Raw genomic sequence first — 57,671 nt, 5'->3', positions numbered from 1 at the left:
ACTAGCGGACCAAGTCAAAGTGAGAACGGCAGAACTGCGGGTGATGGTTGTTGAGCACCGCAAAGCTCGCGCTGAAGCAGAAAAAGCCAATCAGGCAAAATCGGCATTTTTGGCGGCAATGAGCCATGAAATTCGCACGCCACTTTATGGAATTTTGGGGACAGCGCAATTGCTATTAGAAAATAAAGCGCTTAATCAATATCATGATGATTTATATGCAATTACGGATTCAGGTGAATCCTTATTGGCTATTTTAAATGACATTTTGGATTACTCTGCTATTGAAGCTGGGGGACAAAATGTTTCTATCAATGAGGAACCTTTCGAGCCCAAGCCATTATTGGAAAGTACCTTGTATTTAATGAATGCCAGTAATAAAAATCATGCCATTCAGTTAGTTGCTGATATTGCAGATGATTTACCTACTGCCTTACAAGGGGACCCGCTCCGGATCCGGCAAATTATCACGAATTTACTCAGTAATGCACTACGTTTCACTCAGCAGGGGCGGATTACTTTGCGTAGTTGCCGTTATGGCAAATATTGGTTTATTGAAGTGGAAGACACCGGGTGTGGCATTGATAACTCGCGATTTACTGATATTTTTAAGCCATTTGTGCAAGTCGATAGCCAGCGGGGTGGAACAGGGCTTGGGCTGACAATTAGTGCAAGTTTAGCACAAGCGATGGGCGGTGAATTGACGGTTAGTAGCCAGTTAGGGAGTGGAAGCTGTTTTCGTTTAACATTACCGTTATCTATCGCCTCGCATCCAGTTAGTAAATCGGCGGATCTACCATCAGACATGCGAGGCGTACATTTATTACTCATAGAAGACAACCCATTGACTCAGAAAATAAGTGGAGAAATGTTAACTCGAAGTGGGGCACAGGTAACCACTGTTGGTTCTGCGGCAGAAGCATTAGCTGCTTTACAAACTGGGCAACAATTTACGGCAGCGTTGGTGGATTTTGGTTTACCTGATATCGATGGGATCACCTTGGCTAAACAAATAGCGAAAGCCTACCCCGCATTGGTTTTGATTGGTTTTAGTGCTCATGTGATTGATGAAACATTGCACCAACGGACGAGTCAAGTTTTTCGCGGTATCATTCAAAAACCAGTACCAAGAGATAGGTTAAACCAGTTGATCGTTAAATATATTTCAGGCGGTGAGTATACGTTGTCCGATTCTAGTGTTCAGGAAAAATTTGTAGATTTGCAACAGCTTATTAGTGATGCTGAATTAATGGGGCTCTCAAAAATTCGTGAATGGGTGAGTATTTTTAAACAGCATTCCCTGCCGCTAATCGACCAAATTGATATTGCACGAGCAGAAAATAACACAGAACAAATAAAACGCCTTGCTCACCAGTTAAAAAGCAGTTGTGCTAGTTTAGGAATGCAAAGTGCAGTACAAAGCTGTGCATTATTAGAGCAGCAGCCAATGGCGGATACTCAACTGAAAAATGATATACAGCAAGGCTTACAGGCTATTGAGCAATGGTTGAATAGAGCGCATTGATTCTTCAAATAGCCAGTAAGGTTCATTTAGCTGCTTTTTATCTGTTGAAGACCATGTTCAGGGCTAAGATTTAGCGCGCAACACGCAGGCCACCGCTCACACCTTGTGGGCTCCACAGTATTTGCCATAATTGGATATCTCGTGCTCTAAATGCACCAGCACAAGCATTTAAATAATAAGAAAACATGCGTTTGAAACGAGTCGTATAATTATGTTCGAGCTCAGGCCAAGCGGCTTGAAAACGGGAATACCATGCCATGAGAGTATGGTCATAATCAGCACCAAAATTATGCCAATCCTCCATGACCAGTTTGCCTTCGCTGGCTTCGCCAATATTTTGCACAGAAGGTAGGCAGCCGTTTGGAAAAATATATTTATTAGTCCATGGGTCAACATTCACTTTATTTTGATTAGAACCAATGGTGTGAAGTAAAAACAAACCGTTAGCTTTTAGGTTGCGTTGAATAACATCAAAGTAAGTCGCATAATTTTTAGGGCCGACATGCTCAAACATACCTACAGAGACAATACGGTCAAATTGGTCGTTAAGATTCCGATAATCTTCTAATTTAATATCAACATCTAAGCCTGCACAGCGAGCTTGAGCATATTTTTGTTGCTCAGCGGAAATAGTGACACCCGTAACAGAAACCCCAAAGTTTTTTGCTGCATAGGCAGCGAGTCCCCCCCAGCCACAGCCGATATCAAGTAATCGCATACCGGGTTTTAATTGCAGTTTTTCGCAGATTAAATTTAATTTTTGTTCTTGCGCGAGAGGAAGGTTTTCAGGAACCGTTTCTAAACCTTTCCAGTAGCCACAAGAATATTGCATATAAGGGTCGAGCATTAGGGAAAACAAGTCATTTCCGAGGTCGTAATGTTCTTTTCCAACAATACGAGCACGTTTTAGGGTTTGTAAATTGCGAACACGTGCGACAGCAATTTTCAGTGTATCACTGAAATTGTGAGGTATTTTTTTATCGAGTTTATGGCGTAAGACATATTGGAAAAATATATCTAAACGCTCGCAATCCCACCAACCATCCATATAGCTTTCACCTAATCCTATTGAGCCGTGTTGTAGCACTCGTTTAAAGAAATGGGGGTTGTGTACCTGGATATCGAAAGGGCGGGAGCCATTAATTTTAATGCCAGCTTCACTCAATAATTCAGTAGCAATGCGTTGCCAGGAGTCGATAGTGGTTTTTTGGTTAACGACTTGTTCAGTACTCATCTGATCTCCAATTTTTATCAAAGTGGGATTCAGAGAACTTTATTTGTGACGTATTCGTGGTACAGCAAAACAGGAATATTGACCACCGCTGCACGACAGTCAGTGTATTAGCGTTATTGTTGCTATAAATAAAGCTCAAATCCAGTTTCAGATAACTCTATAAAAAATATAAAACGTTCACATTGAATTTCAATAGAAATTGCACTTAATACTTAGAAATGGCACTTATAACCAAAAAAAGAGTTCTTATAAGACAATTATTTGCTCATCAAAGCTTTTCAAGCTCTTCAATGAGTATTGGAATAAGTCTAGTATATAGAAATGACATTTGTGTGAAAAAAAACGTTATTTGTTGCTTTTTATCTGATTAAGATTGGTTTTTTGGGCTGATTTTATTGAAATTAATGATGAGGCGTAGAGCAAATGGCTCACCTATGATTATAGAGAGCCATTTAGGAATAAAAATTCAATGATTAGATTTTTGGAGAATATCCATAATGGATTGCTTCTGTTTGTTCTAAATGAATTTGGGTTACTGCGGGTTGGGTATTAGCGATAACTTGGCCATCGCGAACAGAATAACGAACAGGGACTTGACGACGCACGGCATCAAAGCCATTTTCTGCAGGTAAAATTAATAAACTAGCTCGGTTTCCTTCACTCACACCATAATCTTGCAAGTTCAATGTACGTGCGCTGTATTCACTAATCAGTTTCAGCCCATCATTGATTTGCTGGTAACCCATTAATTGGCAGACATGTAACCCCATATGCAGTACTTGCAACATATTGGCTGTACCTAATGGGTACCATGGGTCAAATACATCGTCGTGACCAAAGCACACATTAATATCCGCGGCTAGCATCTCTTTCACTCGCGTAATTCCACGGCGTTTTGGATAAGTATCAAAGCGGCCTTGTAAGTGAATATTTACTAGTGGGTTAGCGACAAAGTTAATTCCAGACATTTTTAGTAGGCGAAATAAACGGGAAGTATAAGCGCCATTGTATGAATGCATTGCGGTGGTATGGCTTGCCGTGACGCGAGAACCCATCCCTTGTGCATGTGCTAACGCTGCGACTGTTTCAACAAAACGGGATTGCTCATCATCGATTTCATCACAGTGGACATCAATCAAGCGGTCATATTTTTGTGCTAAAGCAAATGTTTTATGGAGTGATTCCACGCCATACTCACGAGTAAATTCAAAATGTGGAATGGCACCAACGACGTCGGCTCCTAGGCGTAACGCTTCTTCTAACAGGGCTTCGCCATTTGGATAAGACAAAATACCTTCTTGTGGAAAAGCCACAATTTGCACATCAACCCAAGGTGCGATTTCTTGTTTTACCTCTAACATCGCTTTCAGTGCGGTTAATGTCGGATCTGACACATCCACATGAGTACGAACATGTTGAATACCATTGGCAATTTGCCATTTAAGGGTTTGCCACGCTCGATTTTTAACATCATCGTGGGTGAGCATCGCTTTACGCTCTGCCCAACGTTCGATGCCTTCAAAGAGTGTTCCTGACTGGTTCCAGCTTGGTTGCCCCGCGGTTTGAGTGGTATCCAAGTGAATGTGTGGCTCAACGAAGGGAGCCGTAACTAATCCACCTTCACCGTCTAAGCTGTCTGGTAATACTTCACCTTGAGGTTGTGGAAGAATGGCTTGAATTTTTTGATTGTCAATATCAATACGCCACAGGCCATCACGCTCAGGTAAACGGACATTATGGATATGTTTGATAGTTTGGTTAAGCACGGGTCATCTCCGAATCAGTAGTATGGCGGCGATTTAATAATGGGTTAAGGATAGCGTAACATAATGCACCGCCCAACACGGCATTGACAGGAACAATACCTGGTAACCAGTTACCTGCGATAACCCCAGCGGCAACGGCGATTAATGCACTGATGTTGACATCACGCATTTTACTGCGATCAAAGGTTTCGTAGCGGTGGCGGTACATGAGGTAGTCGGCGATGATAATTCCGCCAATAGGGGGAATAGCCGCAGATAAGAAAGTTAGCCAGCCAACAAAATTATTATATAACCACAGCGCACATAGCGTTCCAACCAGTCCATTGACAATGGATAAGGTTTTGCTGGATAAGCCGGTGATATTGGCAAACCCTAAACCTGACGCATATAGGGCGTTATCGTTAGTTGTCCAAATATTTAAACCCAAAACGATAATTGCGGGTAATAGTAAACCTTGGGCAATCATCACATCTGAGATATCTGCCATACCTAATGATGCCGCACCAGCAGCTCCAAAGATAAACATCAATGAATTACCAAGGAAAAAAGCAATAATGGCGACAAGCACCGCAATCTTAGGTTTTCGTCCGAAACGCACAAAATCAGCTGTTAATGTTCCAGCACTCACAAAAGACCCCACTACCATGGCTAAGGCAAGGTTAAAATCGATAGGTTTTGCGGGGACGACTGCCTGCAATGCACTCATTCCACCCATGTCAGTGATAGCAAGGTAGACGGAATAACTGCCGAGTATCGCAATGGCAGGAACTGCAACGATTGACAGTATAGTTAGAGCAGAAATACCGAAAAAAACCGTAACGGTCATTAAGACCCCTGAAATACCAATCAACCAGTTGATATCCCAACCCGTGGCTTTACCAACAGGAATGGCAAACATCGCAACACCGACACCAAACCAGCCGACTTGTGTGCCACCTAATAGGAAAGAGGGGAGCCATGAGCCTTTAATACCAAAGGAATAACGAGCAAGAAGGTGGGTAGTTAAGCCTGTTTTAGAACCAATAAAACCAAGAAATGCGGTGTAGATACCAAGAAGAAGATTACCGATAAGAACTGCGAGGAAGAAATCATGAAAATCAAGACCGGTACCGAGAGCGCCTCCGGTCCACATACTGGCGGAAAAGAACGTTAAACCTAGCATCACAAAGGTTAATGCTAGTCCGCCTTTCCGCGCGGATATGGGCACGGGGCCATGGCTATAATTTTTATCGTCAGGCACGATTGTCTCCAGTTATTTTTCTCAGGCCAAAAAAATCCGACGCATTTTATAGCCATCAAAATAAAAAGCAAACGTTTTCGTTGATGGTTTAAAAGAATTAATGTGTCCAGAAATAATTTAATTTATGGAATTAAAAATAGGAAAAATAAATAATTGAGGGTTTAAATTACCTTATTTTTCAGTAATTCAATGCATTCTTGTGCACCACGTTTAAGCGCATGACCTTGCAAACATACCACATGAATAGGCAGTTTGAAGCCATTTGGGGTATTTTTAAACTCAAGGGGTTTTAGTGAACCATCGTGCAATTTATCTTTAATAAGTGATAAAGGAAAATTTCCCCATCCCATACCACTTTCGACTAAACCGAGAGCTAAAGAAAAACTGTCTGTTTTCCAATAATTACTAGAAACTAGAATGCGTATATCACTCAATTCACGTTGACGACTTGCAATAATTATTTGGCGGCTTTCAACAAGGTCTTCGATATAGAGTGACGTTTTATTTTGCAAAGAGGGATGTTTAGCCGAAATGGTGGCAATAATTGATTCTTCGCCAATGTAATGAAATTGCTCTTGGGAATTAACATTTAAACCGCCAAAGACAATCGCGAGATGAATTTGTTGTTCATGTAGTAACGGTAAAAGATCATCTTGAGGTGCGGTAATCAGCTCAATATGCAGTAAAGGGTAACGCTGGCTTAAAATATGTAGAGCGTCAAAGAGTAAATTGGCATTAATACCTGCCGCAATACCAATAGTCAGCGTGCTTTCAACGCCTTGAGTCAATTCTAAAGAAAACGTATTGAGCTGCGATAAGTTAGCGACAATATGTCGTGCATAGGGGGCTAATGACAGTGCTTTTTCAGTGGGTTTAGGCTCCCGAGAGTGTCTATCAAATAGTTCAAATCCAAGTTCAGCTTCTAGATTAGCGACTGCCATACTGACCGCAGATGGCACGCGTTTTAATGCCCTAGCCGCTGCAGAAAATGAGCCTTTATCTAACACGGTGAGAAAAATCGTTAGGTTATCGCTATTAAATGGCATGATTGACCTTTCAATAAAATTGATAGAAGCTGACTTTTATTATCATTGAATAATATTTATTTTACCACCTTGTTGATAATGATATTTTTGGAGGTGGGAAAATGCAGGGGATTAAACGTAAAATTGTTTTTGTAACGGCTTATGAGGTTATTGGCTGGTTAATTTCAGCGTTGGCATTGGCTTTTCTTTCCGGTAATTCAGCGGAAACAACAGGCCCATTATCTTTAGTCATAACGACTATTGCAGTGAGCTGGAACTTTATTTTCAATACTGCATTTGAATATTGGGAATCAAAACAAAAATCACGCATTAGAACCTTTAGGCGCCGGTTTGTACACGCTATATTATTTCAATTAACGTTAGTGATTTTTTTAATTCCTTTAATTGCATGGTGGTTATCAATTAGTCTTTTACAGGCGTTAATACTCGACTTCGCCTTAATTATTTTTATCCCAATTTATACTTTCTTTTTTAATTGGGCCTTTGATAAGATTTTTGGATTGCCTAAATCTGCCTTACCGCAAGAGAATAACGCCACATCATAAAAAAGTAAGAAAATTATCGTGTTTCCTTGCGTACTAACATTGTGCAGAAGGAAACACGAATCACACCGATTATTTTAATAACCTAGCCTTAACGGATTTCCCTTTAATTTTCCCCTGCTGTAAATGCTTGCGAGCATGTTCGGCAACCTCACGTTTGAGTGCCACATAGGCATGGGTAGGGTGGATCACAATCTTGCCAATATCGTCGCCATTGAGGCCAACTTCTCCGGTCAAGGCACCTAAAATGTCGCCGGGGCGTATTTTGGCTTTTTTACCGCCATCAAGGCATAAGGTCACCATCGTCGCTTCTAATGGAGTGACTCGTAAACCTGTTGGTTCGGCTTGCCAATTAAGCTTCATGTTTAACATTTCTTCTAGAGCATTGGCCCGCTGGGCTTCTTCTGGTGCACATAAACTAATTGCTAAACCGCTTTCACCGGCGCGTGCAGTTCGGCCGATGCGGTGAACATGCACTTCAGGATCCCATGATAATTCATAGTTAATCACCATTTCGAGGGCTTTAATATCTAACCCGCGGGATGCGACATCCGTAGCCACTAATACACGGCTACTTCCATTAGCAAAACGCACAAGAGTTTGGTCACGCTCACGCTGTTCCATATCACCATGAAGCACTAGGACACTTTGTTTGCTTGCAGTTAAGGCATCATAAACAGCTTGGCAATCTTTTTTAGTATTACAGAAAACGACGCAAGAAGCGGGCTGTTCACGGCTCAAGAGCTTTTGTAATAATGTAATTTTTTCGTGACGCGCAACTTCATAAAATTGCTGCTCAACCGCGGGAAGTTCATCAACACTATTGATTTCAATGGTTTGTGGATTATTTTGAATTTGCTGGCTAATTCGTGCAATTTCATCTGGCCAAGTAGCTGAAAATAATAATGTTTGCCTATTAATTGGTGCGTAGTCAATGATGGTTTCAATATCTGGCATAAAGCCCATATCGAGCATTCGGTCTGCTTCGTCTAAAACCAATGTTTGCAAGGCATCAAGTTGTACTGTTTCACGATTTAGATGATCAAGTAAGCGCCCCGGTGTAGCAACAATGATATGTGCTGCATGAGCAAGGGAGTCGCGTTGTACGCTAAAAGGTACACCACCGCAGAGTGTTAAAATTTTGATATTAGGGATAGCGCGAGCTAAACGGCGCAATTCATTGGCGACTTGATCTGCCAGTTCGCGAGTTGGGCATAAAACTAATGACTGAGTTTTAAATAACTTGGCATCAATATGTTGTAATAAGCCCAGACCAAAAGCAGCAGTTTTGCCGCTGCCAGTTTTAGCTTGTGCTCGAACGTCTTTACCAGCAAGGATCGGAGGAAGAGCGGCAGCTTGGATCTGCGTCATGTTTAGGTAGCCTAACTCTTGCAAGTTAGCGAGTTGTTCCGCAGAAAACGCATTTAGGTCAGCAAATGAAGTCACAATACAATCTCAAATAGAATAAAAGGCATAATGGGGCTAATAATACTATTCCTACCTTACCCTGTCTGTTTTTAATTCGTTATTAATGTAGAACCTGGTTATCACTGATATAGTTCAAAATTAAATCAACAGGAAGTGATGAAATGGAAAATTTACAACAGCGGTTGATAACACAAGACGAGAAAAACACCTTTTTACTCTATTTTGTATCAACAACCCTTAGCACCACTAAAAAGCGGTGCTAAGAAGAGTGGATTATTCAATATTGATATTTTAGATAGGACCTAAATTTGTCATTACTGCATATATGAGAGCGACAATAGAAATGGCTATCCATGTGAAGACTAATGGCCAAATAAATCTCACCCATTGTGTATAAGGAATTTTTGCCGTTGCAAGTACAGCCATTAAAATTCCTGATGTTGGGTTAATACAGTTAACAACACCTTCTCCAAGTAATACAGTTTGCACCGTCGTTTGGCGAGTAATTTCTAATAAATCTCCCATTGGCGTGAAAATAGGTACAAGCACTGCCGCTTCACCAGAACCAGATGAAATAAAGAAGTGCATAATTGCTGCGGTTGCGAACATGGAAAGGGCAGATAAAGTCTTCGGTAAACCGTCCATCATTGAAATAATGGCATTAACGATGGTATCCAGAATCATGCCATCAGATAATACGATAGCAATCGCACGAGCCATACCAACGATAAACGCGCCGCCTACCATTCCTGCACAACCTTTTAAGAAACCAGTAGCAATGGTATTAGGCGACATACGGTTTAAAATACCCACGCCAACGCCTAAAATGATAAACATTGCCATCATCTCTTTTTCTCCCCAGCCCCACTCAACGGCACCGAAAATAAATCCGATTAAGCAGAATGCGCTATAGGAAAGGGTGATGACATGCAAAGCTGAAATTTTAGAGGTTTGGTGTTCGTCAGTATTAATTTCAATATCAGGTCGAACCATACCTTTGTTACGGCATTTTTTGGTATAAATCGTTAAAAATAAAATACCCGCGATAACAAATGCAATATAAATTGCCATTCTAAAACCGAGACCGGATAACAACGGGACGTCGGCTAAACCTTGAGATAGGCCAACTGTCATTGGTGCCATGATTGAGGCGTTAAAGCCCGAATAAGCCGCGACATAGACTAAAGCGGCACCAAATTTATCGTCCATTCCCACGGATTTAGCAACTAAAAGACCGATAGGAACAAATGCAATAATTGAGTTAACGACAATTCCTGTTGTTCCTAAAATAGAAAAAACGACAAAGAATATACTGATTAGTAAAAAGTCATTAAGCCTTTTACTGCGCGAGATATTATTGAGTACTTTTTTGATAGCCCCAGTTTCTTCAAGAAGATGTAAAGCACCTCCAGTGAAAATAATCAAAAAGATAATAGGAGCTGCTTTGATTAGACCATCGGCAATTGAGGTGAAAATTTGTCCTGGCAAAATGCCGTGTTGTTCAGGTAAGCGCTCATAACTACCGGGAATGGTGTAAGAACTAGATACTTTTGTTTCTATACCATCTTTTACCATGGTGATGACTTTTGTTTCTGATGCATATTGCCCCGCGGGAACGATCCACGTCGCAATGCCTGCCAATACTAAGATAAAAAACAAAAGCACATAAGGATTTAAGCCTTCAGAACGTTTTTTAGGTGGTGTTGTTGTGTTTGTTGACATCGTTGTCATAGAGTTTCCTATTGGATTATTTTTTATTGTGTAATGCGTTGTAATACATTGAAAAATAGTTGAGCACGCTCTGTGAGCGACGGTATTTCTAAATATTCTTTATCACTGTGCTGGTAACCACCAATCGGGCCTAACCCATCTACAGTGGCAGTTCCGACACCCGCAGTAAAAGAGGCATCAGAGCCACCGCCAGTAGAAACATCGAGTAAATCAATATTTAGTTGTGCAGCTTCTTCTTTAATGATGTTGATAAGAACGGTGCTTTCATCCGTTTTAGCCATAGGTGGGCGATTAATTCCGCCGGTTAAGGTGAGTTTGATACCGTCTAATATTGGTGTACTACACACTTCCCTGACTTTTTTATCGATTTCAATACCCTGTTCTTCAGACGAGATACGAACATCGATTTCTGCTCTGGCATTCGGTGCGACAGTATTAACGGAGGTTCCGCCAGAAATTAAACCAACGTTAACGGATAGGCCTTTATCATGAGCTGAGAGTGCGTGTAGGCTTTGAATTTTATATGATAGTTCCTGAATTGCACTAATACCTGCTTCAGGTGCGATACCTGAATGTGAGGCTTTCCCTTCAATATTTAACACATAAGTCCCAACACCACGGCGAGCACTCACTATCGCGCCATTGGCACGCGCAGGTTCCATCACAAGTGCGTAGCGTTTTCCTAAAGCACATTGTTCAATGACACCGCGAGATGAAATAGAACCAATTTCTTCGTCACAATTGAGGAGAATCTCAATATTTTTATAGCGAATGTCTTGATTATCATAAAGTTGCTTCATGACTTGATATACCATGACATGACTGCCTTTCATATCAATCACGCCAGGGCCATAAGCACGGTCACCTTCAATGCTAAAAGGACGTTCAGTAACGGTACCTTTAGGAAAAACGGTATCTAAATGCAATAAAATTAATATATCAGCCTTTGTTGATGGGTGATAAATTCGATAATTATTACCGAGTGATTCATTTTCAATGATTTCGACTTCGAACCCCATTTCGCGATATTTTTCACACCAGACAGCAGCGTGGTTATCTACACCTTCTTTGTCATAAGAACCTGATTCAATATTGACTACTTGTTTAAGTAGCGCAAGCATACTGGCTTCATGCACTGAAAAGTTATTATTCATAATTGTTTCCTTATATTGTCTCTACTACAAAATTAAGTTGTTTTTATTGTGGTAAATTTAATTTTAGGTAATATAAAAACAGAGTTTATATTAAGTTAAATTTATATAATTCAGATTTTCGCTAAATAAAACGTGGCTTTTATTAAAGATAAGAACAAAAGATAAAATTCAAATTTACTAATAATAATTGTGTTTTTTTTTGATTCTCATTGTTTGTATTGTGGAAAACTAATGCCCCAAATTTTTATGCTCAAGCGAGTCATATCACAGTAAAGGATATAACCAATATCGATACTTGATGCTTGAATCATAGGCATTTTTTGACTGTATCATAATAAATAATTTGTATACAAGATGATTCTTCACTAAAAAATTAAACCCATATAGAGAGTAATTTTACGAAGATATGTAATATGGAATACATTACTGAATTTGTTCGAGCAAATTTGAATTTATAATGAATAGTTCTGCACTAGGCTAAATTGAGATTCTTTAAGAAAAAGTGATTAGAATAATTTATAAAATATATAGTGGTCATGCATTTTTCTAATAATTTAAATAGCGGTAGCATTTCATTTATCATAGTTTGTAATAGTTATTGTACTTTTTTTAAACAAAAAATTGGGGTGATTAAATTAAAAATAACTCAATCAAATTTAGTCTCTGTGCCTATCTTATAAATAGTCCTTGAGCATATTGTTGCTTGATAGCCATTCTTTTGCGTGTTGATTTGCATTAATCGAATTGTGATAGCTTTTAAGTGATATAGCTCATTATAAGAAATAAAGTAAAAGAGAATAACTTTCTCTTATATGCCTATTGTGCAGTATAAGAAGAGGAAAAATAGGTATGAGTACTAGGGTTCATGTTAAATCAACGACAGAATATCTACTAAATAATTACATTGCGTGATGATATATTTAACTTTAATAAAACATTTATTGTTTTGTTTTAGTGGGTTATGTATTTTTTATGGATTGGTCGGTTGTGGAAGATAAACAAAATAATAATATTGTGACGGCTCGCTCATTTATGGGAAACGCATCAACATTATGAATTAAAAGGAAATTAATTCTTTAATAGAAAATTTTTCTCTTAATTTGAATAAAGACACCAATTTTTAGAAAAAATTTTCTATTTCCCTATGGCATATTCTTTTTAGCAACAAATATAAAGATATCACTTTTATTTTACTATATTGGGTTTTAGATTATGACTAAGAATATTGCTACAATTTTAATTCATGGTGGAAAGCAGCAAGATACCGTTAATCATGCTATTTTCCCTGCTATTACAACAGCCAGTACTTTTGTTCAGCAAAGTTTAACAGAGCATGGTGAATATTGTTATTCACGTTGCAGCAACCCAACGCGTTATGCATATGAAACCTTATTAGCAGAAATTGAAGGTGGAAGTTATGCAACAGCAACCTCATCCGGTGTGGCGGCTTCAAGTTTAGTCTTAAATTTATTACCAAAAGACTCGCATATTATTGCGATGAAAGGTGTTTATGGTGGAACATTTCGGTTATTTGAACGAGTTTCAACCATTAATAGCGGTCATCAAATAGATTATGTAGATTTGAATAACCTTGATGAAGTTAAAACAAAAATAAAAGAGAATACGCGTTTAATTTGGATTGAAAGCCCAACTAATCCATTATTGGAGTTAGTTGATATCAATGCGATTTGTTCACTTGCAAAAAAACATAATATTTTGACTTGTGTTGATAATACATTTGCAACAGCTTGGAACCAAAAGCCGTTAGAATTAGGTGCTGATTTAGTGATGCTATCGGCAAGTAAATATATTGGCGGTCATTCCGATTTAATTGGTGGTGCTGTGATCACCCAAAGGGAAGACTTAGCCAGCCGCCTTGATTTTCTAAAAACGACTTTAGGAGCAATTGCTTCTCCTTTTGACGCCTACCTTGCTTTACGTGGATTAAAAACATTAGCGTTACGTATGGCGGCACAATGCAGCAATGCAGCGCAAGTTGCTAGCTATTTGTCTACGCACCCGAAAGTGGAACAGGTTTATTACCCAGGATTAGCTTCACATCCTCAATATGAATTATGTAAAAAGCAAATGCGTACAGGTGGAGCAGTTGTGACAATTAAATTGAAAGGGGATATTGAAGATACTAAAACGTTTTTATCTAAAGTTAATTACTTTGTATTAGCCGAATCATTGGGTGGTGTTGAAAGCATGGTAAACCATTCGGCAACCATGTCACATGGGTCGATGACAAAAGAAGAAAGGGAAAGTATCCATGTATATGACACCACATTACGTTTATCTGTAGGTATTGAAGATATCACTGACTTATTAAATGATTTAGAAAACGCACTATCTTAATTTATTAAAATCAAAATAAAATTAAAATATAATAAGAGAGCATCTAATGAATGATTATGGAATTTGGACCATCGTCACGCCAATGGTGACGATACTTTTAGCCATTTTTACACGACAAGTTATATTATCGTTATTGCTGGGGATTCTAGTTGGTTTTACCGTTATATATGACCATAATATATTATTGGGTATAAACGGAACGCTCGATGGTATTATTAATACGTTTGCATCACCGGGAAATACAAAAACTATTCTATTTATGGTAATGATTGGCGGTATTATGCGGCTAGTCGTTGTTACTGGTGGTGTGCGATCATTAGTTAAATTATTAACAAATAAAACAAGGCTAATTAAAAATAAAAAAGCTGTTCAATTAATGGCGATGATTATTACATCATTAATTTTTATTGAAAGTTCAATTAACCAATTAATTGCTGGAGCATCAACAAAAACATTAGCGAAGAAATACGGTGTTTCGCCAGAAAAAATGTCCTATATTGTACAAACTTCCTGCGTATCAGTTTGTTCATCAGCCATGATTAACGGCTGGGGAGCGGCAATGATGGGTGTTATTGGTGTACAAATATCTAAAGGTTTAATTACTGGAGAGCCATTTGAAATTTTAGCAGGCTCAATGGTATTTAATATCATGGCGTGGTTTTCTTTAGCTTCAGTATTATTTTATATTTTCTCCAATGTTTCTTGGGGACCAATGAAAAAAGCGGATTTACGCGCAGAGCAGCAAGCTTTAACTTTATTGTCTGCTGAAGAAACTGAGCAGGATGATGAAGATATTATTGAGCATCCTAATTGCCATACCTCTCTTAACTTTTTTATTCCAATTTTATCAACAGTATTAATGGTACCTATTGCGCTTTATATCACTGGTAATGGTGATTTTAGTAAAGGTAGTGGCTCAACATCGGTATATTGGGGAGTCATGTTTGGAACTTTAGTCTCTTTTGTGTGGTTCTTAGCGCGTCGTGTGCTTAATATTGAGACTTTCTTTAAAGAGTTATACATCGGCTATGCCAGCATGGTAAAAATTAGTTCAGTGATGATCCTCGCTTTTTTAATGGGAACCGTTTCTTCAGATTTAAACACTGGTGCTTATATAGCTGAAATTACCTCTGGTGTCATTTCACCGGCTTTCTCAATCGGTTTTATATTTTTAATTAGTGCGGTGATGTCATTAGCAACTGGAACATCGTGGGGGACATTTGCGATTATGATCCCAATCGGTGTGCAATTAGGGCTTTCAGTCGGAATGCCTGTTGAATATATGATTGGTGCCGCAATAGCAGGTTCAATTTATGGGGATATGACATCACCCATTTCCAGTGATGCGATTGTGGCCTCTATGGCAACAGATTGTGACCATATTGAGCATATTCGTACCCAAATGCCTTATGCCACGGTGACTGCCGCTTTTGCGCTGATGGTTTATCTCTATTTAGGTTTCACATATTAATAAGGTGAATAATATAATGAGCATTAGACAACGATTAGCTGCAATAAATAAAATAGATCTACTTCGAGGACCAACACCGTTAGCAAAATTAAATAATCTTTCAGAATATTTAGGCCGTGATATTTATATTAAGCGTGACAATATGACCCCCCTAGCAATGGGGGGCAATAAACTGCGAAAATTGGAATATATTATTGCAGATGCGATACAAAAAAAGTCTAAGGTGATTGTTACGGCAGGGGCTATTCAATCAAACCATGTTCGCCAAACAGCTGCAATAGCATCAATGTATGGTCTGGAATGTGTCGCATTATTAGAAAACCCATTACAGAGTTTGAATTCATTATTTTTAACAAATGGTAATAAACAACTGACAGATTTATTTAATGCCCGCTGTTATTTTTGTGATGAGTTAACCGACCCAAGCTTACAAATGCAAGCGTTAGTTGAATCCCTTAGATTGCAAGATGCTTATATTGTACCTATTGGTGGTTCTAATGCTTTAGGGTCATTAGGTTATGTTAATTGTGCATTAGAAGTTGCCGAGCAGACTCCTAAAGATATTGAATTTTCCGCAGTTATTGTTGCTTCTGGTAGCGCAGGAACGCATGCAGGGCTAGCTATGGGATTACAATCGGTATTTCCTCAAACTCCAGTGATAGGTGTTACCGTTTCAAGAACAGTTGCGCAGCAACAACCTAAGGTAGAAACCTTACAGCAGGAAATTGGTAAATTATTAAACCTGACAGATTTTCCTAAAGTGAATCTGTGGGATCAGTATTTTTCACCTTGCTATGGTCAGCCGAATAACAAGGGCCAACAAGCCATTGAGCTATTAGCTCAAAAAGAAGGAATACTACTTGACCCTGTGTATACCGGTAAAGCCATGGCGGGTTTAGTTGATCATATTTTAAAAGAAAGTATTGATGGCAATCAGCCATTACTTTTTATTCATACTGGCGGAGCCCCCGCTATTTTTGCTTATTCTGAAATCAATGTAGCAACGATTAAATAGACTTTTGATAATGCGATTTACTTATGAAAATTAATACCAAGGTTATTCATGGTTACCCCATGACAGATAAATATACCGGAAGTTCTTCTATTCCGTTATATCAATCATCCACATTTTCACAAGCCAATATTGAGGAAAGTTACGACCATATTTATTCGCGTTTTTCCAATCCAACAAGAGATGCATTAAGTGAGGCAATTTGCGCGATTGAAAACGCGAAATTTGCTGAGATTTTTTCATCAGGAATGGCAGCAATAAGCGCAGTATTACTTAATTTTAGCCAGGGTGACCATATTGTTGCTTGCAAAAATATTTACGGTGGTTCTTTCCAGTTAATGACTGAATTTCTGCCTCGTTATGGCATTTCAGTGACATTTGTTGATGCGACTAACCCAATGAACTATCAGCAAGCAATAACGGAGAATACCAAAGCGTTTTATTTTGAAACGCCATCTAACCCCACATTACAAGTGACTGATTTAAAATCTGTTATTGAAATTGCGCAACAGCATAATATTATTACCATCTGTGACAATACCTTTATGACGCCATTGTTATCAGATGTTATCTCTCTTGGAATTGATTTTTCTATTAATAGTGCGACTAAATTTATAAATGGCCATAGTGATGTGATCTTGGGGACAGTAGCAACGAATAACCCTGAATATGCGAGGTGGTTACATAAGTCTGCGGTGGCTATTGGCAGTATTGCAGCTCCATTTGATAGCTGGCTGACGATGCGTGGTTTAAAATCAATGGCAATGCGAGTTGAACGAGCTAGTGAAAATGCGCAAAAGCTTGCAGAATATCTGAATGAGCACCCAAAAGTACAACGCGTTTTTTATCCGGGGTTAGCTTCACACCCAAACCATATGATTCATATGCAACAGTCCAAAAATGGCGGAATGGTGGTTTCCTTTGATTTGGGTAGCTATGACAATGTAAAACAATTTTTAGAAGCAATTCGTATTCCACTCGTTGCGGTCAGCTTAGGGGGAATTGAATCAATTATTTCCTACCCTAAAATGATGTCTCATGCGTGTATCCCTGAAGAGGAAAGATTACTGCAAGGCGTAACGGATGGATTATTGCGGTTCTCATTGGGCTGTGAAGATATAGATGATTTACTCGCTGATGCCGATTTTGCTTTATCGCAGGTACAGTAATTAGGCCATTAGTAACGCATTTTTACTTCTGAGTGATACCTACCACACACCTAAAAAACGCCCATAATATTTTAAGCCCTCTAAATAGTCTGATTTATTTAGAGGGTTTTTACTTCACAAAATGCTTATTTGAACGATATAAAACTAAAGACAAAGCTCTTTATTCGCTGGGGTTAATTGAGCGCTTTGTTGGATATGTCTTAAAGTTTCTGTCGCCAGCAGCGCAGTGGCTTCATAAAAAGCATTCCCGCTTTGCAATTGCATTTTTTCTAAATAGCGATATACCCAAGGTAAAAAATGTATTTCTAGTAATTCACGTAACAGTTCTGGTTTATTTTCAATCACCCAGGCAGTGAGAAGAAATATTAGCCCCACATGATCTTCGGGTTCTTTTTGATTTAATTCAATATTGATTTGGTTATTACGAAGCCATGCTCTTAATTCAAGTGTCGAAATACCAAAAATAACATTTTCTTTATCAAGATAAACAGAACCCCAAGGTGGTGCAGGTAATGCATAAGGGCCAATAAATAAGCGCTGGTAGGCTTCTTGTAAAGTTTCTGATTCAGAAAGACTATCTTGAAAAAGTTTATCAATACGTTGGCAATCATAATCCTGAGTAAATGGCCACTCAGCTAACCATTCGCTCGTCGTAAATAAATCAATTAGTTTATTTACGCGTGCATCAGAAGGGTCATAATAAAATAATGCCCCCAAAGTTTGCGCGCAAAGCGAAAAATCTGCCAATAATTTTTGTTCCATATTTGTCCACTTGCTATGTTGATGATGACGCTTTGGTGCGATCGTAGCGAAACATGCGATTGTTGTCGATGATAAGAAGGTAATTAGCCCCCTTATCATCGTAAAAACAATGGAATAGTCGTTATCCGGCGATAGCCATACCTACCGTCATATGTAGCCCGTAGAAAATGCCTCTACCAATCAATTCACCAAAAATCACCAATAATACGGCGACTAATAGCCCGATAATTGAAGGGTTTTTCATTTTAACATGTGGGTAAATCCAGAAAGCTAGCCCTAATGTTAAGCAAACAGTACGCCAACCCATCAGTGAAGCATAATCTGGAACAAGCTCTGATGCTTTCTGTACAGAGCTTTGGATAGAGCCTAATTCAAACCCCTGTGCCGTCACCAAAATACTACTCGCAACCACTGCAACAATACTGATTAATGTAAAGAAACGGACGTTATTGATATCATAGCTTGCTATGCGTAATAAAAATGCGGCAAGAACAGGCCCTGCAATAAAGCTGGTTAGGATAAATTGCAAACTACCATAGTGATTAAACCAAGTTGGGACGGTATCAATTTGGTAAACGCGGGATATGGCATAAATAAATATTGCCGCAAAAATGATAGTGATAATTAACCAAATAGTACCAATAGACTTGGGCATTTTTTTCAATAATGACAGTAACCAATATATTCCACCTAAGGCAAAGAATATTGAGCCACTGACTATTTCGTTACTCAGAGCGGAATGACCAACACGTATCATTGAATTGAAGGCACGCATCGGCGAACCCATATGCAACATGGATAGTAAAAAGCCAATTCCCATTAACGCCCACAAACCAAACATGCTCATCACTATTTTATGATGCTGCTCTTGTAAGGGTTTTATTAACAATACCAGAGCCATGAGAATAAATGCACCAGCAACACTTTGGCCTATAACGGTGAAGAAGATTAACGGATATTCATGTAAGCCTGCGCCCATTTTAAACTTCCTCCGGATTCGCTAAATAACCTGTGGTGTCACCAACAGGACGGCAATTTGCATTGAGATTTAACACAATATTGGGTTTGGTATAATGTGCAGCGGGTAGAGGTGCTATCTCATTGATTGTGCCGTATTTTGCACGTAGCTCTTCAATGGGCCCAAAATCTAATGCACGTAGCGGGCAAGACTCAACACAAATGGGTTTTTTGCCTTCAGCCACACGTTCATAGCAGCCATCACATTTAGTCATATGCCCTTTAACTGCATCAAACTGAGGTGCACTATAAGGACATGCCATATGGCAATAACGGCAACCAATACAAACACTTTCATCGACAATGACAAAGCCATCCTCACGTTTGTGCATCGCGCCACTTGGGCAAACTTTAACGCAAGCAGGGTCCTCACAATGGTTGCATGAAATGGAAAGATAATAAGAGAATACATTTTGATGCCATGCACCATCTTGCTCTGTCCAGTCGCCGCCTGCATATTCATAAATACGACGGAAATGAACATCAGCGGATAAGTTTTTAAAATCTTTACAGGCGAGTTCGCACGTTTTGCAGCCCGTACAGCGTTGTGTATCAATATAAAAACCATATTGTTGTGACATACCGGGCTCCTTATAGTTTTGCAATTTCAACTAAGTTAGTATGCTGAGGGTTCCCCTTAGCAAGCGGTGAAGGGCGTTGAGTCGTGAGGACATTAATACACCCGCCTTGGTCTACTTTTTTGCCAAACATATCGGCATCTAACCAAGCCCCTTGGCCCATAGCAGTCACGCCTGGCATGATCCGTGGTGTCACTTTCGCTGGAATATGAACTTCACCTCGGTCATTGAAAACCTTGACCATATCACCCTGTTTAATACCACGTGCTTTGGCATCTATAGGGTTAATCCATATTTCTTGGCGACAAGCTTGTTTTAAGATATCAATGTTGCCATAACTTGAGTGTGTTCTGGCTTTATAGTGAAACCCTGTCATTTGTAATGGGTATTTTTTATTAAGACTATCGGTATGGCTTTCAAAGCCTTCGGTATAAATTGGCAGCGGGTCAATCACATCATCTGGTGCTAATTGCCATGTTTTTGCTATTTCAGCTAGGCTTTCTGAGTAAATTTCTATTTTTCCTGAAGGCGTCTTCAGTGGATTAGCTTGAGGGTTATCTCGGAAGGCTTTAAATCCAATGACATGCTCATCTGGGCATTTGTGCTTGAAAATACCCACGGTTTTCATTTCTTCATAAGTTGGCATATCAGGGAAGCGTTCGCGACTTTTTTCACATAAATATTTAACCCATTCGTGTTGGGTGCGGCCTTCGGTAAATTTCTGTTCGACATTAGGGCCTAAGCGTTTAGCTATTTCTGACAAAATTTCATAGATGGGCTTACGCTCAAATTTAGCGCTAGTGGCTGGTTGGCCTAAGATCATGTACGACATGTTTCCTGCGGACTCGCTAGGAATAAGATCTTCTTGTTCGGTAGGCATTAAATCAGGTAGTAAAATATCGCAATATTTTGCAGAGGCCGTCATGAAGTGGTCGATGCCGACAATCATTTCGCATTTGCTGTCATCTTGTAAAATTTCATGGGTGCGAGCGATATCACTATGCTGATTTATCAATGTATTACTGGCATAGCACCATAAAAATTTAATGGGAACATCTAATTTATCTTTCCCTTTGATACCATCATGAATAGCTGTCATTTCGGTACCGCGTTCGATGGCATCAGTCCATGTGAAAACAGAAATCTGAGTTTTTACTGGGTTATCGAGCATCGGGAACCATTCAACACCGGAATCATAAGTACCTTCACGACAGCCTGAATTTCCACCACTAATGCCAACATTACCAGTAATAATGGCTAACATGGCAATTGCTCGAACGGTTTGTTCACCATTTGAATGACGTTGAGGACCCCAACCTTGAACAATATAAGCGGGTTTTGCTTGGCCTATTTCACGGGCTAACTTAATGATTTTATCTGCTGGGATACCTGTAATTTTAGCGGCCCACTGTGGTGTTTTAGCAATACCATCAGCACCTTGGCCTAAAATATACGCTTTATAGTGACCATTTTTAGGTGCCGAAGCTGGCAAGGTTTTTTCGTCATAGCCGATACAGTATTTATCGACAAACTCTTGGTCGACCATATCCTCAGTAATAATCACGTAAGCCAATGCGGCAGCAAGTGCACCATCAGTACCAGGACGAATAGGTAACCATTCATCTTCTCTACCAGAAGCAGTGTCATTATAACGAGGGTCAATGACTATCATGCGTGCATTTGAACGTTCGCGCGCTTGTTCGACATAATAAGTGACACCTCCGCCACTCATACGAGTTTCAGCAGGGTTATTACCAAACATCACAACTAGTTTTGTATTTGCAATATCATCGGGGCTATTTGCTTCTTGGGAGCCGTATAGGTAATTCATACCTGCACGAATTTGTGCAGTACTATAACTGCCGTAGCGGCTCAGGAAACCACCACATGAATTCATTAAGCGATAAGGAACATTTGAGTTGGTGATATTACCGCCATCAACGCCAGTACCATATAAAACGTGAACGGCTTCATTACCATAATTTTTTAGAATATCGCGTAAGCTATTACCAACAGTATCAAGGGCTTCTTCCCATGAAATTCGGACAAATTTGCCTTCACCACGTTTACCCACACGTTTCATTGGGTATTTCAATCTATCTGGGTGATTCATTCTTCTGCGGATTGAGCGACCACGCAGGCAAGCTCTGACTTGATGATTACCATATTCATCTTTTCCCGTGGTATCAGATTCAACCCAATATACCTCATCGTCACGCACATGGAGGCGTAATAGGCAACGGCTACCACAATTAACGGTACATGAACTCCAAACGGCTTTTTCTTCAGGGGATGTTGAGTTTTGAGAGGTATCGATTGCTTTTGCATTAAAAGGAAGTGATAAACCGCCAACTGCAGCAAATAAACCGCCAGCAGCGCCAGATTTCACGACATTGCGCCTTGAGATAGGGCTATTTAATAATTTATTTTTTGTATTCATTGATATTAGCCTTTATGACCATATTAAATATAGTGTTATTCAGGGGCTATCTTACTCTGACATATTTAGTTTTTTTTGCGCCATATCAACGAAGTTATATTTGCAAAACTGGTAACTTTTTTATAATAAATATTAATGATAATTGATATCATTATAACGTTATGAATAAAAACAGGTTTTATTTTTATTGCTCGTGTCTAAAAATTTAGAAATGTTAATATTGAGTTTTGTAGAGAAAATATTTCTCTCGGTAAGGCCATTTACGGAAAATAGGGAGAAGACTTTTAGTCATATAGTTGGAAAATAATAATAAATTTCTCTAGGATCATTGATTGCTCTGAAAAAACAATAAAATTTATTATTATTTTTTGGAATGAAAAATAAATACAGAATAACTAACTATAAAGTGAACATCTAATATCCAATTAAGGTGTACTTTTTTATTGAAAATAATTGTTATTATCAGTGTTGGTTAATTAAATTCAATATTGAGAGTGATAGATTGAGCAAAACCTGCTGGTGGCTTACCGACAGAGCGGCTTTTTTGTACTGCAAGTAAAGCGGCTTGATCTAATAAATCATTTCCTGAACTGCTTGCTAAGCGAATTAAACTAATTTCTCCGGTTTGGCTTAATTGAAATTGAATAGTTGCGATACCACGGTTTTTCATTTTTTTTGCGCGGCGAGGGTATTGCTTGTTTCGCTCAACTTCTTGGCGCAGTTTTTCTCGATAGGCATTAATTAGTTGGCTATTCGTGTCACTAGTCGCATGTTGGTTTTTGGGGCCTTTAATTCCTGCTGATTGAGAAGAAACAAGGTCACCGGCTTTTTGTTGTTGTGCGATTGGCAAATCATTTTTAATTTCGGAATCAGCTTGTTTGCTGGGGTTTTCAGTTCTTTTAGTGAGTTCTTTGGGTTTTACGGGTTCTTTTTGTGTTTTGATCACCTTTTTTTGCTTTTTAGGCACAACAACGGCGGCATTTTCAATAATTGGGCTGGGTTCTATTTTTACCTCACTAGGGAGTTCTATCGGTTGAAGGAGCTCTTCAGGTTCTGCAACGTTAACCGCTTGAGTTAATGCGATCGATATAATCGGCGCATCCTGTTGTGCTTGGTTTTTTAAGGATAATGATTGAGCCGTAACATAGGTTAAGTACCCAATAACAAGAATATGCAGTGTTATGGATAGCGTAAAAGTGATTAATTTTCGACTCATCATAAGACCTCAATATTCTTTCTTGTTGAACCTAAAGAGGGTAGACCAAAACAGCTCTTAAGTAGTTATGCTTGAGTTATAACTCATAAGATAAAATAACGATTCGAATTATATGTTAATAATTATCAATTGCAAATGATAGTTATTATCAACTTTGGTGGGTATATGTTATTTACTATTAATGCATTGATTTTTAATAGTATAATTTTAAAATGAAAAAGGCTTGGTGAGTCACCAAGCCTTAATAAGATTAATTGTGTGATAAATCAGTTAAATATCATTCTCTATTTTATTATTTTGTCTGACTCCTGCTTAAGTGTTGCTGTACAGCGGATTTGATAGAAGGGGATTGGTTGTTTTCGGTAAAACTCAACGCGACTGCGGCTTTTTCATGTCCATCCATTGCTAAAAAACTTTTGCTGATACCATTAATTTTATCTGTTGCTAAATTACCAGCTTTTAGATGTGAATTAATGGCTGCTTGGTTCGCTGCGGACATATTATTTTCATTAAAACTTAATGCAGTAGCGGCTTTTTCATGCGAATTCATCTGTGCAAAAGATTTCGTAATACCTTGGATACCATTAGGTGATAAATTAGCGGCTTTTGCATGGTTAGCAATAGCGGCTTGATTTGCATAAGCGGTATTATTTTCAATAAAACTGAGTGAAATAATGGCATTTTTATGGGTGGTTACGTCTGCTTGAGCACTTAAATTAAATACCAGAAAAAGTGCAGAAGAAATAAATAGTTTGTTCATCTGAATACCTTTAAATAACATTGCCTAAACTTTGGATAAAATAATGGATAACTTTATATAAATGAGTTCTAAAAAATGAAGGAATTTAATGTTTAACTTCTATTTACTGCACTCGAACTTAGGTCTGTTATTGATAGATAAACGCATCTAAGTAGTATTTTTATAAAGTTATCGTAGGACTAATCATTACGATGGCGTCAATATAGGTGATCATGTTCAATGATGGAATTGACATCTATGCATATGATGAGTGCATAAAACGCATTCATCATTTTGCAAAAAAAAAGAGAGAATTATTTCGGCGTGTTTATCGTATTTATGATACATAAATAACACCGTATAGATAAGCTACACGGTGTTTGAATATTTAATTAAAATTAAGAACGTTTAACCGCTGTTTCTGAGACGCGTATTGCATTTTCTTTATTCGCAAACCAACGCTCACGTAAGATGTCATATACAAGATTAAACGCATAAGTATAAAATAAGAAAAAGGCAAAAAAGCCGATTTCAAGTAAGAATGCGTCTAAGAATGACATTTTAAGTAAAAACGCCAGCATTGGTACACCCATGATCACAAAGCTCAATTCAAATCCAACGGCGTGAAAAATGCGTACTTTGGCTGGGCGAGGCCCTTTGGATAAGGGCCAATAACGATCAAAGACCATGTTATAAAATAAGTTTAATAGCATTGCCAGTGTCGACAAGACAATAGCGACTGTTCCCATTTGGAAAATTGAGCGTCCTAAAAGCCACGCACTGACCGGTGCAGTTATCGCGATCGCGATGACTTCAAATGAAACTGCATGAAAAATTCGTTCAGTTAATGTTTTTGTATACTTGCTCATAACTACCTCAAAGATATGGAAAATTATTTTTTGGGTAAAAATCGGGTGCAATTATTTGCTTTTTTTTATATATATACAAAATGGCAGCCATCGGAAAAAGCGATACCTTATGAATTATTCTATAGAAACATTGCGTACCTTTGTGGAGGCGGCATCCCTAAGGTCATTCTCTGCTGCGGCTCGTAAATTAAATAAAAGCCAATCAACTGTGAGTACGACAATCAGTGGTTTTGAAGACGACTTGGGCTTTTTGTTATTCGATAGGCAGGGACGTGAATCAACATTAACTTTTGCAGGTAGAAAAGTTTTGAGTTTAGTTGAGGATATTTTATCGGCAGATGAGCGTCTTCAAGCGCTTCGAGTTGAACTGCTACCAGATATAGAACCAAGATTAAGCTGCGCTTTTTCAGATATTTATCAGCCCCCTCATGCTGAACATATTGTAACGACATTAGATAGACAATTTCCGCATCTTGAGTTCGAGTTTTTAATTGCAGAAAATAATGCCGTTATTGAAATGATCCAAAACCAACAGGCTCATGTTGGTATGATGGAATCTCGAACAGAATATCCTGCAGATATTTCTTTTTCTCGTTTACCTATTCAAGGTGAATTAGGTTTATATGTATTAAATAGCCATCCATTAGCTAAAGAGAAAAAGATTACTTATCAGCATTTAACAATGACACGCCAACTACGGCTAAGCAGTAGTAGCCAAATTATTATTAATAGTGAAAAGAACTGGTTTGCGCCTAATTATTTACTATTATTAGAAATGGCAGAACAAGGTGCAGGATGGGCAATATTACCGACATGGTTAGTTAAGCAATTTGGCCATAACCGTTTAGTGAGTATTAATTATGATTTATGGCCACGTAAAATTGATGTGGATTTAGTTTGGTCTAAGAATAATCCACCGGGAAAAGCGGGTTACTGGCTGATTAATAAATTACTTAATAGCTAAATTTAAGGAGATTAATTTTAAAATCAATGTGTTTGTGCTATATTTTATTTTGTAAAACAGTCTATATTAAATGTAATAAGATGTTATCTTGTAAATAAACGTAATATAATTTTTAAAGTTGGCTTTATATCGCTAATCTAAACTTAATCAAATTGTTGTTTGAGTTAATTTATTAGAGGATAAAAATGAAAAAATTATTAGTACCTACACTTTTTGCTGTTGTATCTACTATGTCATTTGCTGTTAATGCAGCGACAACTCCAGCAGCAAGCCAATCACAGAAAGCAGAACATAAATTAAATGCTTACGAAGAAATTATGGTAGGCAAAGTCTGGGTAACGACAGAAGCTTTAGATCAAGATAAAAAAGAAGTAAATGCAGAAGATAAACAAGTTGCAAACTTCTTTGGGGTTGCCGAATATTATCCAGACGGGACTTTTAATATGACCACGTTCGATGGCAAACCCAAAATGAAAGGTGACTGGTCATTTGATGAAAATGGCAAAAGCCGTTCATTAACAGCGAAAGATGATGACGGTAAAGTTTTATTTACTCGTGTTGTTGAAAATGTGACAGTAACACCTGAAGAATATACGTATCGTATTTATCCAGAGCAAGATAGCAAAGATAAGTACTTTGATATTGTCCATAAAGTTAAAAAATAACATTTAAACCAATGCCGCAGTCTAGATATAAAGCTCATTGATTGAGTAATTTATTCTGCGGCATTATTGCTCTATTGTAGCTTTATTTAAAACAGGTTTCTGCCCAGCGCGTTAGTCCAGCAGTAACGGAACCAAAATCGTCTCCACGTACTATAGGAATATTAGGTAATTCTTGGCTAATTGCTTGGTGTAATATTGGTGAGCGAGCACTCCCACCTGTAACGTAAATCGCATCAGGTTTGACCCCACCTTGATTGACAGCCTCTTTAACTAATTCAATCATTTTACTTTTTGGTGATTCAATTGATTCCACCATTTGTTCATGTGGAATATTCACTTCTAGTTTTTCAGAAATTAATTTAATTTGAGCTAAATAACTGGAAGTGTCCGATAAAGCAATTTTAGCTTCTTCAGCTTTACGTACTAAGCTATAACCTAATGTTTCATTATAAACTTCTAACAATCGAGATATTATTTGAGGCTCTTTTGCATCTTGTTTTAAGCGTGTTAATGCAGTCAAATTTTGTCGTGAGTAAAATTCTTTTTGCGCTTCAACATTATTGATAGCAATCGGGTTCCAAAATTGTAGAAATGGCATTTTAATGCCCGATAAAGATTGGCTTTCCATCCCAAAAAGTGGCATCAATTGTTTTAATGCTAGGTAAATATCAAGGTCGTTTCCACCCACTCGTTGGCCACTATGTGCAAGTAAGGATTGTGTTCTGTCTTGTGCACCTCGATAAGTCGGTCCCATTTGAATTAATGAACAGTCTGTTGTTCCACCGCCAATATCAACGACTAAGATGATCTGGTCTTTACTTAATGTGGATTCATATTCAAGCCCGGCAGCAACAGGTTCGAACTGGAAAGCAATATGATTAAAACCTGCGCGTTTTGCCGCACGATAGAGTATGGATTCTGCTTGTTGATTTGAAAGTTCCCCGCCACGCCCATGAAAGTTAATTGGCCGGCCAATGACTGTGTCATCAATAACCTGCTGTAAAGAATGTTCTGCAGTATCCTTTATATTTTTCATCATCGCGCAGACAAGGTCTTCAAAAAAACTAATTTGAGTATCATGTAAGCCTGAAGCCCCTAAAAAAGATTTTGGGGATTTTACATAATAAACATCTCTAGGGTCGCTCAGATATAAATCTAAAGCAGCTTGCCCAAATACAATGTCCTCGGGTAGTAAATCGATCCCTTCATCACGGTTAAACGCGATAGATCTTTTTAAAATTTGTTGTCCGATTTCATTCGAGGGGGAGATTTTACAATGGCGAAATAAATACTCAGAAACTGATTCTCTTGTTGGCGCGCATAAGGTTGATGGAATATAAACGTTATCGCCTTCTAATGGTAATAGTGTGGGTATCCCGTTTTTCATGACTGCGACAGCACAGTTAGATGTACCGTAATCAAAACCAATAAACATTTCGCCTCCAAGAGTAACGACTTTGAAAAAAGGCAGAGACTTTATATCAAGCAGGAATGAATTACTATCGAAAAAATAGTTCGATGCGAAGGGAAAAATCCAAAAGTAGATAGCTTGAATTGATTGTATGTTGTCTAGATGCTCTGAAAGCACAGAGGCTCTATAACAAAATGCAAGCATTATTGAAAGATTGATTTATTGATGTTCATAAAAAGGGCGTAATTAATTTAGCTTAAGGTGGATAAATAAAAATACCTATCGATAATATTAAGGTTATTTAAAGCTATTTTTATTTAGAGTGTGGTTTGTGATGTAATATTTTATTTTTCCTCCTCTTTAACATTTTAATGTAATGTTAAAGAGGTTCTCGGAAATATCTTATTTAAACAGTTAGGTTTTATATATTTTTAACTATTACAATACTTATTCCAAATTACATTAAAATCATTATTAGGAAATTCTTTATCATCTCTATCAATTAATGGAATAGAAACAACATTACGGCCGTCATCATGAAGATAGGTTTTGACCACAAAACGTTTAAATGAATATGAGTTTTGGCTAGTGAAAATAAGCACTTCACCGCATACATAACCTAGCATACCATGGTCTAAGGTTTCTCTTATCTCATGATATTTAACATTTTTATACTCGGCCGTTTTGGGGAATGCTAAAAAATCCTCAACCGCTTTTTGAGATTTTTCTACAATATCTAAATCAGGTGTATAGTTACTTACAACGCCTCCTATAAAGGAAGCGCCTGCAATTAGGCCAACGACTAAAAATGAAAATATTTTATTTTTCATAGTGTTTATTTCTTATGTTATTATTTTTGAACCTCCCAATGAATGCCAAAATATAAAAATTGAATAAAAATTCATTGCCATAGGCTAACTTTTAATTGGTGATTTCACTTACGGAGATATACTTGGATTACATTTGGGATAATTAACGGTTACCAATCTAACATAAGATTATTTGAAGTAATATAGAAGGGAAACAATGGTAACCAATAAGAAACGAAAAATTACACATTTAAATAAATAGACATTTCATAAAAGGATACTTTATCACTATTGTGATAATTCAGTATGTATTAATCCCTAGAGTAACGAAAATATATAGAATAAGATTATTATTTTTTGTTCTTCATTATTTTTGCCATATGAATAGCTTCAATGAGTTGAGAACGATTAATACGAGAACTATTACTATCTAATAATTTTTGCCAAATATCAATTGCTTGTTCATAATTTGCATTCATAAAAGCATCTGAAGCGACTAGCATTAAAGCAGTAATTTCTTGTTTATCAAGGTTTAATGCTTTGTTGATTACCGCTCTGACATCTTCTGTTAGTTGTTGACCTGCTTGGTAATATAAAACGGTTGCAATAGCGGAGTATATCTGAGCATTTTCTCCTCCATATTTTAACGCTCTATGATAAGCAATTAATGCGTTATCATAACTATTTTGATAGAGATAGTATTCACCTAGTGTAGCCCAAAGCTCACTATTTTTAGGGGATTGGCGAATATCATCTTGCAAGCGTAATAAATCATTTTGTTCTTGCTGCAATGGTGTGAATGAGAGTAGAGGATCTGAAATACGTTGGTATTCCTGGTAGGCTAATTCAAACCGAGGCGAAAAAAAGTAACCAATAACAACTGACACCATTAATATGGCGAGTAATTTATTAATATGCCATTGCTTTGCAACTGATGGCGCTGTTACATCATCTGACAATAATTGCTCGAATACCTGCTGATGGTGAAAATTGTTCTCTAAAATCGGCTGTTTTTGTGAGCGATAAAATTTGAAAATGAAATAAAAAATGCCAACTAGAGCAATGCCCGGTAATCCCCAAAGCAGTGCGGTGCCAATAGTCAAGGGAGGATTATACAGCACGAAATCGCCATATCGCTCGGTCATATAATGCATGATTTGCGCTTTATCTTTCCCCTCTGCAACCATTTTAAAAACTTGGTGGCGCATACTTACTGCAGTGGGTGCATTGGATTCGAGTAAGTTTTGGTTTTGGCACTGCGGACAACGTAATTGTGAGGCTATTTGCAAAGAATATTCTTGTTCTTCAATAGAATTAAATTGCCACACATCAACAATCTGAGCATTGGATATAAAAGAGCAACATAGGAAAAATAGTGCTAATAGGGTTTTAAGCATTTTTTATCCTCCCTTTTATCCAGCTTATTAATAGGCCAAAACACATTACAAACGCACCGCTCCAAATCCATTGAATGCCATCTTGTACGTAAAGGCGTATTGCATAGATATTTGTTCCCGTTTTCTCACCTAATACCGCATACCAATTACGTAGCCACCCCCAATATATACCGGGTTCAATCATTAATTGCTGGCGAGCAGTATAAAAGCGGCGCTCGGTGATTAGCTGGTGTAATGGTTGGTTAGCTTTGCTAATTTGTATAATGGCTTTTTCGGTAGTGTAATTAGATTTAGCTTCAAGTTGCAACTCGTTGAATTGAAATTGATAATCTGCGAGTGAGATAGATTGCCCAACAGAAAGACTAACACTGGTTTCATGGTGACTACCAATGGATAAGGCAATGCCAGCCGCAAAAATCACAACCCCTGTATGAGCGATAAGGGAAGGGAATTGTTGACGAATAGCATCGATGGGTCGTAGCCAAAAGATAAGTAAAATAGCAAATAAAAAACCACAAGAAAGAGCGATAATAATCCCTTTAGACCAAAGAGATAAGCTTACTAATACACTGAGAAGTATAATGAAAAGAATACGCCATTGGGCTTTAATCCGAGTTTTGTTGAGCGGATAAATGGCACTTACCGCCATTATGATTAGCATCAAAATACCAAATGGTAGTAATGCTTGGTTAAAATAAGGTGCCCCAACCGATATTTTTCCCCAACCAAATAACGTGTAAATCATCGGGTAAAGTGTGCCCGTCAGGACAATGAATAATACAGTAGAAAATAGGATTAAAGTGAGTAATAAATAAAGCTGACGGCGATTAGTTTTGGTTGGTAAATTATCAATGTTTTTAGCTTTCCAACCATATATACATAAAGCACCGAAACTCAGGAAACTGAATAGTAAAAAGAGGGGGACAGCCCTAACGTTATCTAAAGCAAACGCATGGACAGACATTAAAATACCTGAGCGTACAATCAACGTGCCCAATAGAGATAAAATAAACGTGAGGATCGCCAGTAATATTGACCAATGACGATAATGACCCGTTTTGTATGAAATGGTAAGGCTATGGAATAACGCAGTTGCACTTAGCCATGGTAACAGTGATGCATTTTCAACTGGGTCCCAAAACCACCATCCCCCCCAACCAAGTTCACTGTATGCCCACCATGAACCCAGTGTGATACCCAAAGTGAGTATGCACCAACTAGGAACGACAAAGCGCCAACAGAGCCTTGCAACTGTTTGGTTAAATTGCGTGCACAGCGTGGATGCAAGTGCTAAGGCGGTCACGACCATTAACCCGCTATAACCTAAATAAAGTAGTGGAGGGTGTAATATCAACCCCCAATGTTGCAGCATTGGGTTGAGATCTCGCCCTTCAATAGCAGGAGGGAAAATGCGAACAAAGGGGTCCGAATAAAAGACGATAAACAGTAATAATGCGGTACTAATAATAGCGAGTAGGGTTAATGTGAGAGGAAATACGGGGTGAGTTTGCCGACGATAACACCATGCAAATAGGCAACTCCAAGCAGAGATAAACAGTAGCCAAAGAAATATTGAGCCTTCATGGCCTCCCCATACTGCGGCAATTTTAATATATAGCGGCGATAGCCGGTGGCTATGTTGCGCCACATACACGACTGAAAAATCACTTTGAATAAAGCTGAGAGTTAAACAAACATAGGCAACGAGCAAGAAAAGAAACTGTAAGTAGGTCCAAAGAATATTCCGAGGCATTTGCCTCGGAATATGGCGGAAGAAACCAATAACTCCAAACAATGCTTGGAAACAGGCAATACAGAGTGCCAATGCGAGGCAGAGAAAGCCAATTTCTGGGAGTATTAGTTCCAATGATTACCCTTATTTTTGAGTGAGTTATGCGACGGTCAACTGCCCTGCGTATAACACAAAGAAGCGTAAGCAGAAGACACCCAGTAAGCTTGCACCACTGATAATCAATACTCTTGCTGCACCTTGTCCTTTATCCATCCATTTTTTGAATAGCAGAGGAATAATAAAACCACACCCGACAACGCCAATCCAAAACCACCAAGTCCAGAAACCACCGCCTAATGCGGCAATTAATGAACGAATTTTCCCGTCATCCCCTAACGCTAGCCCGACAAAAAAGGCTGCTAATAGGAATATCTCGAGCCAAATAACAAAGCCTTCGATACGGTGTAAAAATGCGGTTTCGTCGTTATGGATATTTTTACGGTAGCGTAATGCTATTGCCATTAATGATACCGCGATACCTGACGATATTCCTGAAAATAGGAATAAAGCTGGTAATAATGGATTGTTTAAGAATGGATAAGATTTTAATGCTGAAAGTAAAAATCCGGTATAAGCCCCAAGCAAAACAGCCAAGACTAGCATTACAATATCCAGAGAACGCATCGCACGATTTAGCAGGGTTAATATTCTTGGGATAAGCGTAAACTTAGGCAGCCATTTTTGCTGTAAAACCATGAGCTCTTTTTCATAAATTTTAGCAAGCCAAATAACAAGTACAGCCATATACACTTGGAATAACATTACCCCCATCGACATCACCGAAGTTGGGCTGTAATGAAACATTAATTTCCAGAATGTCCATGGACGCGTCAAATGGAGAATTAAGATCAATAACCCAAAGATGATTGTTGTCGGAGCTAAAATCAGTGTTGTGCGCATGAGAGTGCTATCACTGCCAGCCGCAGTGGGATAATACTGGCGCATAAGTACCGCAAGTACCACGAGCCCAGCTGAAATACCAATTAAGAATAAGTAAACGGCAATGGGCCAGTCCCACACTAAGGATTCAAAATGGAAAGCAGAAGCTGTTGTCATTGGCTAACCTCCCCATATTTGAACGGGACTCGATACATTTTGGGGTGAGTACCGAGTGCAATCTTGAATCGATAAGTCGGTTTTTCTTTTAGCATCAACGAAATATCGCTCTTAGGATCATCTAAATTACCAAAGGTTAATGCTTTGGTCGGGCAAGACTCGACACAAGCTGGTTGCTTACCCTTTTTTAGATTCGTTTTACGACAAAAATCACATTTATCCGCAGTTTTATTGATAGGGTGAATGAATCTGACACGATAAGGGCAGGCAGCAATACAGTATTGGCAGCCGACACATAAGTCAGGGTTTACATCAACAATCCCCGTTGTTTTGTCGATAAAAGAGGCACCAGTAGGGCAAACATCAACACAAGGCGCACTTTCACAATGTTGACAGGAATGGCGAAAAAAACGGTATTTAACATCAGGAAATTGGCCTATGGGCTCACTACGGATGATGGTTAACCGTGAAACACCTTCCGGTACTTGGTTAACCTCTCGGCACGCATCCATACACGCCGTACAGCCGATGCACAGATTTTCATCGTGCACCATGCCGTAGCGAACGCCATCTATTTTCATGGTGTTAGCTAGCGTATGGCTAGCAACCCCTCCTACCGCCGCCAGTGCTCCTGTGTAGATAATGAATTGACGACGAGAACAACTCATGGCTGCTCCTTACGCAATTTCACCGCTGCTGGATTGAAATCAGGGTTATTGCGTTGATCTGAGTGACAGTCGACACATATTTTTACTTTGCCCTTATCAGTCAGTACCTTCATCGTATCTTGTTTCGGATGAAGGTCATGGCAACTGGCACAGGCCACTTTGGTGACGTGGACATCATGAGGCCAGAACGCTTTTTGTAGTTGCTCTGGTAAGTGACATGACAGACAGACACTGTTTTGTTGTTCAACGTTATACATTGGGTTGTTAAAGCGCATGACATCTTTGACGCCTTCACGGTGATCAGGCCCTGGGTTACCGTGGCAGTTGGTACAAGTCACGGGTAAATTATTGTTAGGGTTAATCACTTCTGCGTGAGTGCCATGCATGCCTTCTTGGTCTGGTTTATGACAGTCTAAGCAGGCGCTGTCAGCACTGCGTTGCTGCGTGACAACCCAACGGCCTTCTGCATTTTCTTGTGCCATTTGTGGGGTTGCGGATGCGGCTGTTGCCCATAATAAGCCTGTTGCCAGCACCCCAGCAGTTAATAACGAACGTAGTACGCTCATATTCACTCCATTGGTTGTATTGCCCCATTATTTGGGGCAAATCATGGTTATTTGGCTAATAGGTCATTTTTACGAGCTTGGTCATCCCATTGCGGAACGACAGTTTTTAAGAACTCTTGTTTCTCCGCATTGATTTTTTGCATATCTAAACCAATGGCTTGTTGTGCTTTTTCCTTGGTTGAAATATCTGGAATGGCAATTTCATGGGTGATGCCTTTAGAGCCTAACAGGCGAGCGAGTTTGGTACGTGCATCTGCCGCTTTATCCATCGAACCACCTAACATACGTAGGCCTTCATCTGGTGCGTGCATATGAATACCGTGGGAGGCGATAGCTAAATCCCAGCGCCATTGTGCATGGCGAATATCGGTTAAAATTGGTTTCATTTCATCTTCTGTTGCGCCTGCATCCCATGCGGCTTTCGCTTCAAAGTGAGCGCGAACCAATTGGTCTTCCGCTTTGATTTTCATCTCTTGGATAGCGACTTTACGTTCAGCAACCACATCTTGCAGTTGTTGTTTGCTTTGGGTATGGCAAGTGCTACAGGTTTGTTCGAAATTGTCGAATGGATTACCAATTTTATGGCTGGTATACAGTTCGCCTTTTTCGTTTTGCAGTTTTGGCATATGGCAATCAATACAGGTCACGTTATTTTTGCCATGAATACCCGCACTCCAAGTTTCATATTCTGGGTGTTGGGCTTTTAGCATTGGAGCTTTCGACAGTGAGTTGGTCCAGTCAGAGAAACCAATGTTGTCGTAGTAGACTTCCATATCTTCCACTTTGGTGCCGTTATCCCATGGGAATTTCACGGCTTTTTTATCACCAGAGAAATAATATTCTACGTGGCATTGGCCACACACCATGGACTGTTGGTCGAACCGGCTGGCTTTATCAAACGGTTTGCCAATCGCTTCCATTGCACGCTCTGCATAAGGGCGAGAAAGTGTTAGCTCTGGTTTACCTTTTGCAAAATCCTCTGAGTCGGTTTTATGGCAATCTGCGCAACCTAAGACATTCACCACTTCTGGGCCACCTTTTGCCCACTTACCTTCGAAATAGCCATCTTCGCCATGTTCTTGGATAAGCCTAGCCACATCGGGACTTTTACAGCTCCAACATGCCATCGGAAGCGGGCCATCTTGGGCATCTTTCGGAGCACCAGTTCGTAAGGTTTCACGGACGTCGATGATGGCATAGGCGTGACCACGAGGTTTGTTGTAGTCGCGTGAGAATGGGTATCCAGCCCAGAGAACGACTAAGCGAGGGTCTTCCGCTAATGCGTCTTCTCGGTTTGATTGCTCGGATGTTGCTCGCCAAGAGTGGTATTGATCAGGGTGAGCAGCTTCGAAAGTTTCATTTCGAGCGTTGATGGTAGATGTACTATCTTTAGTCGGAGTTTGAGCATGAACAGAGGTAAAGAGAAATATTCCTGCAACCAGACTCAATAAGCATAGTGCATTATTTCTTATGTTTGCCATAAAAAGGGCCTCGAGTAATTTTAGCCAGTCATCCCTTCATTTTTCGAGTTGTTGTTGTAATGTGACCTGTGACTCGAACTATTTTGGGTATCTTTTTGTTATTTAGGTTTGATAGCAAGCTTTCATCTGCTACCAAGACATTGCCAATTTATATGTGTAACAAAAAACCACACTAAAAATATTGTTTTTGATCAAAAGATAATTTGTAATAAGGAAATAGAATGTGAGGAAATAATAAAAAATAGGTATTATTGAAATTGATATAGTTATTTTTCTGTAGTTTTAAACTGTTACTTTTAATAATTAATTAGTAATGATTCTTATTTTGATATTTGGCGTTATCTGATTTTATTTTATTGATTTTAAAATAATTTTTTTATTTTAAATATTTGAGTGCTGTTTTTAAAATAAAGTTAGAAATGAAAGTTGTTTAATATCAAAAAAAATACAGATATTTTTTTGCTAAATGACATTGTACATACCACTTTAGTGGTAGTTTTGAGCTGGAATTATAATTTAAAAAATTAAAACTTGAGTTTAAATTAATAATACATATTAAAAAAATGTTAATAAATAATTAAAAAGGCCTACTTGGTTATCATTTTGGTGCTACTTTTAGCTAATGGTGAGTAAATAACGTAAATGTTGTCATTTCTAGTCGTATACGGGTAATTACCTCTTTTACCCACTTGGTAGTATGTATTTTTATAACCTCTATCGTTAATATTTCTCATAAATACACATATAAAAAATGCGGTTTATCAATACGTTTTAGTTTTTTTGTTGGCAATGTAAAGGAAAAAAACATGGTTGATCTCACCCGTCGGGGAGTATTAACTGGTGCGTGGCGTAGTGCAGCCCCAGTGGTTCGGCCGCCATGGAGTGGTAGTGAAACGCAATTTATCGAATTGTGTACCCGTTGCAATGCCTGTGTTGAAAGTTGCGAAACGGCAATTATCCAACCAGGAGCAGGGGGCTACCCTGTTGTTGATTTTAAGCGTGGTGAATGTACATTTTGCTATGCATGTGCAACAGCATGTCCAGAACCTATTTTCCTACCAAAACATTCCCAACCTTGGGATATCTCAATTTCGATTGGCCAAAATTGTCTTGCTTATCTTTCGATTGAATGTCGTCGTTGCCAAGACAGTTGTGAGCCTGAAGTCATCTCTTTTCGTCCGTCAATGGCCGGTATATACCAGCCAAAAGTAGAAACACCAGGTTGTACAGGCTGTGGTGCTTGCGTCGCAGGTTGCCCAGTTTCAGCCATTACCGTGGAGCATGAACATGCACAGTAACTATCAAGTGTGCAGTTTAATAGTACAAGTAAAAAGTGAGCGACTGTCTACTGTGGCCGAAGAAATTAATCAACTTTCCCATTGTGAAGTGGCGCTAAGCGCCCCGGAAAACGGAAAACTGATTGTGGTTGTTGAAGGGCAAGGTAGTAGAACGTTGTTAGATACTATTGATTTAGTACGCGATATTGACGGCGTACTAGATGTTTCGCTGGTTTACCATCAGCAGGAAGAGCAAGGTGAGGAAGATTATGAAACTCAGTCGTCGTAGCTTTATGAAAGCCAATGCGATAGCGGCCGCTGCTGCGGCGGCAGGTATTGGCGCACCGAGCATTGCGAAAGCAGTGGTTGGTCAACAAGAAAGTATTAAATGGGACAAAGCCCCTTGTCGTTTTTGTGGTACAGGCTGTGGGGTACTGGTGGGCACTCAAAATGGTCGTATTGTGGCCAGCCAAGGTGACCCAGAAGCCCCTGTAAACCGTGGTCTAAACTGTATCAAAGGGTATTTCTTACCAAAAATTATGTACGGAAAAGACCGTTTAACGCAGCCAATGTTGCGTATGAAAGACGGCGAATATGACAAAAATGGGGAGTTCACACCGATTACGTGGGAGCAAGCCTTTGATGTTATGGAAGAAAAAGTCAAAACCACATTAAAAGAAAAAGGTCCTGAAGGGATTGGTATGTTCGGTTCGGGCCAGTGGACAGTTTGGGAGGGCTATGCGGCATCAAAACTGTTCAAAGGTGGTTTCCGTTCTAATAACTTAGACCCTAATGCACGCCACTGTATGGCTTCTGCGGTAGTGGGCTTCATGCGTACTTTCGGTATGGATGAACCAATGGGTTGTTATGATGACATTGAGCATGCTGACGCGTTTGTCCTTTGGGGTTCAAACATGGCAGAAATGCACCCAATCTTGTGGTCTCGTATCACCAACCGTCGTCTGTCTAACCCTGACGTGCGTGTTGCGGTGTTATCGACTTTCAAACATCGTAGCTTTGAATTAGCGGATAACGGCATCGTCTTTACACCACAATCTGACTTGGTGATCCTGAACTATATTGCAAACTATATCATTCAAAATAACGCAGTTAATCAGGAATTCCTCGATAAACACGTGAATTTACGTCGTGGTGCAACAGATATCGGTTATGGATTACGCCCAACTCACCCACTCGAACAAAATGCGAAAAATGCAGGTTCTGATGCGTCTGAGCCAATGACATGGGACGAGTATAAAGCCTTTGTTGCAGAATATACGTTAGACAAAACCGCAGAAATGACCGGGGTTCCAAAAGATCAGTTAGAAGAACTCGCTAAACTTTACGCAGACCCTAAAACGAAAGTGGTTTCTTATTGGACCATGGGCTTTAACCAGCACACTCGCGGTGTTTGGGCGAATAACTTAGCGTATAACTTGCACTTACTGACAGGAAAAATTTCTCAACCGGGTTGTGGGCCGTTCTCATTAACAGGCCAGCCATCAGCGTGTGGTACTGCTCGTGAAGTCGGTACGTTCTCACACCGTTTACCTGCGGATATGGTGGTTACCAATGAAAAACACCGTGAAAAAGTAGAAGGTGTGTGGGGGTTACCTGCTGGGACGATCCCTGAAAAAGTGGGTTTACACGCCGTTGCCCAAGACCGTGCTTTAAAAGACGGTAAATTGAATTTCTACTGGGTAATGTGTAACAACAACATGCAAGCGGGCCCGAATATCAACCAAGAGCGTATGCCTGGTTGGCGCGACCCACGTAACTTTATCGTGGTATCTGACCCATACCCAACGGTCAGCGCATTGGCTGCCGACTTAATTTTACCGACAGCCATGTGGGTAGAAAAAGAAGGGGCTTACGGTAATGCGGAACGTCGTACCCAATTTTGGCGCCAGCAAGTTAAGGCACCAGGCGAAGCAAAATCTGACTTAATGCAGATGGTACTGTTTTCTAAACGCTTTACAACGGATGAAGTGTGGCCTGAAGAGTTACTCGCGAAAAAACCTGAATTACGCGGTAAAACCCTATATGACGTGTTATTCGCTAACCAAGCTGTAACGAAGTTCCCTGTGAGCGAGTTAGCAGAAGACCAACTTAATGATGAGTCTCGTGAATTAGGTTTTTACTTACAAAAAGGGCTGTTCGAGGAATACGCTGGCTTTGGTCGCGGTCATGGTCATGATTTGGCTGATTTTGATGACTACCACAAAGCGCGCGGTATCCGTTGGCCAGTGGTTGATGGCAAAGAAACTCAGTGGCGTTATAGCGAAGGAAATGACCCTTACGTTAAGGCTGGCGCGGGTTATCAATTCTACGGTAAACCAGATGGTAAAGCGGTGATTTTTGCTCTGCCATTTGAGCCTGCTGCGGAATCGCCAGATAAAGAATATGACTTATGGTTATCAACAGGCCGTGTATTAGAACATTGGCATACCGGTAGTATGACACGCCGTGTTCCTGAACTGCACCGTGCTTTCCCTGAATCTCTTGTGTTTATACATCCAATCGATGCGAAAGAGAGAGGTTTACGCCGTGGTGATAAAGTCAAAGTGGTTTCACGCCGTGGTGATGTGACCACGATTGTCGAAACACGTGGCCGTAATAGACCACCAAAAGGCTTAGTTTACATGGCGTTCTTCGATGCTGCGCAGCTAGTGAATAACTTAACACTGGATGCAACCGATCCGCTTTCAAAAGAAACGGATTACAAAAAATGTGCCGTTAAACTGGAAAAGGTGTAATTGCTCATGCCCCAGAAAGCTAAGTCTCAACAGGCTAAGTCCCAGAATAGTCGTCGTCGCTTTTTACGCGATGTCGCCCGTACTGCGGGTGGGTTGGCGGCTGTTGGTGTGGTGCTGGGGCTTCAGCAACAAACTTCCCGTGCGAGTGGCGTCAAGCTTCGTCCGCCGGGAGCCCTTGATGAAAAAGCATTTGCCAGTGCATGTGTCCGCTGTGGACAATGCGTTCAAGCCTGCCCGTATGACATGTTGAAATTAGCGACATTGGCATCCGGTTTGGCTTCTGGAACGCCATACTTCATCGCCCGAGAAAATCCGTGTGAAATGTGTGAGGACATTCCTTGCGCCAAGGTTTGCCCAAGTGGTGCATTGGATAAAGACATTGAGTCGATTAACGATGCACGCATGGGGTTAGCCGTTTTACTCGATCAGGAAAACTGCCTGAACTTTCAAGGGCTAAGGTGTGATGTATGTTACCGCGTATGTCCACTGATTGATGAAGCCATCACATTGGAACTTGAACAAAACCACCGAACAGGTAAGCACGCGCGCTTCTTACCCACCGTCAATAGCAACTACTGCACGGGATGCGGTAAATGTGAACAGGCATGTGTATTGGAAGAGGCAGCTATCAAGGTATTACCAAGGTCGCTGGCGAAAGGTGAGTTAGGACACCATTACCGCTTTGGTTGGCTGGAGGGTAACAATGGCGAATCGTAAACGTGATGCCGGACGTGAAGCTCAGGCAAAAAAAGGCTGGTGGCAGAGCCACAAATGGTTGGTGTTTAGACGTATAAGCCAATTGCTGGTGTTAGCGATGTTCTTGAGTGGGCCATGGTTTGGGGTATGGATTTTACATGGTAACTACAGCAGTAGCTTATTGTTAGACACCGTACCTTTGACTGACCCATTAATCACCTTAGAGAGCTTAGCAAGTGGTTACTTACCGGGGATCTCAGCATTAGTTGGGGCTGCTATCGTATTCGGGGTTTATGCACTGCTGGGTAAGCGCATTTTCTGTAGTTGGGTCTGTCCTGTAAACCCAGTGACGGATGCGGCGGCGTGGTTAAGACGTAAATTTGATTTTAACCAATCCGCAACAATACCGCGCAATATTCGCTATGTATTGCTGGTCGTGATCCTGATCGGTTCTGCTATTACAGGTACCTTACTTTGGGAATGGCTTAATCCAGTTTCATTAATGGGGCGCAGTTTAATTTTTGGTTTTGGCAGCGGTGCATTGGTTTTAGTTGCACTGTTTTTATTCGATTTATTAGTTGTGGAACATGGTTGGTGCGGTCACCTTTGCCCATTAGGTGCGCTATATGGCGTGGCAGGGTGCAAGGGCGCATTGGTTGTTACAGCGGAAAATAAAGAAAACTGTAGCCGTTGTATGGACTGTTTCCACATTTGTCCGGAGCCGCAAGTTCTGCGCGCACCGGTCCTAGATAAACAAGCTCCAGCGCAGATATCCGATAAAGATTGCATCACTTGCGGTCGTTGCATCGATGTTTGTTCTGAGGATGTTTTTAAAATAACACTAAGATGGAGTTCGGGAGCAAAATCATGAAAAATCCTGTCCTGAAAAAGACGATCAGCCGTTGGGTGGCTGGAATGGCCTTTGTTGTAAGCAGTCTTGTTTGGGCTGCTAATGGTGTAGACCTGACCCAATCACCAGAAGTATCTGGTACGTCAGAAGGAAGCATTCATATTCCGAAAGAGCAAGAAAGAATGGCATTAAACTATGTGAATCAACCACCAATGATCCCACATAGTGTTGAAGGTTATCAAATTACCACCAATACTAATCGTTGCTTGCAATGCCATGGTGTGGAAAATTACCGCACGACAGGGGCACCAAGAGTCAGCCCAACGCACTTTATGGATGCAACAGGCAAAGTCCTTGGCGAAGTTGCACCAAATCGCTACTTCTGTTTACAGTGCCACGTGCCTCAGTCAGACACAGCACCGATTGTTGATAACACATTTACCCCATCCAAAGGTTTTGGGAAATAAGGGGGAATTATGTCAAATAACAATGATAAGCAAACAAATGATGACAAGCCGAAGAAAAAGGGCTTGTTTGGGTTAATCGGCCGAGTATGGCGCTGGTGGCGTAGGCCAAGCCGATTAGCATTAGGAACCTTATTGCTGATTGGTTTCGTGAGTGGTGTTATTTTCTGGGGCGGCTTCAATACCGGTATGGAAATGGCCAATACGGAAGAGTTCTGTATTAGCTGCCATGAAATGCGTGAGAATGTCTATGAAGAATATATGGATACTATTCACTATACTAACCGTAGTGGTGTCCGCGCAACTTGCCCTGATTGTCACGTACCGCATGAGTTTGGTCCCAAAATGGTGCGTAAAATTCAAGCGAGTAAAGAGTTATACGGAAAAATTTTTGGCATCATTGATACGCCACAAAAATTTGAAGACCATCGGTTAGCGATGGCGCAAAGTGAGTGGCGACGAATGAAAAATAACGACTCACAAGAGTGTCGTAACTGCCATAACTTTGAGTATATGGACTTTACAGCACAAAAAGGAGTTGCAGCCAAAATGCATGACCAAGCCATCACGGATGGTAAAACCTGCATTGACTGCCATAAAGGGATCGCCCATAAGTTGCCGGACATGCGTGAAGTTGAACCTGGCTTTTAATTCAAGGTAATCATTTTATGATGAGTTACATCGATGAATTATAAGTAATGATCAATAAATAGGCTGGTTATGCGTTTGAGTATGATCAGCCTAAGTTATATTTGTGTTAAATCAATATATTTGCTTTTTTAATGTGTATTGTATGATGCTGTCACGCAGCATTTACTAACAATATAATAAATCAGGGTAATTAAACTATGTGGAAAAAGCTTCATCAACTAGCCATCCCAGTCAACCTTTATCGGTTATGTGGGCGTCTAATACCGTGGTTTATTATATTGAGTGTAATTTGTTTAGCGGTGGGATGGATTTGGGGATTTGGTTTTGCGCCAACCGATAAAGTTCAAAGCCAAAGCTATCGTATTATGTATATTCATGTTCCTGCCGCAATGTGGTCGATGGGAATTTATGCCACGATGGCCATTACTGCTTTTGTTGGGCTAGTCTGGCAAATGAAAGTCTCGGAATTGGCGATAGCGGCGATGGCACCAATAGGGGCGGTATTTACCTTTATTGCATTAGTTACAGGTGCGACATGGGGTAAACCAATGTGGGGTGCATGGTGGGTATGGGATGCACGTTTAACCTCTGAATTAATTCTGTTTTTTCTGTATGTGGGGATTATTGCTTTATGGCATGCGTTTGATGACCGTCGCACCGCAGGAAAGGCCGCTGCAATTTTAGTATTAATTGGTGTGATTAACTTACCTATCATTCATTATTCAGTTGAATGGTGGCAAACCTTGCACCAACCTTCGACTCGCATGCAAGAAAGCATCAACCCTGCTATGCGTACACCACTTCGTTTAGCTATCCTTGGTTACCTATTTCTTTTTATCTCATTAACGTTAATCCGTTTACGTAGCCAATTATTGATGTTAGAACGTAACCGTCCATGGGTATTAGATATTGTGAATAAAAAAGGACGTCAATCATGACTAGCGCATTTGCATCTTGGAGTGAATTTTGGGCGATGGGCGGCTATGGTTTTTATGTATGGCTGGCGGTTGCGCTGACATTAATACCTATTTTGTTACTCTGTTTGCATACGTATATACAAAGAAAAATGATAATAAATGCAATTATTCAACAGCAAGCTCGTGAAGTCAGGCAAAAAGCAGCAAGAGCGCGTAGGGAGGGAGTGTGAATATTCGTCGTCGTAACCGACTTTGGCTGATCTGTTCCATATTGGTTGGTGTGGGGCTAACCCTCGCATTAATTCTCTATGCATTACGCTCAAGCATTGACTTGTTTTATACCCCCGGTGAAATCATTTATGGTAAGCGAGAAACTCAGCAAATCCCTGAAGTTGGGCAACGCTTACGTGTCGGTGGCATGGTCATGCCAGGTAGTGTAGTACGTGATTCTGACCCTGTCTCTAACGCTGTCAATATCACTTTCACTGTTTATGATGCCGAAGGTGAGGTTAACGTAAGTTATCATGGAATTTTGCCCGACTTATTCAAAGAAGGGCAAGGTGTCGTTGTTCAAGGGGAATTACAAGAGAATAATCATATTTTAGCGAAAGAAGTGCTTGCGAAACATGATGAAAACTATACGCCACCAGAGGTTGAAAAAGCGATGCAAGAAAACCATCGCAGGCCAGCTGCTGCCTATAAGGACAATGCATCATGATCCCTGAAATTGGTAGCGTTTTACTGTGCTTGGCATTAGGTCTCGCCGTTTTGCTGTCTTTCTACCCGCTATGGGGAGTGGCGCGCAATGATGCACGCTTAATGGCATCATCACGTCCATTAGCATGGTTACTTTTTCTTTGTGTAACAGGGGCATTCCTAGTATTAGTGAATGCCTTTGTTGTTAATGATTTCTCAGTCACTTATGTTGCCAATAACTCTAATACGCAATTACCTATTTGGTATCGTGTTGCGGCAACATGGGGAGCTCACGAAGGCTCATTATTACTTTGGGTATTATTAATGAGTGGCTGGACATTTGCGGTGGCAATTTGTAGTTATCGCATGCCTCTCGACATTGTTGCTCGTGTTTTAGCTGTTATGGGGATGGTTAGCGTTGGTTTTTTGCTGTTTATCATCTTCACTTCAAATCCGTTTTCGCGCACGCTACCCGCCTTTCCGATTGAAGGGCGTGACCTCAATCCATTACTGCAAGATCCAGGGCTGATTTTCCACCCACCATTGTTATACATGGGATATGTCGGTTTTTCAGTGGCATTCGCCTTTGCGATTGCTGCATTGTTAAGTGGCCGGTTAGATAGCTCTTTCACGCGTTTTGCTCGCCCTTGGACGATGGCAGCATGGTTCTTTTTAACGCTAGGGATCATGTTAGGTTCCGCATGGGCTTATTATGAATTAGGTTGGGGGGGCTGGTGGTTCTGGGACCCGGTGGAAAATGCTTCCTTTATGCCATGGTTAGTGGGAACAGCATTGATCCACTCACTCTCCGTGACTGAGCAGCGAGCCACTTTTAAAGCATGGTCACTATTATTGTCGATTTTTGCTTTCTCATTGTGTTTGCTCGGGACTTTCTTAGTCCGCTCGGGGGTACTGGTTTCCGTACATGCCTTCGCCTCAGACCCATCTCGAGGGTTATTCATCTTAGCCTTCATGGTGTTAGTGATTGGCGGCTCTTTATTAGTGTTTGCACTGCGTGGGCACAAAGTACGCTCAAGAGTTAACAATGCGCTATGGTCCCGTGAATCCATGTTATTGGGCAATAACGTTATCCTAACAGCCGCGATGTTAGTCGTGTTACTCGGTACTTTGCTACCGTTGGTTCATAAACAAATTGGTCTAGGTACGATTTCCATTGGTGAACCGTTCTTTAATACCATGTTTATCGCGTTGATGGTGCCATTTGCCTTGTTACTGGGAATTGGGCCACTCGTACGTTGGGGGCGTGACCGCCCTGCGGCGATTAAAAAGTTATTAATCATTGCAACTGTTTTAACCGTTATTCTCTCATTTGCTCTGCCATTATTGATGGAAGATAGGGTAGAAGCCCTAACGGTTGTCGGCTTAATGATGGCGTGCTGGATTGCTATTCTTGCCTTCGCAGAAATGCGAGTCCGCATCAGTAAGAAAATCAAGCTCACACCAAGTTACTGGGGAATGGTACTGGCGCACTTAGGTTTGGCGGTAACTATCGTCGGTATTGCCTTTAGCCAAAATTACAGTATTGAGCGTGACGTGAAAATGAAGCCGGGTGATAGCATTTCAATTCGTGCTTATACCTTTGTATTTAATGGAGTACGAGAAGCTGATGGCCCTAACTACCAAGGTGTCATTGGCAGTATTTCAGTGAAGGAAAAAGACAAAGTCATCGGTGTTTTAATGCCAGAAAAACGTTTTTATAGTGTTAGTCGAGCTGTTATGACTGAAGCGGCGATAGATGGTGGTTTTACTCGCGATTTATATGCTGCATTGGGTGAGGAAATTGCTAAAGATACATGGACTATGCGCTTGTATTATAAACCGTTTGTTCGTTGGATCTGGTCTGGTGGCGTATTAATGGCTATTGGTGCGTTATTCTGCTTGTTTGACCCACGTTATCGTCGCCGTAAATTACAAGGGGAAACAGCATGAACCGCAAAGTCTTCTTAATTCCTTTTATTATTTTTGCAGGAATTGCCGCGGTTCTGTTATGGCAATTGATGCGTAATGCAGAAGGGGATGACCCTCGTTTATTAGAATCTGCTTTAATTGGTAAGCCAGTGCCTGTTTTTCGTCTTGAATCATTAGAAAACCCGGGGCAGCACTACGAATCTGATGTATTAACACAAGGGCAACCTATCTTATTGAATGTTTGGGCAACATGGTGCCCAACATGCCGAGCAGAACATCAATATTTGAATAAGTTGTCTGCACAGGGTGTTCGTGTGGTTGGGTTGAACTATAAAGATAAACGGGATAAAGCCATTGTGTGGTTGCGTGAGTTGGGCAACCCTTATGCCTTAAGCTTATTTGATGGTGAAGGGATGTTAGGCCTTGACCTAGGGGTATATGGGGCACCTGAAACGTTCTTAATTGATGGTAATGGTGTGATCCGTTATCGTCACGCAGGGGCAATGGACGAGCGCGTTTGGGAAAAAGAGTTTAAACCCCTTTGGGAGCGCTATAATCAGGAGGCGAACCAATGAGGTATTTACTGGGTTTATTGATGTTAACGTTAAGTGCAACGGTGACATATGCATCGACAGAAGTCTTTACTTTCGATAATGAACAACAAGAGCAGCAATTCCGTAAATTAACCGAGGAACTGCGCTGTCCTAAATGCCAAAACAACAGCATTGCAGATTCTAACTCAATGATTGCACTGGACTTGCGCCAAAAAGTGTATGAGTTAATGAAAGAAGGCAAGAACCGTGATGAAATTGTTGATTACATGGTTGCCCGTTATGGTTACTTCGTCACTTATAACCCACCGCTGACACCGCTAACGGTTATGCTGTGGGGATTACCGTTTGTTGCGATAGCGGTAGGCGGTTGGATCATTTTTGCCCGTTCTAAAAAACGCGTTAGATTAAAACAGGTTGAGCAGGGTGATGAAGAATCATTACCTGAGGCCTCTCGCACTAGCAATTGGGTTTATTTACCCGGTTTTATCATTGCATTAGGTGTTGCGGGTGGTGCTTATTATCAGGTAGGTAGCTACGAGAAAGTGGCGGATTGGAATAATGCCTACCAACAAGCTCCGGCCTTGCTAGATAGAGCGCTAGACCCGTCAGAGCCGCCACTTAATAATGCGGAAATGGAACACCTCGCCTTAGGTCTACGTACTCGCCTTCAAGAAGACCCGCAAAATGTAGAAGCGTGGGAAATGCTAGGCCGTATTGGTATGGTGTTGGGGAATGCGACCATGGCAACCGATGCCTATGGCCGTGCTTATCGCCTAGCACCTAAAAATGAAAATGTAGTGATGGGCTATGCGGAAGTTTTGACGCGCTCTTCTGACCCAGAAGATAACCGTCAAGGTGCGGAACTACTTAAAAAGCTGATTGCAGAAGACCGTACCAATGTGAAAGCGTTGAGCATTTTTGCATTCAATGCGTTTGAGCAAGAACGCTACGCTGAAGCCATTTCTGCTTGGCAAATGATGTTAAAACTACTGCCAGAGAATGACCAACGTCGCCCTATCATCGAGCGCAGTGTTGAACAAGCACTGATGATGGTACACGAAAAGAAAGGGTTGCCAGCGAAAGCGGAATAGTTAACGGCAGTCAATTACTATGACCAAAAGGGAGCAACCGCTCCCTTTTGAGGTTGTTGACAAAGCGGGATAAAAGCGTGGTTTTTCCCGCTTTGTGTTATCAGCCGAAAATCAATGAGTTGATTTTCCTAATGTATTTTCAAAACCAATTAGACTTGCTGCCAAACATAATAGGTTTGGCAGCAAGTCTAAAAAGGGAGCAATCGCTCCCTTTTGTTTATCTGGTGAATAATCCATTTACTCAAATTGTGATCCTTCTCTCAACCTATCATTATTTTACCCATAATAGATTATAACGATTAATTAGGGTTATTTTATCTTATTTAATTAATGAAGCTATAAATATAACTTATTAATTTAACTTTGTTTTATTTTAAAGTTTTTATATTTATGAAATATATAATAAATAATCCGAATTATTATATTTACTTATGTACTTCCCTCTTAGTCTAAATTCCATAAAGTAAACTAATCAATTCTTATATTATTTTGATAATAATAGAAGATTTACCTTTAGTTATTCTTTTTTGGTTTTTTTTGTTTTTACTTTTATGCTTTTTGCTTTTTTTTGCTTTACAGGGAGAACCTATGAGTACAATCACATTAATGTAACAAGGTATAAATTAGAGTAAATGCCATGAGGTAAAATGGCATGAAAGCAGAACGACATAAGAAAATAATTAATATTTTAAAAAATACTGGATCAGCCAAAGTTTCTGTTTTATCGAAAGAACTTAATGTCACTAAAGAAACCATTAGAGCAGATTTAAACTCTTTAGCAAAAAAAGGAATTATTAGCCGTTGCCATGGTGGCGCATACATCGAATTTGAAACACTAGATAAAGTTGCTAAAAAAGAAATAATTCAATTTCTTGAGTGCAATGAAAGTTTTAATGAAAGAACAGATAAGGATGATGCCGTGTTAGGTAAAGTATGTGTATTAGGTTCATTTAACGTAGATATGATTAGTTACTTACCTCGGTTACCAGAGGCAGGCGAATCATTATTATCAAATAAATTTATTTTTTCTTCTGGTGGTAAAGGGTGTAACCAAGCATTAGCAGCGAGTTATTCAGATTCACCTGTCCACTTTATTACGAAGATAGGAACAGATCAATTTAGTGAATATGCAATAAACTTCATATCGTCATCTAAAATTAAAACTTCGACCATATACCAAACTGAAAAATATCAAACGGGTACAGCATCTATATTTGTATCTGAAAATAGTGGAGAAAATATTATTTCAATATATCCAGGTTCTAATATGGATATTACTGCTGACGAAGTGAAGATTCAAAAAGATAAAATTGTAAACTCAAATATTATTCTTCTTCAGTTAGAAACGAATATTGAAGCGTTAAAGGAAATTATTGAGATTGGTAATGAATATAAAATTCCAATTATTTTAAATCCTGCGCCGTATAACGACATCGTTAATGAATTAATTGAAAAGATTGATATTTTAACCCCTAACGAAACTGAAGCAAGTCTGCTTTCTAATATTAATGTTATTGATTTAGAAAGTGCTAAAAAAGCGGCTGAAGTTATCTATCACAAAGGTGTAAAAAAAGTAGTTATTACACTCGGAAGCAAAGGCTCTATTGCATTTGATGGTAATAAGTTCATTTATTCCCCGGCTTACACTGCTGTTGTTAAGAATACGGCGGGTGCCGGCGATGCATTCAATGGGGCTCTTGCTGCATCTTTGGCGAAAGGTAAACAGTTTTCTTACGCCTTGCGCTATGCATCGGCGTTTTCATCCCTTGCTGTTGAAACAAGTAATGCTTCAGAAATGCCTGAAGATATAAATGTTATGCATCGTATTAATCAAACAACCTATTCTCAGGTTGTGACTCAATCCCCTGAATAAATTAATATTCTGAAAAGAGGAAAAAAATGAAAATTCTATTTATTGGTGAATCATGGCATATCCATATGATCCACACTAAAGGTTATGACAGCTTTACTTCAAGTAAATATGAAGAAGGTGCAACTTTCTTATTAGAATGTTTAAGAAATAAAGGCGTTGAAATTGATTATATGCCTGCACATACCGTGCAAATGGCATTCCCTAAAACCGTAGAGGAATTAGAAAAGTACGATGTTGTCGTTATTAGCGATATCGGTGCCAATACTTTCTTATTACAAAATGACACTTTCTATAATATGAAAGTATTACCTAACGCACTTGGATTAATTAAACAATATGTTAGCCAAGGTGGTGGTTTATTAATGATCGGTGGTTACTTGTCATTTATGGGAATTGAAGCCAAAGCTAATTATAAAAATACATTATTAGCCGATGTATTACCGGTTGAAATGTTAGATGGTGACGACCGCGTTGAAACCCCTGAGGGAGTTTTTGCAACACCCGCTAATACAGGCCATGAATCAATTAAAAACTTTGGTAATTGGCCAATGTTTTTAGGTTATAACAAAGTTGCTGCTAAAGAAAATACACAAGTTGTTTTAAATATTGGTGAAGACCCATTATTGGTATTCGGTGAATATGACAAAGGAAAAACAGGCTGTTTTATGAGTGACTGCTCGCCACACTGGGGAAGTCGTGAGTTTATGGCTTGGGAGCATTATTCAGATATGTGGGTAAATATTCTTAAGCAAATCGCTCGTTAATTAATTCTTTAAAAGTAAAAAATCAAAATAAAGAAAATGGGTGCTGAGTTAATTCAGCACCTTGTAAGCCGATTACAAAAAATAATGACTCATAGTCAAAAATCCAAAAGGAATATTTTATGAGTGTTAAAAGTTATTCTACCCCTTTTTTAATGATAGCGACGGTATTAGCCGGTATGTTATCGCCAATGCAATCCGCAGTGAATGGGCAGCTGGGTGATGTATTAAAAGATGGAAATGCGAGCGCCGTTATTTCATTTGCCAGTGGTTTGGTGGTGATGTTTTTTATCATTATTGCGAAGAAACAAACCAGACAACAATTTGCAGCAATTCCTAGCTTAATTAAAAATAAAAAAATTCCATTGTGGAATTGGTTTGCAGGCCTGTGCGGTGCGATGGTGGTGTTTTCTGAAGGCGCATCCGCGAGTGCATTAGGTATCGCAACTTTCCAAACTGCATTGATTTCTGCACTATTATTATCAGGCTTGCTGTGTGACCGTTTTGGTATTGGTATCGATGAGAAAAAACCATTCACTACCTTTCGTGTATTAGGTGCCATTTTTGCGGTTGTCGCGACGTTGTTTGTGGTTTCACCACAGTGGCATTCAAGTTCTGCCATTTATTTAGCTATTTTGCCTTTTTTAGCTGGTTTGTTAGCAGGGTGGCAACCCGCAGGTAACTCAAAAGTTGCAGAAGCAACAGGTTCAATGATGGTTTCTATTACGTGGAACTTTATTGTTGGTTTTACCGTACTGACGATAGCTCTCGTGATCCGTATGGCATTAGGTCATCTCACTTTAGATTTACCGGGTGTTTGGTGGATGTACCTAGGTGGCCCGTTAGGTTTAATGTCCATTGCATTAATGGCAATCTTAGTCCGCGGCTTAGGTTTGTTGATGCTCGGTGTTGCTTCAACGGCAGGGCAGTTATTGGGTTCGGTACTGATTGACTTATTGCTACCGTCTTTGGGCAATACCGTGTACTTAGTGACTATTATTGGAACAGTATTTGCTTTAGTCGGCGCAATTATTACGACCATTCCTGAGTTTAGAGAAGCCAAAGCGACAAAAGCCGCAGGAGTATAAAATGAAAGGTTATATCCAAACGGTGACAGGGCCCGTTAAAAAAGAAGATATGGGACTGACATTACCACATGAACATCTGTTTAATGATTTATCAACGGTTGTCGATGAGCCATTTTATGACTTCTCACATGTGTTGGTTGATAAAAAAGTCAGTGCCGATATTCAATGGGGACTGAAGCACGACCCATATTGCTGCTGTGACAATATGGATAAAAAGCCAATCGAAGATGTGATTTATGAAGTCAATAATTTTAAGGAACTTGGTGGTAAAACATTGGTAGATGCTACAGGTTCCAAAGCGATTGGCCGTGATGTACATCAATTGCGCGAAGTTGCCATTAAAACGGGTATTAATGTGGTTGCTTCTTCTGGCCTGTATATTGAAAAGTTTGAAGGTGACCGGTTAGTCAATGATATCGATGCTATGGCTAAAATGATTGATGATGAGCTCAATGTAGGCATTGATGGAACGGATATTTGTGCAGGAATGATTGGTGAAATCGGGGTATCTCCTTTTTTTACTGATGGTGAAAAGAATAGCCTAAGAGCGGCATCAGTAGCGCAACTGGCTAATGACCATGTTTCAATGAATATTCATATGCCTGGTTGGCAACGTCGAGGAGATGAGGTTCTCGATATTTTAATCAAAGAAATGGGTGTTAATCCCGCTAAAATTTCATTGGCACACTCAGACCCGTCAGGTAAAGATTTTGACTATCAACGCCGTATGCTTGATAGAGGTGTTTGGCTTGAGTTTGACATGATTGGTCTAGATATTTCATTTCCAAAAGAAGGTGTTGCACCAACAGTAACAGAAACTGCGGATGCGGTTTGTAAACTGATTGAGATGGGGTATGGGGCACAAATCGTGTTGAGTCATGATGTTTTTCTCAAACAAATGTGGGCAAAAAATGGGGGTAATGGCTGGGGATTTGTACCCAATGTTTTTCTCTCGTTATTGGCCAAAAAAGGGGTGGATAAATCGATGATTAACCGCCTTTGTATTGATAACCCTGCAAACTTATTAGCATAGAATACCCTTTGTTATTTTTAGAATTCCTTGGATGGAAAATTAGTAGCAATCACTTGTGGTTGCTACTTTTTTATGGCGCCTTTAAAACAGTTTGCTGACTTAGAGAAATGTACCTAATACTATAAATCAGTCAATTGATTGATTTTTCAATGGGTTTGTATTGATGATAGATAATCAATTTTATCAATAAAGTTCATCTTAAATTAACATTTTCGGTAAATATCAATAACAATGGGTATCTAAATAAGATACAATTCTGCGCTATAAATTCGTACTCAGATGACGGAAAAACGTTGCACCTGCGCACTTCAATCAGACAATTTGCTGCCTATCTTGCACTATTGGCTGTGGTTATGCTGTTTATCGCTCCATTGTTCTCTAAATCGATGAGGCTGATGGAACACTGCGTGAGCACTAACCCTAATAGTACAATTGAGCATTCATCAATGGCAGGCCATTCGATGCACTCGCATCAAGGTATGCTGATGCCTGAAAATTGTGACGTTTCTGCACCAATGAATCACATGTTAATGACGGGGATTGGGCAATCTCCGATGGAAGACATTGCATGTGGTTACTGCCAATTATTGATCCACTTCCCATTTCTTATCTTATTTATTGCCGTAGTTATTCGGCAATTAGCGACACTGGCACTATTTATTCCTTTTGAACGTAGTGTTCACATTTGGTTATTTAGACCATGGTCATTACACCTTGCTCGAGCCCCGCCTATTTCCTGATGTCTTAGCATTGTAAATATTACAAATCAATTTATTGCTATTTTGCCTTCACTGGGCAAAACGCGTTCGCTCGCCTTGAATTTCTTTGCTTATTAAGCAATTTATCTGTGGGAGCTGAAATGTGTTTGCAGCCTAAAAGATGAAGGTAGCATCTTCCTTTTCTAAGAAACAGGTGAAAAATGAATACACACGTTTTTAAAGTGGCTCCTATTGCGACACTGGTAATTAGTGCGATTTTTACGGCATCAACATTAGCGAAAAATGAAGTTAATCAAAGCCCTATTTCTGAAAACTCAGTAATGATTGTGACGGCGCCTGTTGATTCGCCATTAACAATCACCACGTCGCCAAAGACACCAAGGCAGCCAGTCCCTGCAAGTGATGGTTCTGATTACCTCAAAACCATTCCTGGTTTTTCACAAATACGTAATGGTGGAACTAACGGTGATCCGGTTTTTCGTGGCATGTTCGGCTCTCGTTTGCGTATTTTAACCAATGATAGTGAAATGTTAGGTGCGTGTCCTTCTCGTATGGATGCGCCGACTTCTTATATTTCACCTGAAAACTTTGATGTACTGAATATGATTAAAGGCCCGCAAACTGTTTTATGGGGGCCAGGAAATTCTGCTGGAACAATCCGTTTTGAGCGCGAAAAGCCGCTATTTACTGAAGCGGGTATTAAAGGCAACGCAAGTGCCTTAACAGCATCTAATGAGCGTTGGGATGGCAATGCAGATATCAGTTTAGGTAATGAAACGGGGTATATTCGTGTCATTGGTAATAAATCACGTTCAAATGATTATAAAGATGGCAATGGTGATAAGGTTCCATCGAAGTGGGATAAGTGGAATGCAGATATTGCTGTTGGCTGGACGCCTGATGAATACACATTATTAGAACTGACCGCCGGTAAAGGTGATGGGGAAGCTCGCTATGCGGGGAGAGGAATGGATGGGTCTCAATTTAAACGCGAAAGCTTAGGCTTGCGCTTTGAAAAGAGTAATATCGGCGAGGTGTTTGATAAAATTGAGGCTAATATTTACTACAATTATGCCGACCATATTATGGATAACTACTCGCTTCGCTCTCCATCAGGCGGTGGAATGAGCGGTGGCCATATGGGGCATGGAGGCCACGGTATGATGAATATGCCAATGAAAATGCGTGTTGATCGCGAAACCATGGGTGGCCGTACCATGGGAACATGGTTGTGGAAAGATTATGAACTGCGTGCAGGGGCTGACATGCAGACCAATAAACACCGTAAAAACAATAATAATAGCTGGAAAAAAGATGCACAATTCCAAGACTATGGTGTTTTTAGTGAATTAACTTGGCATGCGACTGAACAAGGCAAAGTGGTCAGTGGAGCTCGTTTAGATCGCGTGATAGTTGAAAATAATACAGAAGTAGGTTCTTCAGGGCGTAATACGGTGATGCCAGCGGGCTTTGCGCGTTATGAGCATTCATTATCTGGCACGCCTATTATGCTATATGCAGGTGTCGGCTATACCGAACGCTTTCCGGATTATTGGGAGCTGTTCTCGCCTAAACTTGGCCCAGATGGTAGCAATAATGTGTTTGATAAGCTAAAAACAGAAAAAACGACTCAGTTAGATATTGGTGCTAAATATAGTCATGAAGATACCAATGCCTGGATTTCTGCTTATGTGGGGCATGTTGATGACTTTATTCTTTTCCGCTATAGCGCAACAAACCCAAGAATGAGTCAGGTTGAAAATGTGAATGCGTTAATCATGGGGGGCGAGCTCGGTGTAGCACAAAAACTCAGTGATGAATGGAAAGCAGATGCAAGCTTGGCTTATTCGTGGGGAGAAAATCGCACAGATGGAAAGGCATTACCGCAGATGCCACCGTTGGAAAGCCGTTTTGGCTTATCATGGGAAAAAGGCGATTGGACCACGACAGGTTTAGTACGCGTTGTTAGCCGCCAAAATCGCGTTGCTATAAACGATGGCAATGTGGTGGGTAAAGACTTTAGTAAAAGTGCAGGTTTTACGATTTTTTCATTAAATACAGCATATACAATTAATGAAAACATGAAGTTAAGCGCAGGCGTTGATAACCTGTTCGACAAAACCTACAGTGAGCACCTTAACTTAGCTGGAAATAGCGGTTTTGGTTATTCATCCAATGTGCCAGTAAATGAACCAGGAAGAAATTTCTGGGCAAAAATTAATGTGACATTTTAATTATTAGGTAAACAACCCGTACAGTTTCCGTATGGGTTGTTTGCTATTTATTAAATAATAACAGGAATATAGTAATTTAGCTCTTGAATAAAATTTCGTGAGTCATTCACGAACGCTTCATAAGAGGGCTTCGATTTCAGGACATATTGTTCTACATCTGGTCCTTCGCCACGGACGATGTCCATTTCAGCAAGTACCTTCCCATAAGCAGTATAAATAATATCATTGTAATCTATACCATGAAGGCTACTGGTTATCTTGATTTCTAAATAATTACCTGCAGGTAATTGTAAATGGGTTGTCTGGGGAAGTGCAATCTCTACATCTTGTTCATCTAGAGCCGTGGTATATAGGAAATGGCCTTCTGCATTCGCACTTTGGTCTACACCATGAATTGCATATAAATGCTGAGTGACATAAGGGTTTTTATCGAAAAAAGCTTTCCAATAGTATCGGCGTAGCTCATCCGTTTTTAGGTTCCACTCATTAATATCTTTAGTGTAACGATGTTTAGTGCCGAGTAAATTAATGGCTGGTAATTGAGTCAATTTAACTCGAACATTTAACTCTTTACTTTCTCGTAGAGGTAAACAGAACCCTTCAATCTTCCAACCTTCGCGTTTTCGATATTCAGAAGGCGTGAGATTAAATTGCTTTTTAAACGCGCGGCAAAAAGTTTGTTGTGAGTCAAAACGGTACCTCAGAGAAATATCCATTATGCTGTCATTTGTTAGTCGTAATGCGACAGCAGAACAAGAAAGGCGTCTTGCTCGGATATAGGAACCAAGCGCGAGCCCTGTTTGGTTCTTAAACAGGCGCTGAAAGTGCCATTTGGTGTATCCTGATTTATCGGCAACAGTATCTAGGGATAGGCGAGATTCTAAATTTTGTTCTATCCAGAGAATGATTTCCCTGATAACACTTTCTTGTAGCATGATTTTCCTTTCAGGTCTCTTTTACTTACCAAAAAAAATAAGCCATAAAATACATCAAGGTTATGACAGGTAAGTATTCATAGGTGCTCGTAATATGATACCACGCCAACTGACAATTTTATTAAAAAGATGTGAAGTTAAGTAAGTTTTGGGGAGTAAAAAAGTAGGAATATTACCTAAATACACCTATTTAGAGTTTGTGTAATTTATCTAATTTTTACATATTGCAGTATGGACTGAAAGTAATGAACATGGCATAAATAGGGTGAAGTAATTTTATTTTTATCGAAAACAGCTTGTTGAAGTAATCTATTTTGGAGGCTCAATATAAGAGGTGTGTAATGTAAACCATTAATCTGAAAAGGTCATTTAGTATTATAAGCATAATATGAAATATTTTGCTTTATCGTCTAAATTTAATGTTGTAATTCCGACTAATAAATAAAAAAAAACGTCTTTTTTTATGATGTGAAAAAATTCAATTTATTATAATTATCTTCTGGAAACTTATTGATACGCATGAATACAAATTGTCACTAATTTCTTAAGGTTATAACATTAAATCAAGCAAGATAGTTTTATCTAACTGAAGAGCTAAGCTAGAATTTTAGTTAACTTGAAAATACAACTTTTAGTCGTCGACTGATAATAATTTAAATTTAACTATTGATAGTGAGATTAAATAATGTGACCAGCTTCACGAGTTAAATGTAATGATGAAAATCATCTAGCCTTTTTATATCAGTAAGTTAGCTAATGTTTTGGTTTTTTAAATCATAAATGAATGGTCTTTAAATGACTTATTTAATTAGGGTTTTATTATTTTAAGTCAATTTATAAATTTATGGTTGGTGATAATTTACGCGCCGGTTAATTATATTAATTTTAATATTTAGTAGAGGTTATTATGGGGAAAGAAAGTATTGCTAAAATGCTAGGGATAAAAATCCGAAAACAACGAGAAAACCATAAAATATCGATAGAAAGAATGGCGAGTTTAATCGGTGTAACAGAAGAAGAAATGAATCGATTTGAGACAGGAGA

General features: G+C 39.6%; 51 protein-coding genes (2 of these 51 cut by a window edge). 28 read left to right on the top strand and 23 right to left on the bottom strand.

Features of this window, described 5'->3' with window-relative positions:
- Positions 1 to 1,522 carry the 3' portion of a TMAO reductase system sensor histidine kinase/response regulator TorS gene (gene torS, locus PR725_RS10575; protein ID WP_196718820.1) on the top strand. Its footprint begins 1,232 nt before the window's first position, so only the last 1,522 of its 2,754 coding nucleotides appear in the window; the start codon falls outside the window, past its left edge; it ends in the stop codon at positions 1,520 to 1,522.
- A 70-nt stretch (positions 1,523 to 1,592) separates the two neighbouring features.
- Here torS and cfa read toward each other — a convergent pair whose 3' ends face one another.
- The 4 genes from cfa to PR725_RS10555 all read right to left on the bottom strand — a co-directional run bounded on the left by cfa (position 1,593) and on the right by PR725_RS10555 (position 6,808).
- Positions 1,593 to 2,756 carry a cyclopropane fatty acyl phospholipid synthase gene (cfa, locus tag PR725_RS10570; RefSeq protein WP_123382342.1) on the bottom strand — a complete coding sequence of 388 codons (1,164 nt, stop codon included), beginning with the start codon at positions 2,754 to 2,756 and terminating at the stop codon, positions 1,593 to 1,595.
- A 473-nt stretch (positions 2,757 to 3,229) separates the two neighbouring features.
- Positions 3,230 to 4,522, bottom strand: a complete 1,293-nt coding sequence (locus tag PR725_RS10565) for a cytosine deaminase (protein ID WP_004913433.1) — start codon at positions 4,520 to 4,522, stop codon at positions 3,230 to 3,232.
- Positions 4,515 to 5,762 carry a cytosine permease gene (gene codB / locus PR725_RS10560; protein WP_109912731.1) on the bottom strand — a complete coding sequence of 416 codons (1,248 nt, stop codon included), beginning with the start codon at positions 5,760 to 5,762 and terminating at the stop codon, positions 4,515 to 4,517. The genes PR725_RS10565 and codB overlap by 8 nt, the downstream gene beginning before the upstream one ends.
- Before the next feature lie 161 nt (positions 5,763 to 5,923).
- The gene (locus tag PR725_RS10555; protein ID WP_164528526.1) at positions 5,924 to 6,808 is read right to left on the bottom strand and encodes a LysR family transcriptional regulator; all 885 of its coding nucleotides are present in this window, start codon (positions 6,806 to 6,808) and stop codon (positions 5,924 to 5,926) included.
- A gap of 101 nt (positions 6,809 to 6,909) precedes the next feature.
- On the opposite strand from PR725_RS10555, the gene PR725_RS10550 reads away from it, so the two are divergent.
- Positions 6,910 to 7,353 (top strand): PACE efflux transporter, encoded by a 444-nt coding sequence (locus PR725_RS10550; RefSeq protein ID WP_272568918.1) that lies wholly within the window; start codon positions 6,910 to 6,912, stop codon positions 7,351 to 7,353.
- 69 nt (positions 7,354 to 7,422) lie between these two features.
- Here PR725_RS10550 and dbpA read toward each other — a convergent pair whose 3' ends face one another.
- The 3 genes from dbpA to PR725_RS10535 form a co-directional block, all read right to left on the bottom strand.
- The gene (dbpA, locus tag PR725_RS10545; RefSeq protein ID WP_109912729.1) at positions 7,423 to 8,796 is read right to left on the bottom strand and encodes an ATP-dependent RNA helicase DbpA; all 1,374 of its coding nucleotides are present in this window, start codon (positions 8,794 to 8,796) and stop codon (positions 7,423 to 7,425) included.
- Between the two features lie 273 nt (positions 8,797 to 9,069).
- Entirely contained in the window at positions 9,070 to 10,509 is a 1,440-nt protein-coding gene (locus tag PR725_RS10540) for a YfcC family protein (RefSeq protein ID WP_004913421.1), read from the bottom strand.
- Between the two features lie 23 nt (positions 10,510 to 10,532).
- A complete protein-coding gene (locus PR725_RS10535; protein ID WP_004913419.1) occupies positions 10,533 to 11,663 on the bottom strand; it encodes a M20 family metallopeptidase in 1,131 nt (376 codons plus the stop codon).
- Between the two features lie 1,212 nt (positions 11,664 to 12,875).
- Between PR725_RS10535 and PR725_RS10530 the strand changes: the two genes are divergently transcribed.
- The 4 genes from PR725_RS10530 to PR725_RS10515 are packed head-to-tail and all read left to right on the top strand — an operon-like array spanning position 12,876 to position 17,673.
- Positions 12,876 to 14,021, top strand: coding sequence for a trans-sulfuration enzyme family protein (locus tag PR725_RS10530; protein WP_109912728.1), 1,146 nt, complete (start codon positions 12,876 to 12,878; stop codon positions 14,019 to 14,021).
- 46 nt (positions 14,022 to 14,067) lie between these two features.
- Positions 14,068 to 15,492: a Na+/H+ antiporter NhaC family protein gene (locus PR725_RS10525; RefSeq protein WP_004913415.1), complete on the top strand. Its 1,425-nt coding sequence runs from the start codon at positions 14,068 to 14,070 to the stop codon at positions 15,490 to 15,492.
- Between the two features lie 16 nt (positions 15,493 to 15,508).
- The gene (locus PR725_RS10520) at positions 15,509 to 16,507 is read left to right on the top strand and encodes a D-cysteine desulfhydrase (protein WP_272568903.1); all 999 of its coding nucleotides are present in this window, start codon (positions 15,509 to 15,511) and stop codon (positions 16,505 to 16,507) included.
- A 23-nt stretch (positions 16,508 to 16,530) separates the two neighbouring features.
- Positions 16,531 to 17,673, top strand: a complete 1,143-nt coding sequence (locus PR725_RS10515; protein ID WP_272568900.1) for a trans-sulfuration enzyme family protein — start codon at positions 16,531 to 16,533, stop codon at positions 17,671 to 17,673.
- A 144-nt stretch (positions 17,674 to 17,817) separates the two neighbouring features.
- Here the strand turns inward: PR725_RS10515 and dmsD are convergent, their stop codons facing one another.
- From dmsD to PR725_RS10480, 7 genes are all read right to left on the bottom strand, one after another.
- Positions 17,818 to 18,435: a Tat proofreading chaperone DmsD gene (gene dmsD / locus PR725_RS10510; protein ID WP_004913405.1), complete on the bottom strand. Its 618-nt coding sequence runs from the start codon at positions 18,433 to 18,435 to the stop codon at positions 17,818 to 17,820.
- Between the two features lie 121 nt (positions 18,436 to 18,556).
- Positions 18,557 to 19,414, bottom strand: a complete 858-nt coding sequence (locus tag PR725_RS10505; protein WP_123382338.1) for a DmsC/YnfH family molybdoenzyme membrane anchor subunit — start codon at positions 19,412 to 19,414, stop codon at positions 18,557 to 18,559.
- Between the two features lies 1 nt (position 19,415).
- Positions 19,416 to 20,033: a DMSO/selenate family reductase complex B subunit gene (locus tag PR725_RS10500; RefSeq protein WP_004913401.1), complete on the bottom strand. Its 618-nt coding sequence runs from the start codon at positions 20,031 to 20,033 to the stop codon at positions 19,416 to 19,418.
- 10 nt (positions 20,034 to 20,043) lie between these two features.
- Complete coding sequence (gene ynfF / locus PR725_RS10495) at positions 20,044 to 22,470, bottom strand: selenate/tellurate reductase subunit YnfF (protein WP_442959431.1); 2,427 nt, start codon at positions 22,468 to 22,470, stop codon at positions 20,044 to 20,046.
- A gap of 472 nt (positions 22,471 to 22,942) precedes the next feature.
- The gene (locus tag PR725_RS10490; RefSeq protein WP_109912723.1) at positions 22,943 to 23,689 is read right to left on the bottom strand and encodes an energy transducer TonB; all 747 of its coding nucleotides are present in this window, start codon (positions 23,687 to 23,689) and stop codon (positions 22,943 to 22,945) included.
- A gap of 289 nt (positions 23,690 to 23,978) precedes the next feature.
- Positions 23,979 to 24,446 carry a hypothetical protein gene (locus tag PR725_RS10485; RefSeq protein ID WP_272568892.1) on the bottom strand — a complete coding sequence of 156 codons (468 nt, stop codon included), beginning with the start codon at positions 24,444 to 24,446 and terminating at the stop codon, positions 23,979 to 23,981.
- A 377-nt stretch (positions 24,447 to 24,823) separates the two neighbouring features.
- Complete coding sequence (locus tag PR725_RS10480; RefSeq protein ID WP_109912721.1) at positions 24,824 to 25,294, bottom strand: multidrug/biocide efflux PACE transporter; 471 nt, start codon at positions 25,292 to 25,294, stop codon at positions 24,824 to 24,826.
- A 109-nt stretch (positions 25,295 to 25,403) separates the two neighbouring features.
- On the opposite strand from PR725_RS10480, the gene PR725_RS10475 reads away from it, so the two are divergent.
- The gene (locus PR725_RS10475; RefSeq protein WP_109912720.1) at positions 25,404 to 26,258 is read left to right on the top strand and encodes a LysR family transcriptional regulator; all 855 of its coding nucleotides are present in this window, start codon (positions 25,404 to 25,406) and stop codon (positions 26,256 to 26,258) included.
- A gap of 185 nt (positions 26,259 to 26,443) precedes the next feature.
- Entirely contained in the window at positions 26,444 to 26,923 is a 480-nt protein-coding gene (locus tag PR725_RS10470; protein WP_004913390.1) for a DUF4822 domain-containing protein, read from the top strand.
- 82 nt (positions 26,924 to 27,005) lie between these two features.
- Here PR725_RS10470 and yegD read toward each other — a convergent pair whose 3' ends face one another.
- The 8 genes from yegD to nrfA all read right to left on the bottom strand — a co-directional run bounded on the left by yegD (position 27,006) and on the right by nrfA (position 36,103).
- Positions 27,006 to 28,358 carry a molecular chaperone gene (gene yegD / locus PR725_RS10465; RefSeq protein ID WP_198635033.1) on the bottom strand — a complete coding sequence of 451 codons (1,353 nt, stop codon included), beginning with the start codon at positions 28,356 to 28,358 and terminating at the stop codon, positions 27,006 to 27,008.
- Positions 28,359 to 28,765: 407 nt separating this feature from the next.
- A complete protein-coding gene (locus PR725_RS10460) occupies positions 28,766 to 29,164 on the bottom strand; it encodes a hypothetical protein (RefSeq protein ID WP_110732116.1) in 399 nt (132 codons plus the stop codon).
- 329 nt (positions 29,165 to 29,493) lie between these two features.
- Positions 29,494 to 30,540 (bottom strand): heme lyase NrfEFG subunit NrfF, encoded by a 1,047-nt coding sequence (gene nrfF / locus PR725_RS10455; RefSeq protein ID WP_109912718.1) that lies wholly within the window; start codon positions 30,538 to 30,540, stop codon positions 29,494 to 29,496.
- Positions 30,533 to 32,407 (bottom strand): heme lyase CcmF/NrfE family subunit, encoded by a 1,875-nt coding sequence (locus tag PR725_RS10450; RefSeq protein ID WP_248445581.1) that lies wholly within the window; start codon positions 32,405 to 32,407, stop codon positions 30,533 to 30,535. Before PR725_RS10450 ends, nrfF begins: the two co-directional genes overlap by 8 nt.
- A 24-nt stretch (positions 32,408 to 32,431) precedes the next feature.
- Positions 32,432 to 33,388 (bottom strand): cytochrome c nitrite reductase subunit NrfD, encoded by a 957-nt coding sequence (gene nrfD, locus PR725_RS10445; RefSeq protein ID WP_004913373.1) that lies wholly within the window; start codon positions 33,386 to 33,388, stop codon positions 32,432 to 32,434.
- Positions 33,385 to 34,056 carry a cytochrome c nitrite reductase Fe-S protein gene (gene nrfC, locus PR725_RS10440; RefSeq protein ID WP_004913371.1) on the bottom strand — a complete coding sequence of 224 codons (672 nt, stop codon included), beginning with the start codon at positions 34,054 to 34,056 and terminating at the stop codon, positions 33,385 to 33,387. Before nrfC ends, nrfD begins: the two co-directional genes overlap by 4 nt.
- The gene (gene nrfB, locus PR725_RS10435; RefSeq protein ID WP_004913368.1) at positions 34,053 to 34,622 is read right to left on the bottom strand and encodes a cytochrome c nitrite reductase pentaheme subunit; all 570 of its coding nucleotides are present in this window, start codon (positions 34,620 to 34,622) and stop codon (positions 34,053 to 34,055) included. Before nrfB ends, nrfC begins: the two co-directional genes overlap by 4 nt.
- Positions 34,623 to 34,669: 47 nt before the next feature.
- Positions 34,670 to 36,103, bottom strand: coding sequence for an ammonia-forming nitrite reductase cytochrome c552 subunit (nrfA, locus tag PR725_RS10430; protein ID WP_109912716.1), 1,434 nt, complete (start codon positions 36,101 to 36,103; stop codon positions 34,670 to 34,672).
- 806 nt (positions 36,104 to 36,909) lie between these two features.
- Here nrfA and napF point away from each other — a divergent pair.
- The 19 genes from napF to PR725_RS10335 all read left to right on the top strand — a co-directional run bounded on the left by napF (position 36,910) and on the right by PR725_RS10335 (position 55,692).
- Positions 36,910 to 37,401, top strand: coding sequence for a ferredoxin-type protein NapF (gene napF / locus PR725_RS10425; protein WP_004262238.1), 492 nt, complete (start codon positions 36,910 to 36,912; stop codon positions 37,399 to 37,401).
- A complete protein-coding gene (gene napD, locus PR725_RS10420; RefSeq protein WP_004913364.1) occupies positions 37,391 to 37,669 on the top strand; it encodes a chaperone NapD in 279 nt (92 codons plus the stop codon). Before napF ends, napD begins: the two co-directional genes overlap by 11 nt.
- Positions 37,650 to 40,136 carry a nitrate reductase catalytic subunit NapA gene (gene napA, locus PR725_RS10415; RefSeq protein ID WP_004913361.1) on the top strand — a complete coding sequence of 829 codons (2,487 nt, stop codon included), beginning with the start codon at positions 37,650 to 37,652 and terminating at the stop codon, positions 40,134 to 40,136. The genes napD and napA overlap by 20 nt, the downstream gene beginning before the upstream one ends.
- 6 nt (positions 40,137 to 40,142) lie before the next feature.
- The gene (napG, locus tag PR725_RS10410; protein ID WP_004262231.1) at positions 40,143 to 40,853 is read left to right on the top strand and encodes a ferredoxin-type protein NapG; all 711 of its coding nucleotides are present in this window, start codon (positions 40,143 to 40,145) and stop codon (positions 40,851 to 40,853) included.
- Positions 40,840 to 41,703 carry a quinol dehydrogenase ferredoxin subunit NapH gene (gene napH / locus PR725_RS10405; RefSeq protein ID WP_004262229.1) on the top strand — a complete coding sequence of 288 codons (864 nt, stop codon included), beginning with the start codon at positions 40,840 to 40,842 and terminating at the stop codon, positions 41,701 to 41,703. The genes napG and napH overlap by 14 nt, the downstream gene beginning before the upstream one ends.
- Positions 41,700 to 42,149 (top strand): nitrate reductase cytochrome c-type subunit, encoded by a 450-nt coding sequence (gene napB, locus PR725_RS10400; protein WP_004913351.1) that lies wholly within the window; start codon positions 41,700 to 41,702, stop codon positions 42,147 to 42,149. The genes napH and napB overlap by 4 nt, the downstream gene beginning before the upstream one ends.
- A 9-nt stretch (positions 42,150 to 42,158) precedes the next feature.
- Complete coding sequence (gene napC / locus PR725_RS10395) at positions 42,159 to 42,797, top strand: cytochrome c-type protein NapC (RefSeq protein ID WP_109912715.1); 639 nt, start codon at positions 42,159 to 42,161, stop codon at positions 42,795 to 42,797.
- Between the two features lie 197 nt (positions 42,798 to 42,994).
- Positions 42,995 to 43,735 (top strand): heme ABC transporter permease, encoded by a 741-nt coding sequence (locus PR725_RS10390; protein WP_004913347.1) that lies wholly within the window; start codon positions 42,995 to 42,997, stop codon positions 43,733 to 43,735.
- Positions 43,732 to 43,944, top strand: a complete 213-nt coding sequence (gene ccmD / locus PR725_RS10385; protein ID WP_004262214.1) for a heme exporter protein CcmD — start codon at positions 43,732 to 43,734, stop codon at positions 43,942 to 43,944. The genes PR725_RS10390 and ccmD overlap by 4 nt, the downstream gene beginning before the upstream one ends.
- The gene (gene ccmE, locus PR725_RS10380) at positions 43,941 to 44,432 is read left to right on the top strand and encodes a cytochrome c maturation protein CcmE (protein WP_004913345.1); all 492 of its coding nucleotides are present in this window, start codon (positions 43,941 to 43,943) and stop codon (positions 44,430 to 44,432) included. The genes ccmD and ccmE overlap by 4 nt, the downstream gene beginning before the upstream one ends.
- Positions 44,429 to 46,360 (top strand): heme lyase CcmF/NrfE family subunit, encoded by a 1,932-nt coding sequence (locus PR725_RS10375; protein ID WP_004913344.1) that lies wholly within the window; start codon positions 44,429 to 44,431, stop codon positions 46,358 to 46,360. The genes ccmE and PR725_RS10375 overlap by 4 nt, the downstream gene beginning before the upstream one ends.
- The gene (gene dsbE, locus PR725_RS10370; RefSeq protein ID WP_004262204.1) at positions 46,357 to 46,914 is read left to right on the top strand and encodes a thiol:disulfide interchange protein DsbE; all 558 of its coding nucleotides are present in this window, start codon (positions 46,357 to 46,359) and stop codon (positions 46,912 to 46,914) included. The genes PR725_RS10375 and dsbE overlap by 4 nt, the downstream gene beginning before the upstream one ends.
- Entirely contained in the window at positions 46,911 to 47,984 is a 1,074-nt protein-coding gene (locus PR725_RS10365; RefSeq protein ID WP_109912714.1) for a cytochrome c-type biogenesis protein CcmH, read from the top strand. The genes dsbE and PR725_RS10365 overlap by 4 nt, the downstream gene beginning before the upstream one ends.
- A 652-nt stretch (positions 47,985 to 48,636) precedes the next feature.
- A complete protein-coding gene (locus PR725_RS10360) occupies positions 48,637 to 49,857 on the top strand; it encodes a PfkB family carbohydrate kinase (protein ID WP_272568868.1) in 1,221 nt (406 codons plus the stop codon).
- A gap of 26 nt (positions 49,858 to 49,883) precedes the next feature.
- Positions 49,884 to 50,621 (top strand): glutamine amidotransferase, encoded by a 738-nt coding sequence (locus PR725_RS10355; RefSeq protein WP_109912712.1) that lies wholly within the window; start codon positions 49,884 to 49,886, stop codon positions 50,619 to 50,621.
- A gap of 119 nt (positions 50,622 to 50,740) precedes the next feature.
- Positions 50,741 to 51,706 carry a DMT family transporter gene (locus PR725_RS10350; protein ID WP_004913337.1) on the top strand — a complete coding sequence of 322 codons (966 nt, stop codon included), beginning with the start codon at positions 50,741 to 50,743 and terminating at the stop codon, positions 51,704 to 51,706.
- A gap of 1 nt (position 51,707) precedes the next feature.
- On the top strand, positions 51,708 to 52,739 hold the full coding sequence (locus PR725_RS10345) for a phosphotriesterase family protein (protein ID WP_004913332.1): 1,032 nt from the start codon (positions 51,708 to 51,710) through the stop codon (positions 52,737 to 52,739).
- A 407-nt stretch (positions 52,740 to 53,146) separates the two neighbouring features.
- Positions 53,147 to 53,479, top strand: a complete 333-nt coding sequence (locus PR725_RS10340; protein ID WP_371021336.1) for a DUF2946 domain-containing protein — start codon at positions 53,147 to 53,149, stop codon at positions 53,477 to 53,479.
- A gap of 179 nt (positions 53,480 to 53,658) precedes the next feature.
- The gene (locus PR725_RS10335; protein WP_123382328.1) at positions 53,659 to 55,692 is read left to right on the top strand and encodes a TonB-dependent copper receptor; all 2,034 of its coding nucleotides are present in this window, start codon (positions 53,659 to 53,661) and stop codon (positions 55,690 to 55,692) included.
- Between the two features lie 50 nt (positions 55,693 to 55,742).
- Here PR725_RS10335 and PR725_RS10330 read toward each other — a convergent pair whose 3' ends face one another.
- Positions 55,743 to 56,627, bottom strand: coding sequence for a helix-turn-helix domain-containing protein (locus PR725_RS10330; protein WP_004913323.1), 885 nt, complete (start codon positions 56,625 to 56,627; stop codon positions 55,743 to 55,745).
- A 907-nt stretch (positions 56,628 to 57,534) separates the two neighbouring features.
- Here PR725_RS10330 and PR725_RS10325 point away from each other — a divergent pair.
- Positions 57,535 to 57,671: the 5' portion of a helix-turn-helix domain-containing protein gene (locus tag PR725_RS10325; protein WP_004913320.1), read on the top strand. Its footprint extends 118 nt past the window's final position; 137 of the gene's 255 nt are visible here — the first part of the coding sequence; its start codon is at positions 57,535 to 57,537; its stop codon lies beyond the right edge, outside the window.

The organism is Providencia sp. PROV255 (genome assembly GCF_028478065.1).
Taxonomy (GTDB): domain Bacteria; phylum Pseudomonadota; class Gammaproteobacteria; order Enterobacterales; family Enterobacteriaceae; genus Providencia; species Providencia rettgeri.
This window is presented reverse-complemented; position numbering and strand designations above follow the sequence as displayed.

What these genes read in the sequence shown, in the direction of transcription:
- nrfD (WP_004913373.1), bottom strand. Translation starts at nt 33,388, where the DNA reads ATGACAACAGCTTCTGCTTTCCATTTTGAATCCTTAGTGTGGGACTGG.
- PR725_RS10535 (WP_004913419.1), bottom strand. Translation starts at nt 11,663, where the DNA reads ATGAATAATAACTTTTCAGTGCATGAAGCCAGTATGCTTGCGCTACTT.
- napG (WP_004262231.1), top strand. Translation starts at nt 40,143, where the DNA reads ATGCCCCAGAAAGCTAAGTCTCAACAGGCTAAGTCCCAGAATAGTCGT.
- PR725_RS10475 (WP_109912720.1), top strand. Translation starts at nt 25,404, where the DNA reads ATGAATTATTCTATAGAAACATTGCGTACCTTTGTGGAGGCGGCATCC.
- PR725_RS10350 (WP_004913337.1), top strand. Translation starts at nt 50,741, where the DNA reads ATGAGTGTTAAAAGTTATTCTACCCCTTTTTTAATGATAGCGACGGTA.
- dsbE (WP_004262204.1), top strand. Translation starts at nt 46,357, where the DNA reads ATGAACCGCAAAGTCTTCTTAATTCCTTTTATTATTTTTGCAGGAATT.
- napC (WP_109912715.1), top strand. Translation starts at nt 42,159, where the DNA reads ATGTCAAATAACAATGATAAGCAAACAAATGATGACAAGCCGAAGAAA.
- yegD (WP_198635033.1), bottom strand. Translation starts at nt 28,358, where the DNA reads ATGTTTATTGGTTTTGATTACGGTACATCTAACTGTGCTGTCGCAGTC.
- PR725_RS10555 (WP_164528526.1), bottom strand. Translation starts at nt 6,808, where the DNA reads ATGCCATTTAATAGCGATAACCTAACGATTTTTCTCACCGTGTTAGAT.
- PR725_RS10460 (WP_110732116.1), bottom strand. Translation starts at nt 29,164, where the DNA reads ATGAAAAATAAAATATTTTCATTTTTAGTCGTTGGCCTAATTGCAGGC.
- PR725_RS10540 (WP_004913421.1), bottom strand. Translation starts at nt 10,509, where the DNA reads ATGACAACGATGTCAACAAACACAACAACACCACCTAAAAAACGTTCT.
- PR725_RS10375 (WP_004913344.1), top strand. Translation starts at nt 44,429, where the DNA reads ATGATCCCTGAAATTGGTAGCGTTTTACTGTGCTTGGCATTAGGTCTC.
- nrfA (WP_109912716.1), bottom strand. Translation starts at nt 36,103, where the DNA reads ATGGCAAACATAAGAAATAATGCACTATGCTTATTGAGTCTGGTTGCA.
- PR725_RS10515 (WP_272568900.1), top strand. Translation starts at nt 16,531, where the DNA reads ATGAAAATTAATACCAAGGTTATTCATGGTTACCCCATGACAGATAAA.
- napF (WP_004262238.1), top strand. Translation starts at nt 36,910, where the DNA reads ATGGTTGATCTCACCCGTCGGGGAGTATTAACTGGTGCGTGGCGTAGT.
- nrfC (WP_004913371.1), bottom strand. Translation starts at nt 34,056, where the DNA reads ATGAGTTGTTCTCGTCGTCAATTCATTATCTACACAGGAGCACTGGCG.
- PR725_RS10355 (WP_109912712.1), top strand. Translation starts at nt 49,884, where the DNA reads ATGAAAATTCTATTTATTGGTGAATCATGGCATATCCATATGATCCAC.
- PR725_RS10470 (WP_004913390.1), top strand. Translation starts at nt 26,444, where the DNA reads ATGAAAAAATTATTAGTACCTACACTTTTTGCTGTTGTATCTACTATG.
- PR725_RS10525 (WP_004913415.1), top strand. Translation starts at nt 14,068, where the DNA reads ATGAATGATTATGGAATTTGGACCATCGTCACGCCAATGGTGACGATA.
- PR725_RS10345 (WP_004913332.1), top strand. Translation starts at nt 51,708, where the DNA reads ATGAAAGGTTATATCCAAACGGTGACAGGGCCCGTTAAAAAAGAAGAT.
- dmsD (WP_004913405.1), bottom strand. Translation starts at nt 18,435, where the DNA reads ATGGAACAAAAATTATTGGCAGATTTTTCGCTTTGCGCGCAAACTTTG.
- cfa (WP_123382342.1), bottom strand. Translation starts at nt 2,756, where the DNA reads ATGAGTACTGAACAAGTCGTTAACCAAAAAACCACTATCGACTCCTGG.
- napB (WP_004913351.1), top strand. Translation starts at nt 41,700, where the DNA reads ATGAAAAATCCTGTCCTGAAAAAGACGATCAGCCGTTGGGTGGCTGGA.
- PR725_RS10485 (WP_272568892.1), bottom strand. Translation starts at nt 24,446, where the DNA reads ATGAACAAACTATTTATTTCTTCTGCACTTTTTCTGGTATTTAATTTA.
- PR725_RS10330 (WP_004913323.1), bottom strand. Translation starts at nt 56,627, where the DNA reads ATGCTACAAGAAAGTGTTATCAGGGAAATCATTCTCTGGATAGAACAA.
- PR725_RS10390 (WP_004913347.1), top strand. Translation starts at nt 42,995, where the DNA reads ATGTGGAAAAAGCTTCATCAACTAGCCATCCCAGTCAACCTTTATCGG.
- PR725_RS10505 (WP_123382338.1), bottom strand. Translation starts at nt 19,414, where the DNA reads ATGGGCGCAGGCTTACATGAATATCCGTTAATCTTCTTCACCGTTATA.
- ccmD (WP_004262214.1), top strand. Translation starts at nt 43,732, where the DNA reads ATGACTAGCGCATTTGCATCTTGGAGTGAATTTTGGGCGATGGGCGGC.
- PR725_RS10490 (WP_109912723.1), bottom strand. Translation starts at nt 23,689, where the DNA reads ATGATGAGTCGAAAATTAATCACTTTTACGCTATCCATAACACTGCAT.
- PR725_RS10335 (WP_123382328.1), top strand. Translation starts at nt 53,659, where the DNA reads ATGAATACACACGTTTTTAAAGTGGCTCCTATTGCGACACTGGTAATT.
- nrfB (WP_004913368.1), bottom strand. Translation starts at nt 34,622, where the DNA reads ATGAGCGTACTACGTTCGTTATTAACTGCTGGGGTGCTGGCAACAGGC.
- PR725_RS10530 (WP_109912728.1), top strand. Translation starts at nt 12,876, where the DNA reads ATGACTAAGAATATTGCTACAATTTTAATTCATGGTGGAAAGCAGCAA.
- PR725_RS10360 (WP_272568868.1), top strand. Translation starts at nt 48,637, where the DNA reads ATGAAAGCAGAACGACATAAGAAAATAATTAATATTTTAAAAAATACT.
- napA (WP_004913361.1), top strand. Translation starts at nt 37,650, where the DNA reads ATGAAACTCAGTCGTCGTAGCTTTATGAAAGCCAATGCGATAGCGGCC.
- PR725_RS10480 (WP_109912721.1), bottom strand. Translation starts at nt 25,294, where the DNA reads ATGAGCAAGTATACAAAAACATTAACTGAACGAATTTTTCATGCAGTT.
- ynfF (WP_442959431.1), bottom strand. Translation starts at nt 22,470, where the DNA reads ATGAATACAAAAAATAAATTATTAAATAGCCCTATCTCAAGGCGCAAT.
- PR725_RS10500 (WP_004913401.1), bottom strand. Translation starts at nt 20,033, where the DNA reads ATGTCACAACAATATGGTTTTTATATTGATACACAACGCTGTACGGGC.
- nrfF (WP_109912718.1), bottom strand. Translation starts at nt 30,540, where the DNA reads ATGCTTAAAACCCTATTAGCACTATTTTTCCTATGTTGCTCTTTTATA.
- napD (WP_004913364.1), top strand. Translation starts at nt 37,391, where the DNA reads ATGCACAGTAACTATCAAGTGTGCAGTTTAATAGTACAAGTAAAAAGT.
- PR725_RS10520 (WP_272568903.1), top strand. Translation starts at nt 15,509, where the DNA reads ATGAGCATTAGACAACGATTAGCTGCAATAAATAAAATAGATCTACTT.
- napH (WP_004262229.1), top strand. Translation starts at nt 40,840, where the DNA reads ATGGCGAATCGTAAACGTGATGCCGGACGTGAAGCTCAGGCAAAAAAA.
- PR725_RS10365 (WP_109912714.1), top strand. Translation starts at nt 46,911, where the DNA reads ATGAGGTATTTACTGGGTTTATTGATGTTAACGTTAAGTGCAACGGTG.
- PR725_RS10550 (WP_272568918.1), top strand. Translation starts at nt 6,910, where the DNA reads ATGCAGGGGATTAAACGTAAAATTGTTTTTGTAACGGCTTATGAGGTT.